Source organism: Pseudarthrobacter sp. J1763 (assembly GCF_050490295.1).
In the GTDB taxonomy this organism is placed as follows: Bacteria; Actinomycetota; Actinomycetes; order Actinomycetales; family Micrococcaceae; genus JBNPEO01.
Genome location: NZ_JBNPEN010000005.1, coordinates 170,327 through 226,490, shown reverse-complemented (window position 1 = coordinate 226,490; position 56,164 = coordinate 170,327). Strand labels below are relative to the sequence as shown.

The following is a 56,164-nucleotide window of genomic DNA, read 5'->3' as shown; positions in this document are numbered from 1 at the left end:
GGACCAAGGGCCGCTGCACATCCACTGCTTTGATGAGTGCGTTGTGCAGCCCTGGCTTGGGATTTCCCTGCTCGTCAAAGATCGCTTTGTGAGCTGTTTCTTGAGCGATTCGTACTGCCGGATTGTTGCGCTTGACCATCGTCTCCCCTGAAGTGTTGGTTAGAACGGTTCAGGACAACACTAGATCAAACTGCTGGCGCGGCGACGGTTTTCTTGTTGAATCCGAGTGCTTTTCGCAGTGCGAGGAATAGCAGAATCAGCCCTGCGGTCAGAAGCATGTGTCCGGTTCCGGCAATTCCTGCGAGCGCCTTGGATGTTGCGTCAACACCGGCAACCACCATGGAACCTTTGACCAGCATCATGCCGCCGGTGATGATCACACCGGCGTTCCAGATTCCGAAGAACCACGCGAAGAGCTTGGGTGCTGCTGCGGAGATGTTGAAGACTTTCTCGAGGACTAGGACGATCAGCAGGACCATAAAGCCCAGGACCAACCAGTGGGTGTGGACCAGGCCGAGCTGAGATTGGCCAGTGAAGTCATTCATCTTGGTGAATTCGCGGTAGAACAGACCGGAGAAAACACCGACGATTGCGTACGTGAAGGATGCGTAAAGAAGCTTTTTCATGTCTTCAATTCTTCCGTTGCACGCTGGCGCTGCCATCAACCGAATGGTTGATCGTGGGGTACTAAACGGTTGAGAACTTAGTGGTTGAGTACGTAGTGCCGAAGGAATGCACTGACGTCTGCCATTTCGGTTTTGGACATGTTGTGCCCCATTCCCGGATAGCTGCGTGCTGTGAGTTGGGTGTTGTTGTTGAGCCATTCTTCGGTGTGAGCTGTGGCGTCCTCGTTGATCACAAAGTCAGCTTTATCTCGGCCCCAGAAGAAAGGCGGCGGAGCATCAAAAGATTCACTCAGTGCCAACAGTTCGTTCTCGAGGACAAATCCGGAAAGGCCAACCACTGCCCTGTAGTCAGTGGGTTTTAGCCGTAGCAGGGTGCTGGCCATGGCCATTCCTTGCGAGTAGCCCAAGAGTGAGACGCTGCTGTGGTTCTCTCTCACGGAATTGATCCAACTGGACACTTGATGGGTGGCACTAATGACTTCGGCAAAATCATTAGTGAGGAAGTAGTCCAAGAGGAACCAGCCATAGCCTTCGGCAATCTCTTTGGGTCCGCGGAGGGCTGCACAGGTGAACTCTGGAGGAAGATGCTCAAAGAGTTTGCTCATGCGTGTTTCGTCGCTGCCGTAACCATGAAGCATTACCAAGAGAGGCGTTCCGGCTCTAGATTCCTCCGGTTTGGACCACAACACATTTTGCATGTGCACAGCCTACAGAGCCCTTCAGAGTGCTTGTGGTGCAAGACTGTGAAATGCAAGTGTTGTTATTTCCATCAATTGAAGGAGCAGCATGAGAATCGGTTCTTCCATATTCTTGATCGCCGTCGGAGCCATTTTGGCTTTTGCCCTCGCCCCGGGCCTGATTCCCTTTGTGGACCAGGCGCTGGTGGGTTACATCCTGATGGCCGTGGGTGTTTTGGGCCTGATCGTCTCGCTGGTGGTTGCCAGCCCTGGGCGCAACCGCCGCGTTTCCGAGTCCCGCCAGTTGGTTGACCCCAATACGGGTGAAACGGTGACTCGCCACGAGAGCCGCGAGAGTGGCCTCTGAGCAACGTGCAACAGCACCGAACTTAATATGTTGTTTTGACTGCAAACGCTTGGCCCGTCGGATCGATCCGACGGGCCCTGCGTGTTTAAGGGGCCCTGCGTGTTTAAGGAGCACTCGGCGAGCTCAGCCCACCCACCAGACTTGGCTTTTTGTTGTTTTCTATTGACAGGCCAACATAAACACAGATATTCTCAATTATTCCCACATGTATGTGAGTGGAATCACCACAGTTTTCGTCCCAAAGGAGGGCCAGTGTTCGCCGAAGAACGCCACCAGTTGATTACCTCACTGGTTTCCTCCCACGGACGCGTGAGCGTCACCGATCTGGCCGAGCGCTTCGACATCACCACCGAAACGGTCCGCCGGGACCTCGCCACACTAGAGGCCGACGGCGTGCTGCGCCGAGTTCATGGTGGGGCAGTCTCCGCCGACCGCTCCAGCACCATAGAAGCGAACATCAGCGAGCGGCTCGAACGCGGACAAGAGGCCAAACAACGCCTCGCCCGAGCAGCCCTCAAACTCATCCCAGCCGGTGCCGGCAGCATCATCCTTGACGCGGGTTCAACCACGGGCGCCTTGGCTGAACTACTCGCAGACCGTCCCAACGCGGCTTCGTTGGCTGTTATTACTAGCGCTGTTCCCATCGCCGCCACGCTGGCTGGCAACAACAACATCGCCTTGGAGCTCCTGGGTGGCAGAGTCCGCGGACTGACCCGCGCCGCCGTCGGACATTCAACAGTAGAAGCCCTGCGGAGCTTGCGCCCAGACATTGCCTTTATTGGCACCAATGGGATTGCCGCCGATTTTGGGCTCAGCACCCCTGATCCCGAAGAGGCAGCAGTGAAAGCGGCCATAGTCCGCGCTGCCCAACGCGTGGTGGTCCTCGCAGATGCCAGCAAGCTCGGCACTGAAGCGCTGGTCCAGTTCGCCTCCCTAGACCAAATTGATGCCCTCATCACTGACGGGACGCTGTCCCCCGAGCTCGCCAGTGCCCTCGCAGAAGCCCAAGTGGAAGTTGTCCTCGTATGATCGTCACACTGACCGCAAACCCCAGCCTGGACCGCACCGTTGAATTGCCTGGCCCCCTGGAACGCGGCGAAGTCCAACGCGCTGTGGCCGTGCGGCAAGAGTCTGGCGGAAAGGGCGTCAACGTTTCCCGAGCCCTCGCCGCCTCCGGGATCCCAACATTGGCCGTCCTCCCCGGCGACCCTCAAGATCCCCTTCTCGCCGGCCTCGACGCTGCCGAAGTCCCCTACGTTGCGCTGCCCATCGGTGCATCTTTGCGCAGCAACGTCACGCTCACCGAGCCCGGCGGCGTGACCACCAAGATCAATGAGCCCGGCCCCGAGCTCACTGCAGAAGTTCAAGCGGCTCTGATCGAGCTTCTAGACGAAAAGTCCTCCAATGCTCATTGGGTGGTGCTGGCCGGTTCACTCCCGCCCGGTGTTCCGATGGACTTCTACGCTCAAACCGTGCGGCACATCCGTTCGCACGGCACCGCCGGACACATTCCGCTGATCGCTGTGGACTCTTCCGGGGAACCCCTGGCAGCATCCATCGCAGCAGGACCCGAATCTGCCCCTGACCTACTCAAACCCAATGCCGAAGAACTCGCTGAGCTCGCCAGCCTTGCGGGCCTTGAGAACGTGGGCACCGCAGAAGAGCTCGAAGCGGATCCGCGCCTGGCCGCCCAAGCTGCTGCCGCCGTCGTACGTCTTGGCGTTGGTGCGGTGCTGGCAACACTCGGTGCCGGCGGCGCTGTCCTTGTAACCACCGAGGGCGCGTGGCTAGCAACGCACCCGCCCATCACCGCCGTCTCCACGGTGGGTGCCGGCGACTCGGCCCTTGCCGGTTACTTACTCGCGGCGAGCACCGGGGCCAGCCCGCAGGATTGCCTGCGGCAAGCTGTGGCCCACGGTTCCGCCGCGGCATCCTTGCCAGGCTCCACCGTCCCAACGCTTGAACAAAGCCATCCTGAATCCGTGACCATCACGGACCTGAACAACTAAAACTCAGCACCACCCCTGCCCCACCAAACGTTCTCCACCAACGTTGTTGACCAACGTTGTTGACCAAACAAAGGACTGACAATGACGCAGCTCATTACCGAGGATCTTGTGATTCTCGACCAAAACCTGGGTGATTCGCCCGCGGATGTGATCCGCACCCTTGCCACTAAGGTGGCTACGGCCGGCCGCGCCACGGAACTCGAATCCCTTTTTGCCGATGCCTTTGCTCGCGAGCAGAAGACCGCCACAGGTATCCCTGGCGGCATCGCTATCCCGCACTGTAAATCCGCTTCCGTGCTGACCCCATCGCTCGCCATGGCTCGACTCGGAAACCCTGTGGACTTCGGCGCTAAGGACGGCCCTGCCGATTTGATCTTTTTTATCGCCGCCCCCGAAGGCGCCGATCAGGAACACCTCAAGCTGCTCTCTAAACTGGCACGTTCTTTGATCAAAAAGGACTTCACCGCAGCCCTGCGCGCCGCAGCCACCCCGGCAGACATTGTTGGGCTGGTCGGCGAGGCTATTGCTGACAAGCCGGCCGCCCACGCGGCAACCCCCGCTGCTGGCGCTACTGCCGCCGCCGCGGTTTCTGAAGGGGTTTCTGAAGGTTCGACGGCAAGCGCGGCACCTAAGCGTTTGGTCGCCGTCACGGCATGCCCCACGGGTATTGCCCACACGTACATGGCCGCTGATTCACTGGTTGCTGCAGCCAAGGAAGCCGGTGTTGACCTTCAGGTGGAAACCCAGGGTTCTTCAGGCGCCACCCCGCTGCCCGCCTCGGTAATTGCCGCTGCTGATGCCGTGATCTTCGCCGTTGACGTGGATGTTCGCAACAAGGACCGCTTTGCTGGCAAGCCAGTGATCCAGTCCCCCGTCAAACGTGGCATTGACGAGCCTGACGTGATGATCCGTGAAGCTCTTGCAGCGGCGGAAAACCCGAACGCTCGCCGAGTGGCAGCCAGCTCGGGCTCTTCTGAGTCGGATGCGGACGCCGAGGGCAGCGAGTCCATCGGCGCCAAGCTCAAGCGTGCGCTGCTGACCGGTGTCTCCTACATGATCCCCTTTGTTGCCGCCGGCGGTTTGCTGATTGCTCTGGGCTTCTTGCTGGGTGGCTTCGAGATCACCAAGTTCGCGGACAAAATGGTGCTGGAGAACAACTTTGGCAACCTGCCCTCTGAGTACCCTGCCCAAGCTCTGGGACCGCTCGGCGCCTACTTGGGTGCTGTGTTGTTCAAAATTGGTGGCCTGTCCATGGGCTTCCTGGTCCCCGCGCTGGCAGGTTACATCGCGTACGCCATTGCTGACCGTCCCGGCATTGCCCCAGGTTTCACCGCCGGTGCTGTAGCCGGATTTATGGGTGCTGGCTTCTTGGGCGGCATTGTTGGTGGTCTTTTGGCCGGTTACACAGCACACGCCATTGGCCGCCTGAACGCTCCTCGTTGGTTGCGCGGCCTGATGCCGGTAGCCATCATCCCACTGATCGCCTCGATTGTGGCGTCCGGTCTGATGTTCCTGATTTTGGGTGGACCCATCAAGGCCCTGACCGTTGCTTTGAATGACTGGCTCTCAGGCCTCACTGGCGCCTCAGCCATTGTTCTGGGCATCATCCTCGGCTTGATGATGGCCTTTGACCTCGGTGGCCCCGTGAACAAGGTTGCTTACGCCTTCGCAGTGGCCGGTTTGGGTGCAGCGTCCGTCACCAACCAGGCTCCGTGGCAGATTATGGCCGCCGTGATGGCCGCAGGTATGGTGCCACCGCTGGCCATGGCTTTGGCCACCACGCTGGACAAAAAGCACTTCAGTGCTGCTGAACATGAGAACGGTAAGGCGGCCTGGCTGCTAGGCGCATCGTTTATCTCTGAAGGTGCCATTCCCTTCGCCGCAGCTGACCCGCTGCGTGTGATCCCGGCGTCGATGGTTGGCGCTGCGACAACGGGTGCCATTGTTATGGCGGCCGGTGTGACTTCAAAGGCTCCGCACGGTGGAATCTTTGTATTCTTCGCCATTGACCCGTTCCTGATGTTCCTCTTGGCTGTGGCCGTTGGAACAATCATTTCCGCATTCGCCGTGGTGGCTCTCAAGCGTTACGTTGGCAAAAAGCCGGCGCACATGACCGCTGCAGAATCGGTCAACGCGTAACTAGTTCTTCTGAATACACGTGTGGCGGGAACAGCAAACGCTGTTCCCGCCACAGGTGCTTTAAGGGGTTGTAGTTTGAGTGTCAGTTCGAGTGCGGCATCTGTGGCCTACTGGTTCTGTGAATGGCGTTAGCGCCAGCACCCCCGGATGAACGACCATGCGAATCTAGGTGGTCGTTGGGGTGTTTGTGCTTGCCATTGCCGTCGGGCCAATGCTGTGCCTCGGGTAGCTTTGGCTTCGCTTCTGATACCGGTGGGGCCGTTGGTGAGTTGCTCATGCTGATCGCTTCGCCGAGGTGATTGGCAACGTCGTCGGGGATGTCCGCTTGGTCGCCGGGAGAGCTCTGATGGGCTGTCATGGTGCTTCCTTTCGTCGCTGAAATGAAGGTTCCCTCATCCTAGGACTACCCTGCCCGCATGTCACTGCCTAGGCCCCTCCCCTCTCCGCCGAATGGGTAGATAATGTCCCTTTGAATCACCTCTAAACAGCGTTATCTACCCATTCGGCGGAGAAATCTGCAAACAATTTTGTAACGGAGTCTAATCACCTGAGAGAATCCTCCGATTTGTCTGCAAAATCCACGCGATATCAAGGAAAAACACGGCATAGTAAAAAGTCTTCAGAGCGGCGAATTGGCAGCCGAAACCCCGCCAAAACAGGCCAGAAGGCCGCATTTAACTCGGTGAAACGTTATTTTTCGCGTAAAATTGATTGCCTGCCCGGAGCGGGGCACACAGAAGTCGCAAGCAAATGACCTCCACAGGAGAACACAAATGCCCAATGACCGAAGCAATTCCGAACCGAATCTTGGTGCCGATGGCACCGTTAGGGACAATCTGGCCGCAACGCCGCCAGGAAAGTCCGCTGGCAAGAAACTAAGACTCCCTCTGCGCCAACGCCGTCTGAAAGTCTCGGACGTAAACGTAGTAGATAAGCCCATGCTGAAGAAAGCACTCGGCGGCACCATTGTGGGTAACACCATGGAATGGTACGACGTCGGTGTGTTCGGCTACTTGATCACCACTATGGGTCCGGTATTCCTCCCTGAGGCCGACAAATCCGTGCAGACGCTGTTCCTTCTGGGAACCTTCGCTGCCACCTTTATTGCCCGCCCGCTCGGTGGTGTGGTGTTCGGTTGGCTCGGTGACAAGGTTGGCCGCCAGAAAGTATTGGCCGCAACCTTGATGATGATGGCCGCCAGCACCTTCTTAGTTGGTGTACTGCCCGGTTACGCGCAGATCGGCATTTGGGCAGCTGTTTTGCTGGTTGTCCTCAAGCTCGTACAGGGCTTCTCCACCGGTGGCGAGTACGCCGGTGCTACAACCTTTGTGAGCGAGTACGCTCCGGACAAGCGCCGCGGTTTTTTCGCAAGCTTCTTGGACATGGGTTCCTACATTGGTTTCGCTCTTGGTGCAGCCCTGGTCTCCGTACTCCAAATCACCCTTGGCCAAGACACCATGGAAGCTTGGGGCTGGCGCATCCCGTTCTTGGTTGCCGGTCCTTTGGGCCTGATCGCCGTCTACTTCCGTAGCAAGATCGAGGAATCCCCGCAGTTCCAAGCCACCCTGGACGCTCAGGAAGCCAACGCCAACGCAGCTATTTCCGGCGACGACATCGCCTCCAAGGGCCCCGTCAGCGTGGTCAAGGCTAACTGGCGCCCGATTATTGTTGCCATGATTTTGGTGGCCGCAGCTAACACTGTTGGTTACGCTCTCACGTCCTACATGCCTACGTACCTGACCGAGTCCAAGGGTTACGACGAGCTCCACGGCACTTTGCTCACCATCCCCGTGTTGGTGATTATGAGCCTGTGCATCCCGTTGACCGGACGTTTGTCAGACAAGATTGGCCGCCGCCCCGTGCTGTGGATTGGTGCATTGAGCACCGTGGTCCTGTCCATTCCTGCGTTTATGTTGATAGGTGTTGGCGAGATTTGGACCACGCTTTTGGGCCTGGCCATGATCGCATTCCCCGTGACGTTCTATGTGGCTAACTTGGCTTCGGCTTTGCCAGCACAGTTCCCCACCGCTAGCCGTTACAGCGCTATGGGCATTGCGTACAACTTCGCCGTTGCCATCTTTGGTGGAACCACACCGTTTATTGTGGCCGCCCTCATTGGAGCCACGGGCAACGACATGATGCCCGCTTACTACCTGATGGCGACTTCAGCCATTGGTGCAATCGCCATCTACTTCCTCAAGGAATCAGCTAACCGTCCGCTTCCCGGCTCCATGCCGAGCGTGGACTCCGTGGCGGAAGCCAAGGAACTTGTGGCCACTCAAGACGAGAACCCGTTGATTGACCTCAACGAGATGCCGTTTGATGAGACGTTCCAGCCAGCAACTACTCCTGAAGCGCCGGGAGAACCGGCCAAGGTCTAGCTCGTAGCTGGCAACTGTTGTCCCGCTTGTTCGGGCCTGCATTCACTCAGTGAATGCAGGCCCGCGGCGTTTAACTGGGCAATGATGCTTTCCGCACTCTAGCCGGTCCGGATTTGATCCTGTCTGGCAAGATCCGAGTCAGTGCCACCAATGCTTTGTAGCGTTGAGACGGGATGGACACTGACTTGCCGCGTACGTTGTCAGCCAAGCCTTCCCGCACCACTTGCTCAGCCTGGAGCCACATAAATTTTGGCACCATACCTTTGTCCATACCCATCCGGTCATGAAATTCGGTGTGAGTGAACCCTGGGCAGACTGCTGTGACCTGCACACCCCGCGCTTTGTAAGCGAGGTTGGCCCAACGGCTAAAGCTCAGCAGCCACGCCTTTGCGGCTGAGTAACTTTCACGAGGCAGAAATGCTGCCACACTTGCAACGTTGATGATCCTGCCCTCGCCCCGGCTGAGCATGCTCTCCAGCACGGCATGAGTGAGCACCATGGACGTTTCCACGTGCAGTTTGAGGTGTTTCTTCTCGTCCTCGATGGGGTTTTCAGCAAAGGACTTAAGAAGTCCCAAGCCGGCGTTGTTGACCAGAATGCTCACCGGCCGTGCCGGGTCACTCAAACGTTCGACGACGGCCGCCACACCGCCGTCGTCGGTGAGGTCCGCGGCAATCACCTCAGCCGTGATCCCGTATTGGCGTTCCAGCTCCCCTGCCGTTTCCTGCAGTCGTTCTTCGTTGCGCGCAACGAGGATGAGGGAATGACCGGCTTGGGCGAGCTGACGGGCAAATTCTGCGCCAAGACCAGCGGTTGCTCCTGTGATCAATGCGGTTGAGTTCATCCAGCCACCCTATTCGGCTCAGCTAGACGTGTGAACCCCCAGCCCGGCGCGAGAACTAGGCTTTAGGCTGCGGCCAATCCACGTACTGCTCGTAGCCTTCGTGTTCGCGGACAAAACGGGCCACGTAGGGGCAATGCGGAATGATGCGTTTACCTGAAGCCACCACGTCATCGAGTGCAAACCGCACCAGAACACCGGCCAAACCGCGGCCGCGGAAGTCCTCCGAGGTTTCTGTATGGGTGAAGTCAATATGCCCAGGCTTGTCTAGGTACGCTGCGAAACCGGCGAGTTGATCTCCCACTCGCACTTCGTAGCGGTGAAGCTTCTCATTGCGGACCGTGGAAACTTCTTGGGCAAACTGATCTTCGCTTGTGGCTTTGATGTCCTGACTCATTTCTTGAGCGTGGCACTAAGAACCCTAGGACGCAAGCCCCTCGGCTATTCGCCGAGCCGCAGCCCACCAGGAGAAGCTAGCAGTGGCTAAGCCATACCCAACGCAAGCAGGCCAAACACAACGGCGAGTAACGGCGTCGTACCTTGAAGGGTTGCGGCACGGAGGTACTGCTTGCCGCTCAAGGCGAGCACAAGGGCTGCTGCGAGCATCGATCCACACGCGGTAAAGACCAGAGTCCAGCCAACCTGCGGCTGGCCGGCAATAACCAGAACGACGCCGAGGAGGGCACCAATGGCCAAAAACAGGTTGTAAAAGCCTTGGTTGTAAGCAAGACCTTTGGTGGTTTCAGCGTCCGCCTGCGAGGCTACGCTGAAACGCTGCCAGGTTGCCGGGCGAGTCCAGGTAATGGATTCCATCGTGAAAATGTACACGTGCAATAGCCCGGCAACGGCGGCGAAAATCATGGCGACAACAGTCATAGGTACAGCGTAGTCCCAGGACAGCTGGGACTACGCGCGCCGCGGCAATTAGCCGATTGGCTCGGCCATTTTTTCCACCACGTAGGCGGCATCCACTGACAGTCCGGTGACGGGATCCGTCATCTCTACCTTCCAGCTGCGGGCAAACTGGTCGACGCCGGCAGCCATGGCTACGGTGCCAGAGATCAGGACGGTGCCGGGCTGGTTGAGCCCACGTTCGGTGAGTACTTCGAGCCAGTAGTCCGGGCTCAGGAGTGCGGCCAAGGAGCTGTCCTGAATGAGGGTGTCTGCTACGTCGCCCTGACCCACCCATCCCTTGAGAGTGATCTGGTCCAAATGCTCGCGAACCTCATCAAGACGCCAAGCCTTCCGTCCCAAAACATCCGGGCTGGCGTTTTTGCTCCAGGCGACTCCGTGAACTTCAAGCTCGCGGTCAGTGTGATCACAAGCCACGGTGAGGAGAACGCCGCTCTCCGCGATGATGAGGGCCCATTCTGCTTCACCTGAAGTGCGGGCATGCTGGACCCGGACTTCGGAGGTCTGCTGCGCCAAGTACGGCGAAACCGGGTACAGGGCAGGGGTTGTGGTGGGGCCAGGGATGCCCAATTCGGCCAGTTCAGCAATGTGGGCTTGAACTTCATCTTGCTCACGGCCCGCGTAGCCAGCGTTGAGTAGGTGCTTGACCTGAACTTCCTCAACCGTGCCGTCTGGGAGTTCAAAGTTCAAAGTAGTCATGTTCTATCCGTTCTGTGCTGGTGGTGCCGGAAAATTTACAGATTAGAAACCAGAAACAGTCGCCAATGTACATCCAGTATGCGTAATGTATACATCTAACGCCAGTGTGACAGGCGTCACCGTAAAAAAGACTCATGGAGGACCCCGCATGGCCAACGCCTCAGTTCCGGCTTATGCCGCAGCACCCCAACCGAATAAACCCGTCCGCCCCAAGGGCCTCTACAAGGCCTTTGCCGCATCCCTCACCGGCACGGCGCTGGAGTGGTACGACTTCGCCGTGTACTCAGCCGCTGCCGCCGTCGTATTTCCGATTGTTTTCTTTCCCTCATCAGATCCCCTGACCGGAACCATCCTGGCCTTCTCCACCTACGCGGTGGGTTACGTTTCCCGCCCCATCGGTGGAATTGTGTTCGGCCGCCTTGGCGACCGCATTGGCCGTAAGCGAGTATTGGTCACCACGTTGATGATTATCGGCGTTGCAACAGTACTGATCGGCATCCTGCCCAGTTACGCCAGCATTGGCATCACAGCCCCGATCATCTTGGTGCTACTGCGCTTCGCTCAAGGTGTAGGCGTAGGCGGCGAGTGGGGTGGCGCCGTGCTGCTTTCCAGCGAATATGGTGACCCCAAGCGCAGAGGCTTTTGGGCCTCCGCAGCCCAAGTTGGCCCACCCGCCGGTAACCTGCTGGCCAACGGCGCCCTAGCCATCCTGACCGTGACGCTCAGCAACGAGCAATTCATTTCCTTCGGCTGGCGCATCGCTTTCTTGATCTCCGCACTGCTGGTTGGCTTCGGTCTTTGGATTCGCCTGCGTCTCGAAGACACCCCCATCTTCAAAGCCATCGAGGCCCATGGCGATCAGCCAAATGCGCCAGTGAGCGAAGTCTTCCGCAAAGAACTCCGCCCGCTGATCGCTGCCACCTTGTGCCGCGTAGGCCCGGACGTGCTCTACGCCCTCTTCACCGTATTTACACTCACCTACGGCATCCAATTCTTGGGTTACCAACGCAACCAGGTGCTCACTGCTGTTTTGATCGGTTCAGCGTTCCAGCTGTTTATGATCCCGCTGGCCGGTGCAGTTTCTGACCGATTCAACCGCCGCTGGGTTTACGGAATCGCAGCCGGCGCTGGTGCCATTTGGACCTTTATCTTCTTTGTAGTCCTGGGCGGAAACAGCCAACCCATGCTGATTGTAGGAATTGTCCTTGGCTTGATGGCGCACTCGTTTATGTACGGTCCGCAGGCAGCTTTCATCGTGGAACAGTTCTCCCCGCGCTTACGCTCCACGGGTAGCTCACTGGCCTACACCTTTGCTGGTGTGATCGGCGGAGCCATCGCACCTTTGATGTTCACCATACTGCTCTCGGAATTCAACACCTGGATTCCGGTGGCCATCTACGTTGCGGTAGCCGCCGTCGTAACGTTGATTGGGCTCTCACTGGGCCGGGATTCAAACACTGACGAAGACGAGGAGTACCGCCTGCTGCTCGAAGGTTCCGCAGTGCGCTAGGCGCCATGTTGTTCGAAGCCGGTTTAGGTGTGCAGCAGGAGGTCCCGGGTGGCCACCAGATGCTGATCGATGGCCGCTTGGGCCTGCTGCACATCGCCGGATTTCAAAGCATCAACAATGTGCTGATGTTCAGCGCAGACCTGCTGCCGCCGGCCACCAGTGCGGAACAACGCGGCCACACCCACCAACATCTGCCGCACGTGCAGCTTGCCGTACGTGCGGGAGATCAGTTCATTTCCAGCAGCGTCAATAAGCTGTTGGTGAAAGAGCGTGTCTAATCGGATGAACTCATGGGCGGCTTCAGCATCCGCTTGCTGGGACAAGCCAGCTTGTTGCTCAAGGGTGGCCTGCATTTCCTGGGCCGGGGTTTGGCCCGCTTCAATAACTAGGCGAGCAGCATGGCTTTCAAGCACACCACGCAGTTCCATCAGCTCAGATATTTCTCTACCGGTTACCAGCGGAACATAGGCCCCGCGTTGAGGAATGAGTTCCACCAGCCCGTCTGAAACAAGCAGCAGTAGTGCTTCCCGGACGGGAGTTCGCGAAACGCCAATCTGGGCTGCGAGTTCCTGTTCGTTGAGGAACTTGCCCTGCATTTGTGGATCGACGAGTACACTTTCGCGCAAGTAGGCGTAGGCCTTATCCCTGCCGGACACGGCAAGGGCCGAAGTTTTTCGCATACATTATGTATACAACAATCTGGAGTGACCCGATGCGTTTAGCAATTGCCCAAATCATCACCGGTGCTGATCTGAGTGCCAACTTAGACATCATCCGGGATTACGCTGGCCAAGCCAAGAGTGCCGGCGCGGAGCTGGTGGTATTCCCCGAAGCTTCCATGCGGGCCTTCGGAAATTCTCTCACCGACATCGCAGAGCCGCTAGATGGGGCATGGGCAAGCGCCGTGCGCAGCATGGGGCAGGAGCTGGGGATTGTGATTGTGGTGGGGATGTTCACGCCCGGTACCAACGGTCGGGTAACCAACACACTCCTAGCAACTGGGCCCGGTGTTGAAGCGTCCTACAACAAGATCCACCTCTTCGACGCGTTCGGTTTTGCTGAATCGGACACCGTGGAACCCGGAACATCACCGGTGACCTTTGAACTCAACGGCACCGTATTTGGCCTTGCGACCTGCTACGACGTTCGTTTCCCGGCACTTTTTACCACCAACGCCAAACTCGGTGCCCAGGTGAACATTGTGTGCGCGTCGTGGGGAGCTGGCGAGGGCAAAGCCGAACAATGGGACCTACTGGTGCGGGCCCGGGCTCTAGACAGCACGTCATTTGTGGTCGCATGCGGGCAAGGCGATCCGGCCAGTGTGGGTGTGGAATCCCGGGGTAGCGCGCCCACCGGCATCGGGCACAGCGCGGTGGTGTCCCCACTGGGCGTTACTCTTGCCGCCTTGGGTGGCAAGCCTGAGCTGACAGTGGTGGACATTGATCCGAGCGAAGTCAGCGCGGTCCGCGAAAAGCTGCCGGTTTTGACCAACGCCCACACGTTTTAGGGCTCACGGAACATCAAGCTCTGGCCTTCCAGCCCAGTTGCTCCAAGATTCCACCAAGCCCGCCGCTGAAGATCCCCGGAATGTAGGGGTTTCCTCCGGCCACGGTGGGCGGGAAGGCGAGCAACTGGGCTGGAAGGACGGGGAACAGGGCTGCGTGAGTTTTCGTCTTCCAGCGAATATCCCAGCGAATATCCCACCAAAACGGGACCTGACTGCCGCGTTAACTGGCAAAACCCCCGGTTTCCCGGGGGTTTTGAGGGTGGGCCCTGTGGGGTTCGAACCCACGACCCACGGATTAAAAGTCCGATGCTCTACCAACTGAGCTAAAGGCCCCTGCCGTTTGAATGCCGTTTCCGGCGCCCTACGGCCCAGTCCATTTCTGGACGTTAATACTGTACCCCAACAATCGCCTCACCTCCGCCTCGAGCCCAGCTGCCGGAAAAATACCGGGCCAATACACCAAACCAGTACAGTGCCGAAACACTACAAAATCAGCGCAGCCAACAGTTCCCCAGAGGTCCGCTCCGGCACGATACAAAGCAGCGCAGAACTGCAGACTGTACCGCTCAACGTCTCAGGAGTAGCGTGATTGTATGAACCAACAAAGCGGTCCCGGCAACAGCGGCTCTATCCCCCGGCCCCACAAGCCCAAACCCTTTGCCCCCATGGATTTTGAGCCCTTTGCTGGCGGCGCCGATCCAGCCCGCGTTTCTGAGGCAGCCCACTTAGCCGCGCACGCTTTGGTTCACCGCGGCCGCAAAAGCGATGACCCTAAAGTCACCAAACGGCTGGTAAAGCTGGCTGATGAGCAGGGTTTGGAGTCCATCGCCGAAATGTGGGCCGAAGCCCCCGCTCGTTCCCTCCCTGGAGCACTGTGGCGGCTCTACGCACTGCGCGCCGCAACACTCGCTGACCCCGAGCGAATCTCGGTCTACTTCAACGCAGGTAAGCACACCGCGCAGGTTGCTCACGCCGTGGCCGGTGCGGCGGAACCTCCGGGAGCTGAAGAGCTAAAAGTTATGGCTGACGCCATTTTGTCCGGAGCGTTCGACGGCGAATTCGACGTTGCACTGGAACGTTCGGCAGCGTTTTGCCGCGTTATAGCCCTAGGCCAGGCCAATCTTGCGGACAGTGCTGAGCCGGGCAATGAGGGTCACGCGAGCAAACTCACCAGAAATTCGCACCAGCTAGTCAAAACCGCAGAGGATCTTGAGCACGCGGCCAACGCGTGGCGTCTCGGTGAGTTGGACTAGAAGTTGGACTAGCACCACGGACTAGCAACAGCCCAGCGCGCTCTGAGCCAAAATGTCAATGTTGACTTCAGTGCGCGGGAGTAGAAAACTGAACTTGGTGCCGAACCGCGAAACCCCCGGGCTTCAACATTTAGCCGCCTAGAGCGGCCTACCGCCGAGAGGCGTATCCGGTTCGGCACCATTTTTGTATCCACTTTCCGGTGGACGCACAGACCCAAATGGATGGGCCGGTAAAGTAAGTACCGGTAGTCCAACCGATGACTTTGGCCGGGCTCCGCACCCTATTTCTTCTCATCTGAAGTCCGGTACATTTTGAAACTGCGCCTCTTCCCTCAAGAGACAGCTGGCCTCACGCTACTGTCCCAGATGGCACGCCAAATTGTTGTTGGCGCCGGAACACTCTCAGAAGTTTTGGGCGCCCCCCTGAGCGAATACGACCGCCTGGTGGAAGAAATGCACCAGCACGAGGGCAAATCAACAGAATTGCACTACGCACTTCTAACCCACATGCGCACGAGTTTTGTGAATCCGCTCCCACGCGAGGACATGTACACCCTCTCGCGCTTCCTCAGCGAAGCGATGGAAAAGCTCGACGGCGCCGCCGAACTTATTGCCTTGTACAAGTTGGACCGCTTGCCCAAACGCGCCGCTGACCAACTGGAAGTCATTGTCCGCCAGGCCGAACTTACGGCTGACGCCATGCGGCGCTTAGACAACCTTGACGATCTTGAGGACTACTGGATTGAAATCCTGCGCCTCGCTCGGCGCGCAGAGCGGACGCACCGGGTTTGGGTTGCTGATTTGATCAAGGACATGAAGTCCGCCCAGTACGCTCGCAATCGGGACGTGGCCAATCAACTCGTGGAAATCACCAAGGACATGAGGCGAGTGGCCACCCAGGTGGGTGCCATCATCGTCAAGGAATCCTAAATGGTTTTGGCTTTCCTGATCCTCGCGATCGTTTTGGTAGCCGTTTTTACGTTCCTGAACGGTTTCCGCGATGTCTCTGCCGCCGTCGCACTTGCGGTCCGCACCAACGCACTGACTCCCTCCATCGCCGTGCTTTTGGCGGCGATGTTTAACGCTCTTGGTGTGCTCATTAGCGTCCCCTTCGCGCTTGCCATCAGCCAATCGTGGGTTGTGCTGCCGCCTGGTCTCAACGGCGTTACAGTGGCTGTTTCAACTTTGGCCAGCGCCATCTTGTGGAACGTTTTTACTTGGTGGCGAGGCATCCCTTCCTCATCAACTCACGCGATTGTTGGTGGCCTCACCGGTGCAGCATTGGCCAGTACGCTCCTCGGTGGCGGGGTGGTTGCTGACGTTGGCCAGTCCTTGTGGGTACTGGTGTTGGCCCCGCTCTTACTCTCGCCGATTGTGGCCTTCGCTGGCGCGTATCTTTTGGTAGTCCCGGTGACCTGGGTGGTGCGGCACATGCAACCGAGCGTGGTGAACCGGCGGTTGCGGCATGCCCAAGCGGTCAGCGCTGCGGCTGTGGCCTTTGGCCACGGACTGCAAGACGGACAGCGCGGAATCGCCCTGTCCGTGCTGACCCTGATTGCTGCCGATGCTCTCCCCGCTAACGGTTCAAGCCCGGTTTGGGTGATTGTCCTTGTGCTGGCCTGTATGGCCTTGGGGACGCTGGGTGGCGGCTGGCGGATCTCGCACACATTAGGCCACAGGTTGGTGCGGATCGACCCCTTGCGCGGCTTTGTGGCACACCTGCTCAGTGCGGTCATGCTGTTTGTTGGCGCGATTGGACTCCACCTACCGTTTTCCACCACACACACCGTCACAGCTGCCACTCTGGGCGCTGGAACCAACCAGTCCTTCAGCACCACCAACCGTTCCTTGGTGATTAGAGTTTTGGGTTATTGGCTGCTGACCCCGGTGATGTGCGCTCTGCTGGCCTTTGTGCTGCAGCTGGCCCAGTCGCCGCTGTATCGCTAAGGATCAGCTGCGGCTGTAACGGCGCTCCGGCCGCCCCACAGCCCCATACCGTAAATGAACGACGGCGCGCCCCTCCTCTACGAGGTACTCCAAGTAACGCCGAGCGCTCACTCGCGAGGTGCCAAGTACGTCTGCTGCTTCGGTAGCGGACTGGTCATTCTGGGCATCACGCAAGAACTCCTCAACCATCCGCAAGGTCTCAGCACTGAATCCTTTGGGTAATGGCCGCACCACACCGCCAAGCCCAAAAACCTTGTCCACTTCAGCCTGGTCAGCCGCGCGCCCGGCAGATCCTGCGGAGAGCGCCCGGTAGCTTTCCCGGTAGTGCTGCAGCCGTTCGCGCAGGTCCTCTGCTGAAAACGGCTTCATCAAATAGTGCACAATCCCACCACGCAAGGCTTTGCGAACCGTCTCAGCCTCGCGGGCAGCACTGATCACCAGAACATCCAACTCTGGAAGAACCTCACGGAGTTGGTGGAGGAGGTCAAGGCCGTTGATGTCCGGCAAATAGATGTCCAAAAGCACCAGGTCCGGGCGCAAACGCTTGGCTTCAGCTACTGCTTGCTCGCCCGTATGAGCAGCACCCACCACTTCAAAACCATCGTTCTGCCGAACAAACCCAGCGTGCACCTTGGCGACCATAAAGTCGTCATCGACTACTAGAACCCTGATCACTCTTCCCCCGAACCTTCCCACTCGGCGCCGCTAACGGTCATGCTTTTACGCAGCGTTGCGGTGAACACGGCACCATGATCGTTGACCACCTCAACACTCCCGCCTCGCCGGCGGCACACCAACCGGGTTAGCGCCAGGCCAAAACCACGCCCACCCTCGCCGGCGCCTTCTCCAGCAACTGTTTTGGTGCTGTAACCACGGCGGAAAATGTCTTCAATTCGTTCAGTTTCCACGCCCATCCCCGAGTCCCGAACTTTCACAGTCACCCATTCTTTGTCCTCCACGATGGTCACAACCACAGTGGCACCCCGTGTACTGGCTACCGCATCTACCGCGTTATCCACCAGATTCCCTGCAACGGTGGTCAGGTCCAAAGACAGCCCCTCGTCCACACGGCCCAACGCCGAAGATGGCTCTAATCGAAGTTCAACATTCCGCTCCCCAGCAAGACTGTTTTTGGCAATCAGGAGGGCTGCGAGCGCCGGGTCCTTGATTCGTGAGGTGATCTGATCCGAGATCCCGTTCCGGCTCACACCGTCCACAAAATGCACCACTTCATCAAATTCACCCAACTGGATGAGCCCGGAAATCGTGTGCAGCTGATTGGCGAATTCGTGGGTTTGGGCGCGGAGTGTGTCGGTGGCGCTGCGGTTGCGGCCCAGCTCGCGTTCAAGCGTGGAAAGTTCTGTTCGGTCGCGCAGTGTGGTGACCGAACCGATCACTTTGCCCCTACTGCTCACTGGTTTGCGGTTCAACACCAATAGCCGCTCGCCCGCCAAAACCAGCCGGTCGGCGTCGGGCTGTTCGGTGGTGAGGTCCGCGCGCAAGTGCTGATCCACGCCCAGCTCATCCAAAGTGTGGCCCACGCACTCTTGTGGTAGACCCAAAAATTCTCTGGCGCTCTCGTTAGCTACTGTGACGCGCTCTTGCTGGTCCAGGGCGATTACGCCCTCCTTCACCCCGTGCAGAATAGCTTCGCGATGCTCCACCAGCCCGGCGATTTCTTCCGGTTCCAAGCCCAGAGTTTGGCGCTTCACCCGGCGTGACAGCAGCAATGAACCCGCCGCGCCAAGCGCGAGCGAGACACCTAAATACACCAACAGGTCCGGGACCGTGTCACCTAAACGTTGCCACAGGGAAGGATATTCACGTCCGACGGCGACAATCCCCACCGTCTTTCCGTCGTCGTCGAGTACTGGTACGTGAGCCACCAAGACCGTGTCCCCGTCCATCTCCACGGTTCCCGTCCAGGACCGGCCCTGCAGTACATCGCTTCTACCCAACGGCAGTGGCAAGTCAATATCCAGCGGGTTTTGCGAGGTCAAAACTATTCCCCTGGCGGTTGCTAGCTCCACAATGCTTGAGCCGGAAACTGTCCTGGCGGACTCCGCGAGTGACGGCAGTGCGGCACCGTGGCGGGGCTGGGCCGTGGGGATGAGCGCGCGCACCGTAGGGTTAGCGGCGAGGTTCTCGGCGGCGGAAAGTGCGCGGCGCCCCTCAACACGTTCAAAGGTGGCAGCTGATTGCAGCAAGGAAATGGCAATAACGCCCACAAGCACGGCAAGAACAATCAGCAACTGCAAGGCCAGGTACTGCCCAGCAAGGGATAAGCGGCGGCGCTTTGGCAACAGTGGATTGCGGCTCGGCACAACGGTGGGCACGGGACGTCCTTCTTTTGGTCTCATTCATTATGAGCCAGTTGTGTACCCTCCTAGGGCGTTCCAGGCGTGACCACAATGAACAAAACAATCTTTGAGAACACAAAGGTGAGCCATGTCACTTTCCCCCTTACGGTTATTCCACTCCCACCAAAGATGAGAAGAGGAACAAATGCGTCGATCGAAAGCACTGCGCGCCATTGCCGTCGCTGCAGGCCTAATGATTGCAGCCACCGGATGTGGCGCTACCAGCGGAACCGGAGCTAAAACCGAAAACTCCGCAGGATCCAGCTCCGGCCCCTTGACCGGACTGCGGATTATGGTTCCCAACACGGCAGGTGGCGGATATGACACCACCGCACGCACCGCAGCCAAGGTTATGAATGACACCAAAACCGCCACCAACACCGAGGTATTCAACCTTGCCGGCGCTGGCGGAACAGTGGGCTTGGCCCGTTTGGTGAATGAAAAGGGCAACAAAGACCTCACCATGCTGATGGGCTTGGGCGTGGTTGGCGCCAGCTACACCAACAAGTCCGAGGCCAAACTGACTGACACCACCCCCTTGGCCCGCCTCATCCAAGAGCCTGGCGCCATCATGGTTTCCAAGGACTCGCCTTACAAAACCATCGATGACCTGGTCACCGCGTGGAAAGCCGATCCCAAAAAGATCTCAGTTGGCGGCGGATCCAGCGCTGGCGGTCCTGACCACTTGCTCCCCATGCAGCTTGCACAGGCAGTGGGTATTGAGCCCAAGAATGTTAACTTCGTTTCCTTCGACGGCGGTGGAGACCTGCTGCCGGCCATTCTGGGCAACAAGCTGGGCTTCGCAGCATCCGGTGCTGGCGAATACATCCAGCAGATCAAGACCGGTCAGATCCGCGTTCTGGCAACCAGTGGTGCCGAGCGGCTCGAGGGCGTTGACGCTCCCACGCTGAAAGAATCCAAGATTGATCTGGAATTTAGCAACTGGCGCGGCATTGTGGCCCCTCCAGGTGTTTCCGAAGCTGACCAAGCCAACATTGTTGCTGCACTGACCAAGATGCACGGCAGCGAAGAATGGAAGAAGGCTCTTAAGGACCACGGCTGGACCGATGCTTTTATGACCGGCGACGAGTTCAAGACCTTCCTCACGGACCAAGACAAGCGCGTAGCTGACGTGCTGTCGCAGTTGGGTCTCGCGTGACCGAGCAAGCCCAGACCGGGACTTCCCGGGTCAAAAACCGCGCCGAGCTGGGCATTGCCGCCCTGCTCGGCGCGGTTGGCGCCGTAGTCCTAGTAGACGCCTCCCGCATTGTTGTCCCCTACTCACAATCGGACCCCGTAGGTCCGCGCACCATGCCGCTAATCATCGGCGCGCTCTTGCTCATCACCGCAGTAGCTCTAACAGTCAATGTGCTTCGCGGCGGCGCAGGTCAGGCAGAGGAGGGCGAGGACGTTGACCTCAGCCACTCCACGGACTGGAAAACAGTTCTTCCGCTAGTGGGTGCCTTTGTTCTGAACATTCTGCTGATTGACGTTGCAGGTTGGGTTATTTCCGGAACACTGCTTTTTTACGGCAGCGTCTGGGCACTCGGCAGCCGGCACTACCTCCGCGATGCAATCGTCTCGGTAGTTATGGCGCTTGGAACTTACTACGGTTTCTACTTCGGTCTGGGCATCAAACTGCCTGCCGGTATTTTGGCGGGAATTCTCTAACATGGACACTTTTAACCTCCTGATGCAGGGCTTCGCAACGGCCCTAACCCCCATGAACCTTCTGTACGCATGCATTGGCGTGCTGTTAGGTACCGCTGTTGGTGTTCTGCCCGGTATTGGTCCGGCCATGGCCGTGGCGCTATTGCTTCCCGTCACCTACAGCTTGGGCCCCACCAGCGCACTGATTATGTTTGCCGGTATCTACTACGGCGGTATGTATGGCGGATCCACCACATCCATCCTGCTGAACACCCCCGGCGAATCCTCCACCGTGATCACAGCGATCGAGGGCCACAAAATGGCCAAGGCTGGCCGGGCTGCTCAGGCGCTTGCTACAGCCGCGATCGGATCATTTGTTGCAGGCACCATCGGTACAGCATTGCTGGCCGTGTGCGCCCCCTTTGTAGTGAAGTTCGCGGTCAGTTTGGGCCCCTCCAGCTACCTCGCCATCATGATTCTGGGCCTGCTCACCGTGACGGCCGTGCTTGGTTCCTCAAAGATCCGCGGGTTCGCCTCGCTCGGCCTTGGCTTGGCAATCGGCCTGATTGGCATGGACCCGGTAACCGGGCAGCAACGCCTCGTATTTGGCCTCCCACTCTTAAGCGACGGAATCGACATTGTGGTGGTGGCAGTTGCCATCTTTGCAGTAGGTGAAGCGCTGTGGATTGCCGCGCACTTGCGCCGCAAAAAAACCACTACCATCCCTGTGGGCCAGCCCTGGATGGGCAAAGAGGACTGGAAACGTTCCTGGAAGCCGTGGCTACGCGGAACCGCGCTGGGCTTCCCGTTCGGTGCCATGCCAGCTGGCGGCGCCGAGGTTCCCACCTTCCTCTCCTACGTGGTGGAGAAAAAACTCAGCAAACACAAGGAAGAATTCGGCCACGGTGCCATTGAAGGTGTGGCCGGCCCGGAAGCAGCAAATAACGCTTCAGCCGCTGGAACCTTGACACCTCTCTTGGCGCTTGGCCTGCCCACCAACGCCACAGCGGCAGTGATGCTCGCAGCCCTGGTGCAATTTGGCATCCAGCCCGGCCCGCTCCTTTTTGAAAACGAACCGGTGTTGGTCTGGGGCCTGATCGCGAGCCTCTTTATTGGCAACACCTTGCTGCTGCTGATCAATTTGCCCATGGCACCGTTGTGGGCAAAGTTGCTCCAAATCCCGCGCCCGTACCTCTATGCAGGGATCTTGTTCTTCGCCACCCTAGGCGCCTACGCCGTGAACCTCCAGGCCTTTGACCTGATGATTTTGCTGGTATTGGGTGCTCTCGGTTTCGCCATGCGACGCTTTGGGCTCCCCGTGCTGCCCCTGATTATCGGCCTCATCTTGGGCCCACGGATCGAAAGTCAATTACGTAAGGCGTTGCAGTTGAGCGCGGGCGATCCCGCCGGGCTCTTCAACGAACCCGTGGCAGTGGCGGTTTACATTCTTGTGGCACTGCTCTTGGCGGCGCCGTTTGTGATCCGTCTGATCCAGCACAAACGGCTCGCAATCGCCTAGCGGAACCACTATCGGCTGAAACCTTAAACACGTACGACGTCGGCCCGCACCTATGAGGTGCGGGCCGACGTCGTACTGTGGCTTAGTTGGCGCTGGGTTTGCTTTAGCGCTGTGCGGTTTATCCGAAGCGGCCAGAAACGTAATCTTCGGTGGCCTTCTGGGAAGGGTTATTGAAGATAGTGGACGTCTCAGCGAACTCAATCAGCTTGCCGGGCTTACCGGTGCCAGCGATGTTGAAGAACGCGGTCTTGTCAGAAACACGAGCTGCCTGCTGCATGTTGTGAGTCACGATCACCACCGTGTACTGATCCTTGAGCTCGTTGATGAGGTCCTCAACGGCCAAAGTGGAGATCGGGTCAAGCGCCGAGCAAGGCTCATCCATCAGGATGACCTGAGGTTCCACAGCGATGGCACGCGCAATACACAGTCGCTGCTGCTGACCACCTGAGAGGCCAGAACCGGGCTTCTCCAAACGGTCCTTGACCTCATTCCAAAGGTTAGCCCCGCGCAATGACTTCTCCACCAACGCGTCAGCAGCACCCTTGGAAATGCGCTGGTTGTTCAGCTTCACACCGGCCAGCACGTTGTCACGGATGGACATGGTGGGGAACGGGTTAGGACGCTGGAAGACCATACCAATCTGCGTGCGGACCGTTACCGGGTCAACACCAGGGCCGTAGAGGTTGTCCCCGTCAAGGAGGACCTCACCCTCAACACGCGCGCCCGGGATCACCTCGTGCATACGGTTCAAGGTGCGCAAAAAGGTGGACTTACCGCAGCCCGAAGGGCCAATAAAAGCCGTAACGGACTTAGCCTCAATGTTGATGTTGATGTCTTCAACGGCCAAGAATTTACCGTAGTAGACGTTCAAGTCCTTGACGTCGATGCGCTTAGACATGGAGTTCCTTCACTAACTGGAGGTCTGCAAAAAGATGTTGGGAAACCAGCTCAGCGGCCGGTCTTAGGAGCAAACATTCGGGCAATCAACCGTGCGGCAAGGTTCAAGATCATTACCAACAGGATAAGCACCAAGGCCGCACCCCAAGCGCGCTGATCCGAAGGCCCCGGGTTAGACGGTGACGTGGGGTTCAAGATTTGGGTGTAGATGAAGGTAGGCAGCGAAGCCATCCAACCACCAAAAACGTTGTTGTTGATGCTCGTTGCAAATCCCGCGGTGACCAGAATCGGGGCGGTCTCACCAATAACGCGAGCAATCGCCAAGGTGACGCCAGATGCGATACCTGAGATCGCCGTCGGAATAACCACCTTGAGAATGGTGCGCCATTTACGAACACCGAGCGCGTACGCCGCCTCGCGGAGCTCGTTGGGGACGATCTTGAGCATTTCCTCACTGGAGCGCACCACTACTGGGATCATCAACACCGAAAGTGCGACGGCGGCAACGGCGCCGGTTTTGGTGCCCGGCCCCACTACGGCGAAGAAGAAGGCTGCGGCGAACAAACCGGCCACGATCGAGGGGATACCGGTCATCACATCAACAAAGAAGGTGATGGTGCGGGCCAAGACTTTATCGTTGCCGTATTCCACCAGGTAGATCGCGGTGAGCAAGCCAACCGGCACGGAAATGATGGTGGCCAGAAGAGTGATCTGCACGGTACCCAAAAGCGCGTGGTAAACACCGCCCAGAACCTTAGTTCCGTTCTCAACAGCCTTGTTGTCCGACGCTCCGGTCACACCGTTCATGGAGGTGCCCAAAAAGCCCGGTGTAAGAAGCCCCGGAATACCATTGACCAAAACGGTCCAGATAACCGAAACCAGCGGCAAGAGGGCAATCAAGAATGAGCCGTAAACCAAGCAGGTGGCCAAACGGTCTTTCGCTTTACGTGAGCCCTCAACTGCTGCACTCCAAGACACCAAACCAATGGTGAACAAGATGGCGGCAACAACACCCCACCCGAAAGCGTTGAAACCAATCAGTGCCAAGATCGCAGCCGAAACAATCACTGCCGCTGCCAAGACAATCCAAGGAGCGTACTTGGGCAACTGGCCCTTGGTCAGGGCCGATCGTTTCCGCCCAGTGGTGAGTGTGGTGCTCATTTAGTTAGCTCCCGAGAATTCTTTGTGCCGGGTGATAATCCAGCGAGCGATCATGTTCACGCCGAGAGTGATCACAAAGAGGACCAAGCCCGCGGCGATCAGTGTGTTGACCTTGATACCGCCCGCTTCCGGGAAGTTCAGCGCGATCTCGGCGGCGATGGTCTGGTTGCCCGACTGGATCAAGCTGGCGGTAAGGGCGCCGGAGGACAGGACCAGGGCGACGGCCATGGTCTCACCGAGCGCGCGGCCAAGACCCAGCATGACGGCGCTGATGATGCCCGGACGGCCGAACGGCAGCACGGCCATCCGGATCATTTCCCAGCGTGTGGCGCCAAGGGCCAGGGCGGCTTCCTCGTGCAGCTTGGGGGTTTGCAGGAAGATCTCACGGGACAGCGAGGTGATGATCGGCAGGACCATGACGGCCAGCACGATGCCCGCCGTCAGGATGGTCTTGCCGGTGGCCGAGGCCGGACCCTGGAAGATGGGCAGCCAGCCCAGGTTGGCAGCCAGCCAGTTGTAGGACGGGGAAATTTCCTTGGCCAGGAACGCCGCACCCCAGGCGCCGTAAACCACCGACGGGATGGCGGCCAGCAGGTCGATCACGTAGCCGAGGCCGGACGCGAGTCCGCGGGGCGCGAAGTGGGAGATGAAGAGCGCGACGCCGATCGCGATAGGGGTTGCGATCACGAGGGCGATCCCGGCGGCGATCAGGGTTCCGATCACAATCGGCCAGATGTAGGAGAAGAAGCCGTTGCCGCCCTGGATTTTGTCCGGCGACGCCACCAGGGCAGGCACCGACTGAATCACCAGAAAGAGCGCCACGCCGAACAGCACGGCCAGGATCAGACAGCCTGCGGCCAGGGTGGCTGCGGAAAAGACTTTGTCCCCGGCGCGGCCTGCGCCCCGGGACGAGGTCAAGGAGGTGGAGGTCACTTACGATCCTTCAGCTTCGATCTTCGCGACGGCTAACGGGCTTCGCCCGGCCGGCTGCGGTGAATCTTATGGTACTTCGGACAAACGCCTAGGTTCCCTGCCCCGGGCCGGCGGTCAGAAGCCGCCTTTTCGGAACAGGGAACCTTGGTCAGGCTGGTGTTACCACTATGCCTTGCGCATCAACGGATCCCTAGGCCTTGGCCTTGATGGACTCGATGGACTTCAGGGCCTTGTCCTGCAGCGTCTTGGACAGCGGAGCGGACTTCGCGGACTCGGCACCGGCCTTCTGCCCGGCGTCGGAGACGACGTAGCTTTCGAAGGCCTTGACCAGATCCGCGGTGGCTTGGGTGTCGTAGGTGGTGCACACGACGTGGAAGGAGACCAGCACGATCGGGTAGGCGCCCGCGATCGTAGTCTTGCGGTCCAGCTTGATGGAGAGGTCGTTGGCGTTCCGGCCCGCTACCGGCGTGCCGGCGTCCACTGCCTTGGCGGCGGCTTCGGCGGAGATCTTGGTGAAGGAATCGCCCACCTTGATCTGGGCGACACCCATCTTGCCGCTGACGGCGGAGTCATCGGCGTAAGTCACGGCGCCGGGGGTGTCCGTGACGGTCTTGACGACGCCGGAGGTGCCCTTGGCGTTCTCACCCTTCAGGGACGCGGGCCAGTTGCCGGAGGACTTGTCGGTCCAGACGTCCGGCGCCGCGGCGGCGAGGTAGTCGGTGAAGTTCTGCGTGGTGCCGGAATCATCCGAGCGGTTCACGGGGGTGACCTTCAGGTCAGGCAGGTTGGCGCCGGGGTTCAGGGCGGCGATGGCGGGGTCGTTCCACTTGGCGACCTGGCCGCGGAAGATCTTCGCCACGGTGGGGGCGTCGAGCTTGAGGTCCTTGACGTCGGGCAGGTTGTAGGCCACAGCGATCGGGGAAATGTAAACGGGGATGTTGATGGCGCCGTCGGGGCCGCACTTGGCCTTGGACGCGGCGACTTCTTCATCCTTGAGGTATGCGTCGGAACCGGCGAACTGTGCCGAGCCGTCAATGATGGCCTTGCGGCCGGCGCCGGAGCCATCCGGGGAGTACTGCACGGTGGCGCCCGGGTTGGCGGAGGCAAAGTTGGTCTTCCAGGCGTCCATGGCCGCGCCCTGCGCGGATGAGCCAACGCCGGTCAACGTACCGGTGACCTTGGGGCCGGAAGCGCTCGGGGCGCCCGTGGCTGCGGTGTTGGTTGCGTTGTCGGAACCGCAAGCGGTCAGCGCGAGAGCGCCGGCTGCAATTACAGCGAGAGCCGCGTGGCGGCCGAAGCGAAATGTCTTCACTAGATGAACCCCTTCCAGGGTGTTTTCGATGCGAGCCGAACCGGCGTGAACCGGGCGCCTCCTGAGAACAGGAGCAGTTTTTCGGTAGTGCGTACTTTTGTACCTTCAACGAAGTTATGGGGCATAGGTAACGGAATTCACGGCCCAAGGTGAACGGAGGGTTAACTCGACGTGTTACCTTGCTTACACATTTAGCGCCACGATAGCAATACCCTTGCCGTCAAACTTATTGACAGTATGTGAACTGCCCCGCGTACGATCGTCAACAAATAGACTTAGCCCATGGCCCCAGCGACCGGACTACCCGCCCTCCGCAAACACTTGAGTAAACGGTTTCACACCGGTGCCGTGCGCAGCCGGAATTCCGTTGTTCCAGCGCTACAAATGACCATTTGCGCAGTCGCCGCCTACGCCTTCGCAGAATACGTGTTGGGGCATACCGGCCCACTCTTCGCCGCAACCTCATCCCTCATTGCCTTGGGATTTTCTCGTGAACCGCGGCTGCGCCGCGTTATTGAAGTAGGACTCGGCTGCACACTGGGCATCGTTGTAGGCGATTTACTACTCCACTGGCTGGGCGGCGGGATCTTGGTTGCCGCCGTCGTACTGTTCTTTTCCATCCTTCTTGCACGGTTCCTGGACAGCGGCAGCATCTTCACCACTCAATTGGGCTTGCAGTCACTCTTGGTAGTTTTGCTGCCGGCACCCGCCGGCGGGCCGTTTACCCGCAGTCTGGATGCCGTCGTCGGTGGCGTGTTTGCACTACTGGTCACCATGCTGGCCGCTAAAGACCCCCGGCGGGAGCCACGCCAGGACATGACCAAAATCCTCCGTGAATTTAGCTTAGTGCTGCGCGAATGCGCCACCTCGCTTCAGTCCAACGATTCAACTGCCGCGTGGCATGCCCTAGTTCGAGCCCGCAGTTGCCAGCCGCTTGTTGATTCGATGCGGCAAACACTGCGCGCCTCCGGAGAAGTCACCTCCATTGCCCCGGCGTATAGAAGGCACAAGGACGAGATCAATCGGCTCGAACACTCCTTGGAATTCGTTGACCTTGCACTGCGTAATTCGCGTGTTTTTGCGCGCCGTCTCACTAGTGCCATCAACCATGCAGCACTTTCCGACGCCGCCACCGAGAACATTGCCGAGGTTCTTGAGGAAACTGCCGACGCCATCGATGTGCTCGCTGCAGGCTTGTCCGCCACTGACGCCCGCGCACGGGAAGCACATGTCCGCAACGCCCGCCAAGACCTAGCCGCCGTGTCCTTGCGCCTACACCCACGCATGCTTGGTGTGGAACGGCTTGAGGGCGAAACCGTGGTGATGCTGTTCCGGCCACTGATGGTGGACCTCATGGAAGCATCCGGGATTGAAGCCGACGAGGCGCGAGGATATCTCCCCGAGCTGTAGACGCCATTGCCTTGTTTGTCAGCGGCCCCGGCTAGGCTGAATTTATGGCTAGTAAAACGACTCGCGGCAACAAAGCGCCTGCATATAAATGCTCCGAATGCGGCTGGACAACCGTCAAATGGGTGGGGCGTTGCGGCGAGTGCCAAGCGTGGGGAACCGTCGAGGAGGCCGGCGCCACAGTAGCCAGAACGACGGCGGCAACCACTGTTTTGCAGCCAGCGGTACCTATTGGTGAGGTGGACGCCACCACAGCGGCTTTTCTTCCCACCGGCGTTGATGAACTCGACCGCGTGTTGGGTGGCGGTTTGGTCCCCGGTGCGGTCATTTTGCTTGCCGGAGAGCCCGGGGTAGGCAAGTCAACGCTCCTACTAGATGTTGCTGCCAAGTTCGCACGTGGTGGGCGGGAAGTTTTGTACATCACGGGTGAGGAATCTGCCGCCCAAGTGAAACTGCGCGCAGAGCGGATCAACGCCGTCGCGGATTCACTGTATTTGTCAGCGGAAACTGACCTGGGCCAAGCCTTGGGACAGGTTGAACGGGTAGAGCCGCGCTTGTTGATTGTGGACTCCGTGCAAACGCTCAGCAGTGCTGACGTGGATGGCAGCGCCGGCGGTGTGTCCCAAGTACGCGAGGTTGCTGCGTCCCTGATTGCCTCCGCCAAACGCCGGAACATCACCACACTTTTGGTAGGGCATGTGACCAAGGACGGGTCCATTGCCGGGCCGCGCTTGTTGGAGCACCTGGTTGATGTGGTGTGCCAATTTGAAGGCGAGAGGCACTCCCGGCTGCGCCTGCTGCGCGCCGTGAAGAACCGCTACGGGCCCACGGATGAAGTGGGCTGTTTTGATCTGAACGAGGATGGAATTGAAGGCCTGGCTGATCCCAGCGGGCTTTTTGTTTCGCGAACAAAAGAACCAGTTTCCGGAACCTGCATTACGGTGACGCTCGAGGGGCGTCGACCGCTCCTCGCTGAGGTTCAGGCCTTGTTAGCCGAGTCCCCAAACTCCCAACCGCGCCGGGCAACAAGTGGGTTGGATAGTTCGCGAGTGGCCATGCTGCTGGCGGTTTTGCAGCAGCGCGCGGGATGCCTATTGCACAAGGACGATTCCTATGTGGCCACGGTGGGCGGGGTGAAACTGAGCGAACCGGCCACTGATCTTGCCGTGGCTCTTGCCGTGGCCAGCGCCAAGGCCAAGAAGGCGCTGCCACAAAAGCTTATTGCTTTCGGCGAGGTGGGTTTGGCGGGTGAAGTGCGGCCTGTTCCCGGGATCAACCAGCGCATTCAAGAAGCTCACCGGCTCGGATTCACGCATGCTGTTGTGCCATCAAGCCCCAACGGACCCGGCCCAGTTCCGGCAGGTTTCTCGGTGCGCGAAGTGGGCCACCTCGCCGAAGCCCTGGACCTTCTCATCGGCAACTAATTTCCGCCGAGGTCGGTGCATAGCGTCGTTTTCCCGGTTAATTTGCGGGGAGCTCGCGGCGTTGCACCGACCTCGCGCGCGGCTGGGATACTTTTCGCATGAGCACCCCAGCAAAAGCAGCCTCCACGCAGGACGTTTTCACCCAACCGCTGCGCGAGCAGTTCGAGGCGTTTATCGACGATCACCGAAACGCTTTAGCCGCGAGTCTAGATTCGCTCACCGAAGAACAAGTACGACGACGGCTGGTGCCTTCGAGGACAACCCTCCTAGGACTGGTGAAACACGCCAGCTTTGTGGAACAGGTGTGGTTCAACGAGGCAATTACTGGCCGGAGCAGAGCCGAGATTGGCATCCCGGCTACTCCCGACGAGTCATTTGTTTTGACCTCTGAAGACACCATTGATTCGGTCCTGGCGGCCTACCAAAGTGCCTGCGACGCATCACGTGCTGCAACAGCGGAGCTCAGTTTGGACGATCTAGTCATCCACAACCGCCGAGGACCCTTGCCGCTGCGCTGGATCTACCTGCATGTGCTGCGCGAGCTAGCCCAACATTGTGGGCACGCCGACATCCTCAGGGAGCAAATCATCGCCGTCGATTCACCCCTGCCAGCCCGCGAAGTCGGTGCATAGCGCCGAAATCCCCTGACATTTGCGGGGAGCTCGCAGCGTTGCACCGACCTCGGCGAAGAGTCCAGCCCAGGGTTCGGCGGAAGGAATCGGCGTGGCGTGGGTGGTAGGTGCTGCTAGAACTGCGGGCGTTCGCTACCGATGCTCTCGAGAACCAAATCCGGGTAGTTCTTCTGAATGCGGCGAAGCGCCCAAATATCGTTAAACAGGGCCAAGTACTCCCCGTCGGAACGCAAAAGCACCTCGGCGCCAACCACATTCGCCAGTACAGGCATGGTGTCCAGCGTGGTGAGCCGAGCCATGGAGTACGGCAAACGTTCTAGGCGCATCGGAGCGTTAAAGTCGTGCTCCATCCGGTCCTGCACCACCTCAAACTGCATGGGACCAACGGCCGCAAGAACCGGTGCTTGGTCGCCACGAATGTCTGAGCGCAGAACCTGGATAACACCTTCGTGTTCCAGCTGCTCAATTCCCCGGCGGAACTGCTTGAACTTGCTGGGGTCCTTGGACCGGGCAACCTGGAAGTGTTCAGGAGCGAAGAGCGGGATGGCCGGAAATTCCACCGGCTGCTCAATAAACAGGCTGTCCCCCACGCGCAAGGATGAGGCGTTGACCAAACCCACAACGTCGCCGGGGAAGGCCTCATCAATAACTTCACGTTCGCGGCCAAAAACTTGTTGAGCGTACTTAGTGGCGAAAGATTTGTTGGTGCGCCCTTGAGTGACCACCATGCCGCGCTCAAACTTGCCCGAGCACACACGAATAAAGGCAACGTGGTCACGGTGGGCCTTGTTCATACCGGCCTGCACCTTAAAGACAAAGCCAGAGAACGGTGCGTCAACTGGCCGAGTTTCTCCCGTAACGTCGGGGCGGGGTGAGGCCTGGGGAGCAAAATCCACCAGAGCATCGAGGATTTCCTTAACACCAAAGTTCAGTGCTGCGGAGCTGAAGAGGACAGGAGTTGCCTTACCTGCATGGAATTCATCAACGTTGAAGGCCAGGTTGGAATCGATGACCAATTCCGCCTCATCCACCGCGTTCTCCCAGTCCGCACCTTGATTTTCAAGGGCCTGTTCTGGGGTGAAGTATTCGGTAATGGCAATGTTTGCACCAGCGTTGTTGCGCTTGAACTGGGCAAAGCGATCGTTGCGCAAATCCCAAACACCACGGAAATCCCCCGAGATACCAACGGCCCAGGTCAAAGGCATTGGCAACAAACCGGTTCGTTCAGTGATCTCGTCCATCAATGCCAAAGCGTCCAGACCCGGCCGGTCCCACTTGTTGATCACCGTAATGATGGGCAGATTGCGCTGCTTACACACTTCAAAGAGCTTCATGGTCTGCGTTTCGAGGCCTTTAGCTGCATCCACAAGCATCACTGCACAGTCCACGGCAGCGAGTACACGGTAGGTATCTTCAGAGAAGTCGGCGTGACCTGGCGTATCCAAGAGGTTGATCACAGTGTCCCGGTAATCAAACTGCAGCGCAGCGGAGCTGATGGAAATACCGCGGTCCTGCTCCATCTGCATCCAGTCCGAGACTGTCTCTTTACGGTTGGCTTTACCCGAGGACGCACCGGCGGTGCCGATGACCTTCGCGTGAAGTGCCAGCGCTTCGGTGAGAGTCGACTTTCCGGCGTCAGGGTGGGAGATAACCGCAAAGGTACGACGACGGGCCGCTTGCTTTTCGATTTCGTTGCCACGGACTGGGCGGAGGATGTCTTGAGACACGGTGCTGCTTTCGCTACGGGAGTGCTGTGAACTGGGCGCCGGCCATGGGCCGAAATCGCGTGGCGGCGGGAATCTCAAGTTTAGCGCAGGCACCCAAATGGGCCTCCCGACGTCGTACATTGCAGTGCACTAAAGGGGTGCACCTGCAAAAGTCTTTTGGGGCACTTTGCCTAGCACTGGTGCGGTTTTGGGGTGGGTCAGGCCGTATGATTGTTCAAGGCGAGTCCAAGGCACTTTTGGATTCCACAAAGTCGCGGCCTATCTGGCCGCCTGAGCCGGCCGATCCGGCAACGGTGGAGGAACACAAATATGGCGCGCACGCCTGAAGAATCGCTCAAAGCAACGTTGGCACGCGTTGCCCCAGGCACCCCGTTGCGTGACGGTCTTGAACGAATCCTGCGCGGCCGCACCGGTGCGCTGATTGTGCTCGGCTCGGACCGAACAATTGACTCAATTTGTTCCGGTGGATTCGACATTGGAATCGATTTTTCGCCAACCCGACTGCGTGAACTTGCCAAAATGGACGGCGCCATTGTGTGCGACCGGGATGCAAGCAACATTCTGCGCGCCGCTGTCCAGTTGGTCCCGGATTCCAGCATCGAAACGCAAGAATCTGGTACGCGCCACCGCACAGCTGAGCGAGTTGCCATCCAGACCGGTGTCCCTGTGGTTTCGGTTAGCCAATCTATGCAGATCATCGCGCTGTACGTCAACGGTTTGCGCCACGTGTTGGAGGGCTCTGAGAAGGTTTTGGCACGCGCCAACCAAGCCCTAGCAACGTTGGAGCGTTACCGTTCGCGCTTGGATCAGGTCACAAGTTCACTTTCTGCCCTCGAAATCGAAGCAATGGTGACTGTCCGCGACGTGGCAATCACGCTGCAACGCCAAGAGATGGTGCGGCGCATTTCCGAGGAGATCTCGCAATACGTTCTGGAACTTGGTGTTGACGGGCGTCTTCTGTCCTTGCAATTGGATGAGCTGACGGTGGGCCGCGGCCCGGGTTCGGACGTCATCATCCGCGATTACGCCGGCGCTGAGGCTTCAGCTGAAGACGTAGAAGCGGCGGTTCAGAAACTCTTGGATCTTGGCGCCTCGGAACTGATTGATCTGGGCAAAATTGCCGGAATCATCGGTTTTGCTGGCGGTGTGGACACGCTCGACGCCATTGTGCAGCCGCGTGGTTACCGTTTGTTGTCCGGTCTTAAGGCTGTTCCGAAGGCCGTTGCCGACCGTCTGGTGGATCATTTCGGCGGGCTGCAATACCTCATGGCCGCAACCATCGAAGACTTGATGACCGTGGACGGCATTGGCGAGCAGCGTGCCCGCACCGTCCGCGAGGGGCTCAGCCGTATGGCCGAGGCGAGCCTGCTAGACCGGTTCCTCTAAACCCGGCTCTAATAAAGCCGCCTTACTTCAGCTGAAAAGGTGCCTTGGGGCTGGTTCGTGTACCCAAGGTGGCCTGAAAAATATAGGTGGCCCCACCAGCTCCGGGCGTTGCGTTGACAGCTACACACCCTTCAGCGGATCGGTTTCGTTCCCACACAAAGGTGGCAGTTTCTGATGCGCCGGGAGCGAGTGTTTTGCTCAGATTGGTGGGGTTCGCGAGGCAGTCCCGCGAGCTAAAGATCCGGTCTTGGCCGCTGGAGATCAGGAATTCCATTTGCGAGGTTCCAAGGTTTAGCGGGCAGGCAACCTTTCCCTCGTTGGAGACTTTGAGCGTCAACTTGGGTTTCTCGTTGGCTGCATAGCTTTCTTTGTCCGTGCTCGCCGTGACCTTGACTAGGCCTTCGTCGCATACCGGCGTTTTGGGTGCTGTTGCAGTAGGGCTGGGGCTTTGGGCCGTATTCGAGCTGGCTGGGTTGGCGTTTTCCTCGCCATTGCTGCGGGTCGTGGCGGAAATTGCGACGACGGCACCCACCACGAGCGCCACAATCACCAGCAGGATCAAAACCAGAAAAAGCCGACGGCGACGGTAGACTGCTGCGCTCGGCTTGCGCTTGGATGATGTGCCGCGGGATGAATTGCCGCGGGGTGCGCGCGCCGGTGTTTTTGAGTTGTCCTGCCTAGCCATGGTTACAAGGTTAAGTAGCGTATGGCACTAAATCCGCCAACCACGCCGCCGCGAGAGGCAAATCACCGCCAGAACAGGCGAGGACTATACGAGTGTCACCTTTATGCTGGCAATCACGGTGCGCAACTCATTGAGGAGGGACTCATCAGCGCCCAGGGGGCAGCTGCCGTTGAGTTGGATGAGGTCAATTGCCCCTCCGTTTTCCACACCAGCAACGGCTACCAGCTGCACGAGTGTTCCCGCTTGTGGGTGCTGGTAACCAACCTCGTGCACAAACCAACGCAGCCCGTTCAGTTCAACATAGGCGGAGTCAATAGGCTCTGCGCCATCGAGGTCCTTGAGGGTTGCTTCAATAACCGGGGCTAGTTCCTCGAGTTTGAAGTCTGGTCCGCGGCGGGTTACGGACAATACAATGTTCGGTGCGTAGCGGCCTTCCGTAACTGTCTTAACAAGTGCTCCGAGCGCGTCCGGCATGGCACGTTTGGTCCAGTCGCTGGGCAGCTCCGCAGCAATGTGCGGGTAGGCCGGTAGTTCTGTTGACGGGAAGATTGTTTCAGTCATGTGGTGTTTCCTCACTTCTGCTCAGGACGTATTCGGTGCTACCCAAGGACTTGTTTCTTCACAAAGCTGCCAAAACCAGTTACTGATTCGAGGGCGCGCGGTGCGCTGATGTCCACTGACACACCGCCACCAAGGCCAACAACGTCTGTTAGCTTGGCGCCAATGGCAATCTTAACCCCGCCCGCTTGGGGTGAAATGTCAAAGGTCTCTCCTTCGCCGGCCCCAGCTGCGACCGACCCCTTAACACCTACACGTTGACCCAGGATTTCGGTGTACTGGGTTCGTTCGGCTTCTGCCCCAGCCCCAGCATCGGTTCCCGAAGCGCTCCACTTACCGCCTCCATCACCTGATTCCCAGCCCGCGCCGGGGGTTCCTGCACTGGCCCAAGCGCCAGCTTTGGCGTCTGTTTCTCCGCCAACTTTGAACAGGCCGCCTAAGAACGACGCTTCTTTGGTGTCAGTTGAGCGCACACCTGCGAATGCTTCAACATTGCCGGTGGCTTGCATACCGCCGGGCCCCATCCGAACGTCTCCGTCACCCTTGACTTCAGCGCCGTACATCACTCTGTTGGTGTCCGTCACAACCAGCCAATTGTCGGCCAAGCTGGTGGTTTTAGTTGATTTCACTTCGGCCCCAACAAAGGCTTCACCGTGGACTTCGCCGTTGATTCCGTCCAAGCCTAGGTGCAATTTGCCGTCCGTGGAGGCCCGTGCTCCAACAAACCCTTCGGTGGTGTCACTAAATTTGACCGGCCCGTTTTGATATGTGGTGTCTGCTTTAGCGCCGTACCCGGCGCGCGCGTCGGCTTTGCCGTCAAGGTTTAGGTTTGTGCCGTCTCGTTTGATGTGCCCATCCGCGGAGGCGTCCGTCCCGGAGGTATTGGTGACAGTGGTTTGCCCGTTGCCGCCGAGCAAGGACCACTTTTTGTCCACCAAAATGGGGTTGCCGTCTTTGTCCTTCACTACAACTTTGGTGGAGTCGCCGGGGCCGGCGCCGGGGCCACTGACAGGGCCTCCGCCCGAACCGGAGCTACTGCCGCCAGTTCCGCCGCTAGCAGCATTTGAGCTTTGAGCCTGTTCCTCAGCGTTTTTCTTGAGCGCTTTGGCCTCTTTTTGCAACGCGAGGGCAGAGTTGTTGAGCTGTTGACGCAGATTGCTGCGCCATTGTGCCCGGAAGCGTTCGGCGTCGTTGCCTTTCCACATGTCCGACTTTTCAACCATTTGGTTCAGCTGTTGCGCGAGTCTGCGGAAGGTGCTGGCTGACTTGTCAAAATCGCCTGCGAGCGCCTTGAGCTGTTCAACGTCCGCGCCGTAGAAGCCTGCCATCGATTTCCCCCATCCATTCCTGCTCCACGCTCGCGACTTTCGCTCTTCAAATAGAGTGGATACATCGAAACTATTACACCCTCACTCACCCCGTCGATGGGTACCACTTCCCATCTCAGCAGCGTCCCGGAGCCGGCCACGCTGAGTTTGCTGCACAACAAACTCGCTGACTGGTTCCATAACAACGGCCGCGACCTACCCTGGCGGACATTGTTGAGGAACAGCCCTGAGTGTACTGCTTGGGGAATTTTGGTGAGCGAAATTATGCTCCAGCAAACCCCGGTGGTGAGGGTTTTGCCTGTGTGGGAACAGTGGATGCAACGCTGGCCAACACCCGATGCGCTGGCTGCCGAGCCCAGCGGTGAGGCAGTACGCGCATGGGGCCGGCTGGGCTACCCGCGCCGGGCCTTACGCTTACATGCCGCCGCAATAGCGATTACGGAAGAGTACGACGGCGAGGTCCCGGCTGCGTACCAAGACCTCCTTTCGCTCCCAGGCGTGGGTAGTTACACCGCTGCTGCTGTGTCAGCGTTCGCCTACGGGCGCCGCACTACCGTGGTGGATACGAATATTCGCCGGGTGCATGCCCGCTTAGTCTCAGGTACGGCGTTGCCGGCGCAATCTTTGACGGCGGCCGAAACTCAATTGGCGAATGAACTTCTGCCCGAAGATCCGGCCGAATCGGTGATGTGGAATGCGGCAGTCATGGAGCTTGGAGCCTTGATCTGCACCGCCCGATCACCCAAGTGTGCGCAGTGTCCGGTAGCTGCACAGTGTCAGTGGCGCGCCCAAGGCGAGCCGCCGCCGTCGTACATTCCTAAAGGTCAGCCGTGGCACGGGACTGACCGGCAATTGCGTGGCGCAGTGATGGCTGTGTTGCGTGAAGCTGAGCAGCCGGTGGCCGAGGGTGCATTTTTTGTGGCTCCGGTGGATCTGCATTTGGATTCGGAGTGCATCTCGGTGCCTCTGGCGGCGTTGCATCGGCTTAATCCTGAGCCCGAACGGCTGGAACGCATCCTTGCTGGGCTGGTGAACGACGGTCTGGCCAAACGCTCCCCTGCCGGAATCCAACTCCCGAGCTAATTTCCCTCCGTCACCCCCGCCGAGTGTGCATTTAATGCCAATGTTCTGCGAAAACATCAGCATTAAATGCCAACTCGGCGGGGGGTGAGGACGGCTCAGGTGAGAAGGGCGAGTTGGCGGGGGGCTTAGAGTTCGCCGAAGCCCTCTTGGACTTTTTGGCCCACAAAGTCCACTGCTTTCTGCGCATCGGGCCCGGTGGCACGAACCGAAAGTGTGCTGCCCTGTTTCGCGGCCAAGCTCATCAACATCATGATCGATTGCGCGTCCACCCCGTTGATTTCAATCTCAACGTCCAGGGCTGAGAGCGCTCCGGCCAACACCGCGGCGGGCCGGGCGTGCAAGCCGAGCTGGTTGGGTAGAACGAACTCGCCGGTCACAGCCGGAGCAGTCTCGGCGAGCCCTGCACCAGTTGCACCGGAAGTGGCAGTGGCAGCAGCACCAAATCCCGCGGGCAGTAAAGCATGCTCAGCTGCGGACTTGACCTGCTCCAGCGTTCCGCCACCCTGGGCAGCCACAGCAGCAGCCACCAAACCTTCCACCAGGGGCGCGTCGGCCAGCAGGATATCCGGCGGAGAGCCAATGAACTCGAGCGCCGATTCGGCTGTCATCACAGCCGATCCCAAGTCAGTCAGGACCACCACACCACCACCTGATTCGGCGGAGCCCATGGCATCCATGACCAACTCCAGGCTGGTCCCAATTCGGCCATCATCCGTGCCACCGGCGGCCACAATTTTGACGTCCGGAGCCATTTGGGCGGCGAGTTCCACGGCACCTTCAGCGATTTTTGAACTGTGCGAGACCACTACCAAGCCCACCGTCATGCCGGAGCCCCAGCGTCAGCTGAATCTGCAGAGCCAGCTGCATCAACGGCTGCTCGCAACAACAAGGCAGTGGAGGCCGCACCTGGATCTCGATGCCCGGCGCTTCGCTCCCCCAAATAGCTAGCCCGCCCCTTGCGCGCCACCAGTGGGTCAGTCGCCACGGCACCAGCTTCGGCGGCAAGCGCTGCGGCTTCAAGGACAGCTACGACGCCGGATGGATCCTGCGCTGCGGCCTTTTGTGCCGCTTCGACCGCCGGAGTCCACGCGTCAATCATGGTTTTGTCACCCACTTCGGCTTTGCCGCGGGCAACAATGCCGTCGCGAGCTGCGGTAAGAGCGGTGGACAGCAACGTGCCGTCGAGCTCTGGCACCTCGCCCACCGCTGTAGCTGCACGCAAGAATGCTGTCCCGTAGAGGGGGCCGGCGGCCCCGCCCACCTTGGACATCAGCGTCATGGCGGTGAGTTTAAACGCGGCGCCGGGACTCTCAGGAGGCGTTTCGGAGAGCTTCTGGATAACTGCTTGGAAGCCGCGGTCCATGTTTTCGCCGTGATCAGCGTCGCCAATGGCCCTGTCCAAGTTCATCAGTTCCTCGCGGTGTGCGGCGATCACTTCGGCACAGCCCTGAAGCCAGCGGATAGCCCATCCTGTATCAAGTGTTGCTGTCATTTCACTTCCCCCAGCGCAGTGCTGCGGTGTGCACTGGCGCGTCCCAGAGTTGGGTCATTTCCTCGTCGAGTCGCAGCACAGAGATGGAGCAGCCCTGCATTTCGAGTGCGGTGATGTAGTTGCCCACCAGCGAGCGTTCCACGGTGACTCCGGCGTCGGCGAGCAGCGCATGTGCCTTGCGGTAGACGATGTATAGCTCGCTCAGTGGTGTCCCGCCCATTCCGTTGACAAAGAGCAGCACTTTCTCCCCGGACTTAAGCCCTAGATCAGAGGTGACTGGTTCTAGGAGGCGGGCGGTGATTCCATCAGCGTTTTCCATTGCGATCTTGTGCCGGCCAGGTTCGCCATGAATGCCGATTCCAATCTCAATCTCGTTCTCTTCGAGGTCAAAGCTGGGCACGCCTGCGTGTGGAACGGTGCATGCGGAGAGCGCCACACCCATAGTACGAACGTTCTCGTTGACTCTGTTTCCGATGGCCGCAACGGCGTCCAGGTCGTCGCCGCGTTCGGCCGCGGCGCCGGCAATTTTCTCAACCAAAACAGTGCCGCCCACCCCGCGCCGCCCGGCGGTGTAGAGCGAATCTTCTACCGCGACGTCGTCGTTCACTAAAACGGTGCGCACCTGTACGCCTTCCGCCTCCGCCATCTCCGCCGCGGTCTCAAAGTTGAGCACGTCACCGGTGTAGTTCTTCACAATATGTACGACGCCGGCACCTGAGTTAACGGCCAGAGTGGCCGGAATAATCTGGTCAGGTGTTGGGGAGGTGAAAACGGCGCCGGGCACTGCGGCGTCGAGCATTCCGAAGCCTACGTAACCGGCGTGAAGTGGTTCGTGGCCGCTACCGCCGCCGGAAACCAACCCGACTTTGCCGGCCACCGGCGCATCTTTGCGCGTGATGTACATCGGCTCGGTGTTAACTGTCACGAGGTCGGCGTGGGCTAGACCAAATCCCTCTACGGATTCGTCCACTACTGCACGCGGATCGTTGATAAGTTTTTTCATGGCGAAACTCCCTGTTTGCTGGCTGCTTTGAGAATTGAAACCTAAAGCAGACCATACTCGCGTGGCGCCGTGCAGGGTAGAGGAATTTGCCTACTGGAATGTTTAGAGAGCGCGAATCATCCGGGTGTTGCCAAGGGTGTTCGGTTTAACGCGGGCCAAGTCCAAAAATTCGGCCACACCTTCGTCGTGGGAACGCAGAAGCTCGGAGTACACGGCAGGGTCAACACCGCTTTGTACCGCCATCACTTCGAAGCCGTGCTTTTGAAAGAAGTCCACTTCAAAAGTCAGGCAAAAAAGCCGGCTAACGCCAATTTCCACGGCGTCTTTGAGCAACCGGGTGACCAACTGGTGCCCCACACCCCGGCCACGCCAAGCGCTGTCAGTGGCAAGAGTGCGGATTTCTCCGAGGTCCTCCCACATAATGTGCAAGGCTCCGCACCCAATCACTGTTCCGTCTTCGGTGACTGCCACGCGGAACTCTTGAAGGGCCTCGTAGTACGCCACGGATTCCTTGGCGATCAAAATTCGCTCTTCGGCCAGCGGCGCCACCAATGCTTTGATGGCGGGGACGTCGGAAGTGCGGGCGGGCCGAATCTGGAACGTGGAACTCACGTTCCCCATAGTACGGCCCACCCACACTGTGCCCAACGCTGGTTACTGCAACAGTGACCAAGCGGATAGTTTGAGCTTTCCTAGAACCCGGGTTTACAAACCTAGGGTTTCTGGCAGGCCAAGGTCTTTGTCCAAAACATGCTTGGCCAAGAACTGCTCAACCACGCCGTACCAAACCTTCGAGTGCTGCGGCTGTAGGACCCAGTGGTTTTCATCTGGGAAGTACAAAAAGCGGTGCGGGGTTTTACCGTCGTCGTCAGCGGCGAGCTTGGACTTGGAAAGCAGCTCATACCAAAGACGCAAACCTTCGCCGATCGGCACACGGTAGTCCTTGTCTCCGTGTACCACCAGCATGGGTGTGCTGATGTTCTCCACGTGGTGGTGAGGCGAGTTGGCCTCAATCATTTCTGGGGTCATCTCTTTGAGCCAATACATTGCCGCATCCGTGGTGGCGCCAAACTGATCCAGTGCCCACAGGCTGGCGTGGGTGACGATTGCCTTAAACCGGTCAGTGTTTCCGGCAACCCAGTTGGCCATGTACCCGCCGAAGGAACCACCCATTGCGGCGGTGCGTGTGTGATCGATGTCTGTACGTTTTTCCACAGCATCGGTCAGCGCCATCAAGTCGGTGTACGGGTTTTTACCCCAGTCGCCCCAACCGCGTTGAATGTAGTCCTGACCGTAACCGGTTGACAGTGCCGGATCTGGCAAGAGCACTGCATATCCCTTGGCAGTGAGCAGCCACGGGTTCCAACGCCAGGTCCACGCATTCCACGAACCCAAAGGCCCGCCATGAATCCAGAGCAGTAGCGGAGCCGGGTTTGCTTCCGAAGCACCCTCCGGCAAGGCCAAGTAGCCGGGGACCCGGACACCATCCGCTGCGGCGGTCTCAACACGCTCCAGTTTTCCCGGGAAGGAGGGCCGTTCGGCGGGAGCTTGCAGGCGTGTCACTTCACCACTTGCAAGATCAATGCGCACCACCTCGGAGGGAAACTCGTAGGAGCTGCGCAGCGCGTAGGCCGTTTTGCCGTCCGGCGCAACCAGAACATTCGTGTACGCCGAGGCATCCTTCGTCACCCGGGTGACGGCCCCGTCAGCCACCGAGACGGCGAACAGCGGCGAGGCGCCGTCGTCGTCAGCTGTAACCAATACTGAGCTGCCGTCTGGAAGCCACGCCACTGGGTGCCCCCACCTGTCCCAATCGGGGGCGAGCTCACGGGACTGGCCCGTGGCAACATCCAGAAGGTTCATCCGGACGCGCGGCGCTTCCTGCGGGGTGGTATGCGACTCCGCGACAAACGCCAGCGTCCCATTGTCCGGGCTCACCGGCCCAGCGTAAAAATCCAATCCTTCGGTATCCAAAAGTGTCCGCATGGTTCCGGATTCGGTGTCCACGGAAACAAGATCGCCGCGCATGTCGCCGCGTGCCACACCTCGGTTCAGGGTGGTGTAGATGGTTTTGCCGTCCGGGCTCACGGAGCTGTGACTCTCGCGCAGCTGTCCACGCACGTGTGGGGTGAGGTTGCGGAGCTTTAGTGGTGGCAGCGCGTCCACGGTGGTGGGTACTGCCGCTGCGTCAGCACGCTTCTCTGTATCAGCTTGTGTATCGGGTTCGACGGCGAACAGGCGCGGCTCCGCGGGCCCAAGGTCAGCGTCCCAATTACGCACCGGGTATCCACTGTGGAGGATAGCTGCGACTGACTTGTCCTTGCGGGACTTGCGGCGCTCCTCGTCTTCGCTTTCGTCAGCGGCGCCGGACAAAACCGAGGCCGAAACAAAAGTCGCCTCGGCAGCGGAAGCAGTAAGAACCTCAGAGATTCCGCCAGCACGGGATAAGACCACACGAGCCTCGCCACCAGCAGCCGGCAAGAGCCACAGTGCGTTGACCGGGTCATCTTCCGAGGTTTCAGGATCGGGCCGGGCGGAGGTGAAATACAGGTCGCCGCTGGCTGTAAACACAGCACCGGCCTCGCCTTTGGCGCTTCGAGTAATACGACGCGCGGGCCGGGCACCTTCCGGGTCCAACTCCCACAACGCCGACTTGTACTCGGTGGCCTTGTTGTTGAGCGTTGCCACGGTAGTGACGAGTCGCTTCCCGTCCGGGCTGAGGGCCAGGCCGCTAACTCGGGGGATGGCCAAATAGTGATCCATGTTGTGGAACGGTGTGGAAGAAGTCATAGCTCCATCCAAGCCGGATTGTGAGCTAAATTACAGGGCTTTCACTCAGAGTGAATCGTTTACTTCAGGCCTAACCCACCTGAGACAACATTGTGGCTGTTCCCTTCGAAGGGAACAGCCACAATGACTATCTAGTTGGCTTGGGGGATGGCGCTAGTTGTTGCCAAACTTTTCTTGGGCACCATCGATCATTTCGTTGGCCTTGTCGCCGAAGCCACCGAGCTTGTCACTGTGCTGCTCTTGCAAGCCGTCTACAGCCTCGTTGGCCTTGCCGGACAAATCACCGAGGCCGCCGAAGCCGCCCTCTTGCTGCTGTCCATTCGGGTCATTACCCTCGGTGGGCTGACGCTCACCATCCGGGTTGTTCAGGCCGCCCTCATTGTTGAAGATGCCTTCAGTGGTGTTCTCTACATTTTTCGGATTGAATTCGGTGCTCATTTGCCTACCTCTTTCCGTTGCTGGAGAAATGCTTTTCAGGCCGAGCTAGCTTGGCCTTTTCGGTACTTGCCGGGGTAACCCGACGCACCCACCGTAAGCACGGCACCTTGTATATGGCTACCCAGAACCTCCCAGATCGCCAGGATTTCGCCATCGGTGAAACGACTGTGCCTCCCACACCAGATGGTGTGGGAGGCACAGTCGTTTGCATCTAATTAGGCGCTATTTCGCCTAAGCGGACGGTGCGATTTCCGGGATCCGCGGCTTGGACATTCCAGCGAAAGTGAACTTTGCATCGTCACCTTCACCCTCGACATCCACCAACACAATGTCACCAGCATTAAGCTCGCCGAAGAGGATCTTCTCAGAGAGCTGATCCTCAACCTCGCGCTGAATGGTCCGGCGCAAGGGGCGGGCGCCCATAGCGGGATCGTAACCCTTGGTAGCCAACAGAACCTTGGCGGCAGGGGTGAGCTCGATGCCCATGTCCTTGTCCTTCAGGCGTGCCTCGAGGCGGCCAACAAACATGTCCACGATCTCGATGATCTCGTCCTGGGTCAGCTGCGGGAAGACCACAACATCGTCAACACGGTTCAAGAACTCGGGCCGGAAGTGCTGCTTGAGCTCCTCCGTCACACGGGCACGCATCCGGTTGTAGCCGGTCTGAGTGTCAGTGCCCGACTGGAACCCGGTCATGACTCCCTTGGAAATGTCGCGGGTACCAAGGTTGGTGGTCATAATGATCACGGTGTTCTTGAAGTCCACAACACGGCCCTGGGAATCGGTCAGGCGACCATCTTCGAGGATCTGCAGGAGCGAGTTAAAGAGATCAGCGTGAGCCTTCTCAACCTCGTCAAAGAGAACCACGGAGAACGGACGACGGCGGACCTTTTCAGTCAGCTGTCCACCTTCCTCGTAGCCAACATATCCGGGAGGTGCACCGAAGAGACGGGAAACGGTGTGCTTCTCCGAGTACTCAGACATGTCCAAGGTGATGAGAGCGTCTTCGTCGCCGAAGAGGAACTCCGCCAAGGCCCTAGCCAGCTCAGTCTTACCAACACCGGTGGGGCCGGCGAAGATGAACGAGCCACCAGGACGCTTGGGATCCTTAAGACCTGCGCGGGTACGGCGGATAGCCTGCGAGATCGACTTAATGGCGTCATCCTGACCCACCACACGCTTGTGCAGTTCGTCTTCCATCTTGAGTAGTCGGGTGGACTCCTCTTCGGTGAGCTTGAAGACGGGAATACCAGTGGAGTTGGCAAGAACTTCAGCGATCAGTTCTTCATCGACCTCGGAAATGTCATCCATGCCACCGGACTTCCAAGCACGCTCTTTTTCAGCGCGCTCGGCAATGAGCTTCTGCTCCTTGTCACGCAAGGAAGCTGCACCCTCAAAGTCCTGAGAATCAATGGCGGATTCCTTGGCCAACTTGAGCTCGGCCACCCGCTCATCCATTTCCTTGAGCTCCGGCGGTGCTGTCATCCGGCGGATACGCAAGCGTGCGCCAGCCTCATCGATCAAGTCGATGGCCTTGTCCGGCAAAAAGCGGTCAGAAATGTAACGCTGAGCCAAAGTAGCTGCAGCTGTCAGTGCACCGTCAGTGATGCTGACGCGGTGGTGTGCCTCGTAGCGGTCACGCAGGCCCTTGAGGATCTCAATGGCGTGTGCGACGTTGGGCTCAGCAACCTGGATGGGCTGGAAACGACGCTCAAGAGCAGCATCTTTTTCAATGTGCTTGCGGTACTCATCCAGAGTGGTTGCACCAATGGTCTGCAGTTCGCCACGAGCCAGCATGGGCTTGAGGATGGACGCCGCATCGATTGCGCCTTCGGCAGCACCGGCACCAACGAGTGTGTGGATCTCATCGATGAACAAGATGATGTCTCCGCGGGTACGGATTTCCTTGAGGACCTTTTTCAGGCGCTCTTCGAAGTCACCGCGGTAGCGTGAGCCGGCCACCAAAGAACCGAGGTCAAGGGTGTAAAGCTGCTTATCCTTGATGGTTTCCGGTACGTCACCACGAACAATCGCCTGAGCCAAACCTTCGACGACGGCAGTCTTACCGACGCCGGGTTCACCAATCAACACAGGGTTGTTTTTGGTGCGTCGCGAGAGGACCTGCATAACGCGTTCCATCTCGTGCTCACGGCCAATAACCGGATCAAGCTTGTTCTCGCGGGCCGCCTGCGTCAGGTTGCGGCCAAACTGGTCCAAAACTGCCGAGCCAGCGGGAGTACCTTCCGGCTGACCGCCACCCACACCAGCAGTGGCAGACTCTTTACCCTGGTAACCGGAGAGGAGCTGGATAACCTGCTGACGAACGCGGTTCAGGTCTGCACCGAGCTTAACCAGCACCTGGGCTGCAACACCTTCACCCTCGCGGATGAGGCCCAACAGGATGTGCTCGGTACCGATGTAGTTGTGGCCCAGCTGCAGTGCTTCTCGCAGCGAGAGCTCAAGAACCTTTTTGGCACGCGGCGTGAACGGGATGTGACCCGAGGGGGCCTGCTGACCCTGTCCAATAATCTCTTGAACCTGTTCGCGCACTGCGTCCAGGGAGATGCTCAAGGACTCAAGTGCCTTAGCGGCAACACCTTCACCCTCATGGATCAGACCCAAAAGGATATGTTCGGTGCCAATGTAATTGTGGTTGAGCATGCGTGCCTCTTCTTGGGCAAGCACCACCACACGACGGGCACGGTCCGTAAATCGCTCAAACATTTCGCCACACTCCTAGCTACGACGTACCTCGATGCTACGTGGCTGTGTGGCCGAAATGTGGCGTGTTCGCCAGAGGGGAAATCCACTGTGGCGAACACGCACTAAATACTTAGGAGTTGGCTTGGTGATAAGCCTCTTGGATGTGCGCCTGAATACGGCCACGAGTGCTCACGGTGTACCCGTTAGCTTTGGCCCATTCACGAATCCGGGCGGTCTCCATGTTGCGCTGTGGGCCAGAACCATAGCGAGCACGGGGCGCTTTGCCCGAGGAGTCTTTGCGGGCTACGTCAACGTAGCGTGCCAAAGATTCACGCAATTCTGCTGCGTTGCTCGAGGACAAATCAATCTCGTAATGGGATCCGTCAAGGCTGAATCGGACTGTCTCGTCGGCTGATCCACCGTCGAGATCGTCGATCAAGATGATCTTTACCTTCTGTGCCATTTCTCAGACTCTCTATTGGGGAATAGTGGCTTGAATCAAAAGCCCAGTAAAGTTTCGCCGGACGATTTAGACAAGTATCTCTGCAATATCCCTAACGAGTCAAAGAATAATCTAGTTCCCGGTTTTTTTAGCTTCCGCAGATAAATCCTCAGATCGCACAGATTCCGATGAAGATGGCGTGGAATTCGAAGCCATCGAATCAGCCTCCTGCTCAGCAGCCGCAAGCGCCTGACGTTCAGCACGATCAACGTTAAACAGAGCCCGCATGGCAAACCAGAAGATCAAGCCCACAACCAGTGAGGGAAGAATAACTGCCACGTACTCCATAATTAGCGCGCCTCAGGCTTGAGCAGTGGGAACAAAATGGTTTCGCGAATACCCGTTCCCGTGAAGAGCATCACCAGACGGTCAATGCCCAAACCGATTCCACCCATAGGCGGCGCACCGTATTCGAGAGCGCGGAGGAAGTCCTCATCCAGCTGCATGGCTTCGTCGTCACCGGCAGCTGCCATTTTCGACTGAGCCGTCAGACGCTCACGCTGAATAGCGGGGTCAATCAGCTCGGAGAATGCAGTACCGCACTCCATACCGGCGATGATCAAATCCCAAGCCTCAATAAGCCGGCCATCTGTGCGGTGCTGGCGGGCCAAAGGCTGCGCCGACGGCGGATAATCGTAAACATAAGTGGGATTAATAAGTGTTGGTTCAACAATTTCACCAAAAAGTTCCACAACAAGTTTTTCAGCATCCCATTTAGGATCAACACTGATCTCGTGAGTTGCTGCAATGGAACGCAAATCTTCGGCACTGGTGTCCGGCGTAATCTCCTGGCCAACAGCTTCTGACAAGCCGGGGTAGACGCTAAGCCACTTCCACTCGCCGTCGAGATTAATCTCGCCTGCCTCGGTCTTAATGACCCGGCCAACACCTGCAGCATCTGCTGCGTCAAGAATGATTTCCTTGAGTCGATCAGCCATCACAAACTGATCCGCCCAAGCTTCATAGCATTCCAAGGTGGTGAACTCGGGGCTGTGAGTTGAGTCCACACCCTCATTGCGGAAGACGCGGCCCAATTCATAAACGCGCTCAATACCACCAACCACAGCACGCTTGAGATAGAGCTCAGTTGCAATGCGCAAAGTCATTTTCTGATCAAAGGCGTTCATGTGCGTCTCGAACGGCCGGGCCGAGGCGCCGCCGTGAACAAGCTGCAAAATCGGCGTTTCAACTTCAACGTAGTCATGACGGTGGAGCGTATCGCGAACGGAACGGGTGACCTTGGCGCGGGTGTAGACCATTTCGCGTGCTTCTTCGCGCACCAAAAGGTCAACATAGCGCTGACGAACCCGAGTTTCCTCGTTCAGATCAGCGTGCAGCACGGGCAAGGGACGCAAGGCTTTAGAAGCCATGGACCAGGAATCGGCCATAACGGACAGTTCGCCACGGCGCGAAGAAATAACCTCACCCTTGATAAACACGTGGTCACCAAGGTCAACTAGCGCCTTCCAATCAGCGAGCGCTGCCTCACCGATGTTGGCCAAGCTCAGCATGGCCTGCAAGCGTGTGCCGTTGCCCTCTTGGAGGGTGGCAAAGCACAACTTACCGGTGTTGCGGATAAAAACTACTCGTCCAGCAACACCAACGGTTTCGCCCGAGGTTTGGTCGGCTTCGAGGTGACCGTATTTTTCCCGCAACTCGCGCAAGGAATGAGTCCGCTCAACACCTACCGGATATGCCTCGTCACCGCGTTCAATCAGCTTGGCGCGCTTCTCGAGGCGGATGCGCATCTGCTCGCTTGCGTCGGCTGGCTCGGCGGCCACGGCTGTGTTGGGGGTGTTTTCTGCAGTCACAGTCCCCAAGTTTACGGCAGTTGCCACCGGCCCTGTTGTGCCTACCATGGCGGGGTGAATGTTGAAGTAATTCAAGGGAACGACGACGCCACTCACCTCGAGCTGCACAGCTTCCTTCCGAGGGTGCCCCTAGAGGTGACTAATACAGCGCCCAGCCAGCAACCCGGCGTCGTACTTATTCACGGCACCGTGGTCACTGACCGGCTGTACTGGCCCTTCGCTAGGCGGCTGGCCCGCACCCTAGACCGCCCGGTGTATAGCTACAACAGGCGTGGACGCGGGGCCAGCTCTGGCCAGCTAAAGGATTATTCGATCGCCGATGAAATCGCTGATCTGAAAACCGTGATGAATTACACAGGATCAGCGGACGTTTTGGGGCACAGTTTTGGTGGATTCGTAGCCCTCAGTGCCGCATTAGAACTGCCAATCCGCAGGCTGGTCACTTACGACGCAGCTGTCTCACTGGACGGGAATTTGCAGAGCCGTTGGCGCCCCGAATTGGAGGTGGACACGGCGTCCGGCAGGCTGGACCATGCTTGGGCCCACCTGGTCCAGGGACTGGGAACTGCCGGACCTATCTCAAAACTTCCGCTGAACATGCTTCGAGGAATCTCAATGCTGTCAGCGAAGACACCGCGTGGTTCTGAAATGCGTGCACTACTACCCACGGCGGTAGTGGAGATGCGCGCCCTGCTAAGAGCGGACCGAACAGCGGCAGATTTTGCAAACATCGAGGTCCCCACACTGATGCTCTCCGGCCAATTCAGCCCCGAGTACTTTGGCCAAACGGGGCTCGCTCTAGCCGCCGCCTCGCCTCTGATCACCTTCCGCACCATCCCCTTCCAACAACACGAAGGCCCCATCCGCCCCGGACCGGCATTGATGCGCAATGTGCGGGAATTTTTGGGCCCGGAGCTTACATAGGATGGTTCAGTGAAAGAACGCAAGCTCAACACCGACGACGGCGGCCTGCTCGCGCTCTACAGCTACGGCCAAGAAGACGCCCCCGGCGAGCGCCGTGTTGTTGTGGTGGGCGGGGCATTCCTGACCGCCTTGATCTACCGACCCTTCTCCATGGCCCTAGCTGCCGAACTGGACAAGATCACTGGCGAAGGCCGGGGCTGGGCCGTCGATGTGTACGATCGCCGTGGTCGGGGTGGTTCCAGCGAGCAGCCTGATGACTACTCGATGGAAACAGAAATCAGCGATCTTCGGCTGGTTCTAGAAACCACCGGTGCCCGCAACATTTTTGGCCACTCCCTCGGTGGGGCTGTTGCCTTGAACGCCGCGCAGCGATTCGCCGGAACGCCACTTGAACCGGCCCGTTTGGCCGTTTACGACGCCGCCGTGAACCTTGACGGGGATATGGACGTTTCGTGGCTGCCCAGTTTTGAAAAGGCAGTCAACGACGGCGACGTGCGGCGCGCCTTGGCCCGGCTCCGCAAAGGTATGCAACCAGCGAGCACACTTTCCCGCGTTCCCGAGCCGATCTTGGTTGGGCTAATGGCCGTGGTTTCACGGACCAAGGTGAACAAAATGTTCGGCCAGTTGATGCCGAGCGGTGTGGGTGAGCTCAAAGCAGCAATCGGTGTCAGCAACGTGGTGGAAGATTTCGCCGTTTTGCCCAAAACCACACGTTTCTTTGTTGGTGCCAAAAGTCCGTCCTATTACAAAGTCACGGCAGAGAAGTTACATCAAAGCGTCCATGGCAGCGGGCTACAGGTTTCGCCCAAGGGTGTCCACGGTTCCATCCCCGCAGCTGTCAAAGTGCTCGTGAGTGACATCGCAAAGTACTTCGCCGCCTAAGCCTCAGCGCATAGCCCTTCCACAGCTAAAACAGCTAGGCTCAAAGCATGACCCGCGAGATGATCACCACCACCGACTCGGCCGCGCTGGAACTGTTCACCACCGGCGCCGAATTTCGCTCCAATGGTCCGGGCGTCGTCGTCGTTATTGGTTCAATGGTGACGGCCGCTGACTACAGCAAGTTTTCGCACAAACTCAGCGCCGCCCTTGAACGTCCCATTCATACGCTCAACCGGCGTGGGCACGGGGCCTCCTCCGCGCAGGCTGCGGATTACACGCTAGAACGCGACATTCAAGACCTTCAAGTGATTCTTAACCACACCGGTGCCACAGACATTTTTGGGCACAGTTTTGGTGGCGGGTTGGCCCTTCACGCCGCCCGCACTGTCCCAGTTGATCGGCTGGCTGTTTACGATCCGGCTGTCTCCGTCAACCACAGTGTTGTGGCCTCATGGATTCCCGAATACGAAAAGGCCACGGCTACCGGAGATCTGGATAAGGCTGCCGCCATTGCGGTGAAGGGCCTGGACGCCGGTGGGGCTGTGTCCCGGATGCCGCTATACATGCTCTCCTTGGCCAGCAAGATCACAGCGAACACACCTCTGGCCAAGCAGATTCGTGAGCAGCTGCCCAACGGTGTGCGAGAAATCAAGGCGCTCATTGCTGCGGATATGCCGGCCGAGCCGTTCTTGGAACTACCGCTCGAGACGCTGATTATGGTGGGGGAAAAGAGCCCCGCGTACTTCGGTGTGGCGTGCGGGCAGATTCACGATGTTCTCTCCGGATCCAGCTACTCGGTTTTGGACGGTTACGGGCACGACGGCGTTAATCGCGCGCCGGACAAACTCATCACCGAACTTGCTGAGTTCTTCGCAAGCTAGTTCCGCTCGCCCTCCCGCGCAGCGTTTCCCTCCCGCCGTCATCCAGCGCACGCCCTCACCCAGCGCCGAGTGGGCACTTGACGCGGGTGTTTACGCCAAACATGCGCGTTAAGTGCCAACTCGGCGGGAAAAAGAGGCGGGTACTAGTGGTGCGCTGCGGCGGCTGCGTTCGCTGGGTCGCCAGTGCGGCGCATCATCACCGAGAGGATCACTGCCACGACGGCGATCAGCGCCGCTGTGAGGAAGGCCGCCTGGGTGCCCACCACCAGATTGCCTGACGCTGCAGAAGCAATGGCGAAGATCGAGACCAGCAACGCCGTCCCAGCAGCACCAGCCACTTGCTGCAAGGTGCTGATAATTGCCGAACCGTGGGAATACAGCGCCGGCGGCAAGGGGTTGAGCCCGTTAGTGAAGGCCGGCGTAAAGATCAGGGCTAAAGCAACATTGAGTACCGTCTGAACAATCGCGATCCACCACAGTTCAGTGTAATCGGTCAGCATCGAGTACTGCCATAGGGACAACACCATAAGAATCGAGCCGGAAATCGTGAGCGGCTTGGGCCCGAACTTGTCATACAAACGCCCAATAAATGGCCCCGTAAGCCCCATGGCCAACCCACCCGGAAGCAGAAGCAAGCCGGTGGTCAGGGTGTCCACGTGCAGCACGCGCTGAAGGTAGATCGGCAGCAAAATGACCGAGCCAAACAGCGCGAGCATGGCCACCACCATCAATAGAACTGAGACTGTAAACATCCGGTAGTTGAAGGCGCGCAGGTCCAAAAGGGGTGCGTCGTGCTTCTGGAGGCGCAACTGACGCACGACAAAAAAGGAGCATGCTCACCACTCCGATGGCCAAAGCGGTCACTGCAGCGACGGACACACCTGTTGACCCGGCGTCGTGGTTTCCCAGCTGACTAAGCCCATACACCAGGCCACCGAAGGCCGGAACGGTGAGCAGCACCGAGAGGGTGTCCAGCTTTTGCTGACCGGTCTCCCCCACGTTCGTGAGGAATTTGGCGCCAATAATCATTGCGGCAATGGCGATCGGCAGCACAAAAAGGAAGATAAAACGCCACGAGAAGTTGGCCAAAATGAGCCCTGAAACGGTGGGGCCAAGGGCCGGTGCCACCGAGATAGCGATGGTGATATTTCCCATCACCATCCCGCGTTTGGACATGGGCACCAGCGTCAAAATGGTGGTCATCAGCAGCGGCATCATCACGGCGGTTCCGGCAGCTTGAATCACACGCGCGACCAACAGCATGGCAAAGCCCTGGGACACTACGGCGAGCGCCGTGCCAGCGGTGAAGAGGCCGATTGCGAGCAAAAACGCCTGCCGGGTACTGAGGCGTTCCAGAATGAATCCGGTGGTGGGGATTACCACGGCCATGGTGAGCATAAACCCGGTGGCGAGCCACTGAACGGTGCTCTCATTCACTGACAGATCGCTCATCAGGTGCGGCAGGGCAACGTTGAGGATTGTCTCGTTCAAAATGACCACAAAAGTAGCCACCAGCAAGGTGACAATCACCGTGACGGACTGGCGCGAAAGCTTGTCCGTCTCCGGGGAATCGGCGGCAAGTGCGACGGCGGGTGGCTCGCTTTGCGCTTGCGGGGCGGAGTTAGACATAGGTGACCTCAGATGTGTTGGTGCGAGAGTTGCGCTGGCGGTGACGCTTTTTTGGAGGGGAGACATGCGCCAGCGCGTGCGGGGATATGAGCTTACAACTGCGAAAAAACGTGACTATTCCCGCCACTACCGAGATCCTTTCTGCGCCCGCAAGCGCGGCATTGTTTAGGAGCTCAGCGGCACGTTGTCGATCAGACGTACCGGGCCCACCCGGGCAGCGATGATGGCTAGGCCTTCGCCGCGGAAGGGGGTGTCTTGGCAGTTCTCCGCGAGCGGCTCCAATGTGGCGGGATCCACCACCTCGAAGTAGTCCAAAGCCACCCGAGATTCAGATTTCACTAGAGCTCGCGCTGACTCAAGGTCCAAGGGTTCGTGAGCAAGTGCTCGCGACTCAATCAAACGAAGCGCCCGGGAGAGCACCAGAGCCGCCTCTCGCTCTTTATCGGACAAAAAGCGGTTCCGACTCGAAAGCGCCAGTCCGTCAGCGGAGCGGACAGTGGGTACCGCCACAATCTCCACGGGGAAGTTCAAGTCAGAGACCATCCGCCGAACCAGGCTCAATTGTTGGGCGTCCTTTTGACCAAAATAGGCCCGGTACGTCTGGGCAGCGGAGATCCCGTAGTGCAGCAACTTGGCAACGATGGTCAGGGCACCGTCGAAGTGGCCCGGACGCGAGGCGCCCTCCCACTTTTCCCCGAGTCTGCCGGAGGTGATCCGAATGAGCGGCTCCCCACCGGGGTAGACCTCATCCACGCTTGGCGCGAAGACCAAGTCCACGCCCTCCGCGTCCAAAAGCTCTAGGTCAGCATCCAAGGTGCGGGGATAGCGGTCCAGATCTACTGCATCACCGAACTGCAAGGGGTTTACAAAAATTGTGGCTACTACAACGTCATTCGCGGCAACAGCGGTGCGGGCCAGAGTGGCGTGGCCTTCGTGAAGAGCACCCATGGTGGGCACCAGTCCCAGCGAGCTACCGCCCTTTTCAGCCAAGAGCTCGCGGCTCGCGGCCCGCAGTTCCGCCGCTGTGGTGACTAACTTAATGGCCATCGTGGGGCCCTTCCTCACTCTCCGGGAGATGCCCGGGTTCTAATGCCTTTTCTAGCTGCGCTAATTGGTCCTGACGCAAGATTCCACGGTCCGCACCACGGCGCGCCGTGGCATCCGCCATCGCGGTGTATGCGGCCAAAATGTCTCCCGAATGGCCGCCATCGTGATCTCGCAGTGCGCTGACGTGAGCCTGGACTGTGCCCACATCTCCGCGCGCAACCGGACCGGTCAATGCGCCCTCCCCGGAAGCCAAAGCATTCTCCAACGATGCTCGCAGAAGCGGTCCCAGCATACGCTCTGGGTTCTCTACCCCCACATCACGCAGAAGCTGGGCCGATTGGGCAGCAAGAGTCACCAAGTGGTTGGAACCGTGCGCCAATGCAGCGTGATACAGGGTCCGGTCAGCCTCAGCGATTGCCACCGGCTCGGCTCCCATCTCCACCACCAGTGCTTGGGCAATGGGCAACATGGCCGGATCTGCAGTAACACCAAAAGTGCAGTCCGGGAGCCGGGCCAGATCAAGGCTCAACCCCGTAAACGTCATGGCCGGGTGGATGGCAAGCGGAACAGCCCCTGCGGCACGAATAGGAGCCAAAACACTTACCCCAAAACGCCCAGAAGTGTGCGCCACAAGCTGGCCCGGCTGCCATGCACCAAGCTTCGCGAGGCCCTCCACCAAAGGTGCCAAGGCGTCGTCCGGCACTGCTAAAAGAACCAGCTCGGCGCGCTCCACTATTTCCTGGACCTCAAGAACGGGGACGCCAGGCAAGAGGTTCTCAGCCCGCTCGCGGCTCGCTTCAGAAACCGCTGAAACACCGACGACGGCGTGCTCGGCAGCCCGTAATGCCGCACCAAGGATGGCACCAACTTTGCCTGCGCCAATAATGCCCACGCCGAGGCGTCCTGGCTTAGCCATGGTGATTCTCCTGCTGAGTTTGTGGCGTGAGCCAGTGTTCGTTGTGTTGTCTGCCCCTGGCCTCGCGTGCCCGGCGGGCCTGCTGCTCAAACAACTCTTGCCCTTCACGGAGACTGGCTTGAAGTAAGCGTGGCGTCACCGGTCCGGGGCTTGTGTGCAGGATCAAATCTACAAGCCCAAAGCGACGAGCCAAAGGTCCTTGCACCAGGGCCATGGACTGGGTGCGCTCGTGCGGGACCAGCACTAGGGTTCGCCACAACCGGCCAGAACGAATCAGCAGGGCGGAGTCAATGACAGCGAAACCATTGCGACGGTACGCCAGTGGAGAGAGAAAGCGAGCCTGGCGGGGGGAAGTGCGGAAAGCAGCGGGCTCCGAATTCTGCCTAGTCTTGGGCGTCAAACCCATCAGCCCTGCTCCAAACACTCCAGCTTGGTGAGCGTCCATGCCGGGCACAACTAAGGCGACCATTGCCACTACTTGGCCTTGAGTTCCTACGGGCAAAAGCAGAGTCCGCTGGCCATTTTCGCCCTCCGAAGAAGCCCCATAGCCGGCCACATTAACCTGAATCCGGTACCAGCCAAAGAGTCGCCACAAGGGTGATTGGGAAACTTTGAGGGCTTGAATTCGGCCCGGTGGCACGGTTTGTGTACGAGTGTCCAGTAGCCCATAACGCAAGCGAATTCCATCCATGGACCAGCTAGCGACGAAATTGAATCCCTTATTGAACGCGCTCCAATAGGAAGCACCAATACCTAGAGCGGCCGGGATCAAATACAGATAAAAAGCCCCAGATTCGGTGAGTACGCTCAAAACCACGGAGGCTGCGGCACCCAAAAGCACACCAACAGTGGCCTCGGAAATGACAATGGATCCCAAGAGTCGCCCATGGGGAACCGACAGAACATGGCGTTCCGCGAGCTGGGGCGCCAAAGACTGGGGCGTTGAAGACACGGGCGTTGAAGACTCGGGTTCCGAAGACTCATGCGGAACTGTCGCTTGCGTTAAATCCCCTTGCGCCGGGCCCGAGGCAACGGACTTCGAACCTGCAGCCTTCAAACCTGCAGCCCGGGCCAAAATAGTTGCCCGTAGTTCCTTGGCGTCCTCAAGCTTCAAAAATGACAGTTTCACCGCCGATTGCCCCGCGTCGGCCACCTCAAAACGCAACTCGGCCAACCCAAAAATTCGCGCCAAAAACGGCTGCACAATGTCGATCGCCTGAACGCGATCCAAACGTGCCTGACGGCTTTGCCTAAACAAAATTCCGCTATTTATCCGCACATGATCGGCCCCCACCTGATACCTAGTGGTCAGCCAGCTCAGCACAAAACCAAGCAGGAAAAGCAACAGCAAAACCCCGCCGATTACTGCAATCCGCGCCAACCGGCCGGAATCAATATCCGCCTCATCCCACGCTGGGCGTCCCTGCACTAGCCGTTCAAGAACATCCCGGCCCACAAAGTACAAAACGGCAGCCAAACCAACCCAGCCACGTACAAAAGGGGAAGCCGGGTGCACACGCTTCCACTCGTCGTCGTACGTGTTTGCACCGGGGTCAGGGTCAACGCCCGGCACAGCGTTCACACCTCGGCCGAACTTCACAGTCCGGCCAGGCGCGCTTCGCCGCGAGCCGACAGCTGCTCACGTAGCCGTGCGCCTTCGGAGGTTGGAAGACCTGGGATATGGGCGTTTGTGGACGCCGACGCGGTGTGAAGTTTCACGGTGCACAGGCCCAAAACCCGGTCAATTGGCCCCACGCTGACGTCCACGTACTGCATCCGCCCGTACGGGACCACCATGGTTCGTTGGAAAAAAATGCCTTGCCGGATCAGCAGATCATCATCCCGCTCGGCATAACCAATGGCCCTGACTTGGCGCGGAATCAGCAGTATCCGCCACACACACAGCACCAAGTACACTGCCGGAACCGTCACAGCAACCCACAATGGTGGCCACTGCCACCAGCCCAGCTGCACCAGAAGCAGTGGGGCGCTAAGAATGGCCAGAAAGATTAGGCTCGAAATGGCCAAACCAAGAATGCGCACACGAACGTACTTGGGAGAAACGCGCGTCCATACAATTCCTGGCGGATCAATCGGCTCGGCTGGCATACTCCCCCTCATTTTTGGGTTTGGCAACACGTCCGGAACTTGATGCATCGCCGCCACCGCTGGGCGCGTCATCCTCCGGGGGAACGCGGCAAAAACGCTCCACCACC

The 56,164-nt window shown here is 58.8% G+C and carries 55 protein-coding genes, 1 tRNA gene and 1 pseudogene (2 of these 57 cut by a window edge); 21 read left to right on the top strand and 36 right to left on the bottom strand.

Annotation, left to right across the window (positions count from 1 at the left end; all coding sequences use genetic code 11):
- The 3 genes from ACQQCD_RS07365 to ACQQCD_RS07355 form a co-directional block, all read right to left on the bottom strand.
- Window positions 1-139, bottom strand: the beginning of a protein-coding gene (locus ACQQCD_RS07365) for a hypothetical protein (RefSeq protein ID WP_430267743.1). It extends 677 nt beyond the left edge of the window; only the first 139 of its 816 coding nucleotides appear in the window; it begins with the start codon at window positions 137-139; its stop codon lies off the left edge, out of view.
- Window positions 140-185: 46 nt separating this feature from the next.
- Window positions 186-626, bottom strand: a complete 441-nt coding sequence (locus ACQQCD_RS07360) for a DUF2871 domain-containing protein (protein ID WP_430267742.1) — start codon at window positions 624-626, stop codon at window positions 186-188.
- A 77-nt stretch (window positions 627-703) separates the two neighbouring features.
- Window positions 704-1,324 (bottom strand): alpha/beta hydrolase, encoded by a 621-nt coding sequence (locus tag ACQQCD_RS07355; protein WP_430267741.1) that lies wholly within the window; start codon window positions 1,322-1,324, stop codon window positions 704-706.
- Window positions 1,325-1,412: 88 nt separating this feature from the next.
- Here ACQQCD_RS07355 and ACQQCD_RS07350 point away from each other — a divergent pair, with 88 nt between their 5' ends.
- The 4 genes from ACQQCD_RS07350 (at window position 1,413) to ACQQCD_RS07335 (ending at window position 5,818) form a co-directional block, all read left to right on the top strand.
- Window positions 1,413-1,670, top strand: coding sequence for a DUF6458 family protein (locus tag ACQQCD_RS07350; protein ID WP_430267740.1), 258 nt, complete (start codon window positions 1,413-1,415; stop codon window positions 1,668-1,670).
- Between the two features lie 252 nt (window positions 1,671-1,922).
- Window positions 1,923-2,699: a DeoR/GlpR family DNA-binding transcription regulator gene (locus tag ACQQCD_RS07345; RefSeq protein ID WP_430267739.1), complete on the top strand. Its 777-nt coding sequence runs from the start codon at window positions 1,923-1,925 to the stop codon at window positions 2,697-2,699.
- Window positions 2,696-3,679: a 1-phosphofructokinase family hexose kinase gene (locus ACQQCD_RS07340; protein ID WP_430267738.1), complete on the top strand. Its 984-nt coding sequence runs from the start codon at window positions 2,696-2,698 to the stop codon at window positions 3,677-3,679. Before ACQQCD_RS07345 ends, ACQQCD_RS07340 begins: the two co-directional genes overlap by 4 nt.
- An 81-nt stretch (window positions 3,680-3,760) precedes the next feature.
- On the top strand, window positions 3,761-5,818 hold the full coding sequence (locus ACQQCD_RS07335) for a PTS fructose transporter subunit IIABC (RefSeq protein ID WP_430267737.1): 2,058 nt from the start codon (window positions 3,761-3,763) through the stop codon (window positions 5,816-5,818).
- An 82-nt stretch (window positions 5,819-5,900) separates the two neighbouring features.
- Here ACQQCD_RS07335 and ACQQCD_RS07330 read toward each other — a convergent pair whose 3' ends face one another.
- Window positions 5,901-6,176, bottom strand: coding sequence for a hypothetical protein (locus ACQQCD_RS07330; protein ID WP_430267736.1), 276 nt, complete (start codon window positions 6,174-6,176; stop codon window positions 5,901-5,903).
- Window positions 6,177-6,591: 415 nt separating this feature from the next.
- Here ACQQCD_RS07330 and ACQQCD_RS07325 point away from each other — a divergent pair, with 415 nt between their 5' ends.
- Window positions 6,592-8,199: an MFS transporter gene (locus ACQQCD_RS07325; protein WP_430267735.1), complete on the top strand. Its 1,608-nt coding sequence runs from the start codon at window positions 6,592-6,594 to the stop codon at window positions 8,197-8,199.
- A gap of 70 nt (window positions 8,200-8,269) precedes the next feature.
- Here the strand turns inward: ACQQCD_RS07325 and ACQQCD_RS07320 are convergent, their stop codons facing one another.
- From ACQQCD_RS07320 to ACQQCD_RS07305, 4 genes are all read right to left on the bottom strand, one after another.
- A complete protein-coding gene (locus ACQQCD_RS07320; RefSeq protein WP_430267734.1) occupies window positions 8,270-9,043 on the bottom strand; it encodes an SDR family NAD(P)-dependent oxidoreductase in 774 nt (257 codons plus the stop codon).
- Window positions 9,044-9,098: 55 nt separating this feature from the next.
- Window positions 9,099-9,437 carry a GNAT family N-acetyltransferase gene (locus ACQQCD_RS07315; RefSeq protein WP_430267733.1) on the bottom strand — a complete coding sequence of 113 codons (339 nt, stop codon included), beginning with the start codon at window positions 9,435-9,437 and terminating at the stop codon, window positions 9,099-9,101.
- Between the two features lie 86 nt (window positions 9,438-9,523).
- Window positions 9,524-9,916, bottom strand: coding sequence for a DUF1304 domain-containing protein (locus ACQQCD_RS07310; protein WP_430267732.1), 393 nt, complete (start codon window positions 9,914-9,916; stop codon window positions 9,524-9,526).
- Window positions 9,917-9,964: 48 nt separating this feature from the next.
- On the bottom strand, window positions 9,965-10,651 hold the full coding sequence (locus ACQQCD_RS07305) for a DUF2848 domain-containing protein (RefSeq protein ID WP_430267731.1): 687 nt from the start codon (window positions 10,649-10,651) through the stop codon (window positions 9,965-9,967).
- Window positions 10,652-10,799: 148 nt separating this feature from the next.
- Here ACQQCD_RS07305 and ACQQCD_RS07300 point away from each other — a divergent pair, with 148 nt between their 5' ends.
- The gene (locus tag ACQQCD_RS07300) at window positions 10,800-12,161 is read left to right on the top strand and encodes an MFS transporter (RefSeq protein ID WP_430267730.1); all 1,362 of its coding nucleotides are present in this window, start codon (window positions 10,800-10,802) and stop codon (window positions 12,159-12,161) included.
- Between the two features lie 23 nt (window positions 12,162-12,184).
- Here ACQQCD_RS07300 and ACQQCD_RS07295 read toward each other — a convergent pair whose 3' ends face one another.
- Window positions 12,185-12,841 (bottom strand): GntR family transcriptional regulator, encoded by a 657-nt coding sequence (locus ACQQCD_RS07295; protein ID WP_430267729.1) that lies wholly within the window; start codon window positions 12,839-12,841, stop codon window positions 12,185-12,187.
- Between the two features lie 32 nt (window positions 12,842-12,873).
- Between ACQQCD_RS07295 and ACQQCD_RS07290 the strand changes: the two genes are divergently transcribed.
- Window positions 12,874-13,668, top strand: coding sequence for a carbon-nitrogen hydrolase family protein (locus ACQQCD_RS07290; protein WP_430267728.1), 795 nt, complete (start codon window positions 12,874-12,876; stop codon window positions 13,666-13,668).
- A gap of 260 nt (window positions 13,669-13,928) precedes the next feature.
- Here the strand turns inward: ACQQCD_RS07290 and ACQQCD_RS07285 are convergent.
- Window positions 13,929-14,001, bottom strand: a tRNA-Lys gene (locus ACQQCD_RS07285).
- Between the two features lie 260 nt (window positions 14,002-14,261).
- Here ACQQCD_RS07285 and ACQQCD_RS07280 point away from each other — a divergent pair.
- The 3 genes from ACQQCD_RS07280 (at window position 14,262) to ACQQCD_RS07270 (ending at window position 16,868) form a co-directional block, all read left to right on the top strand.
- Window positions 14,262-14,921: a hypothetical protein gene (locus tag ACQQCD_RS07280; protein WP_430267727.1), complete on the top strand. Its 660-nt coding sequence runs from the start codon at window positions 14,262-14,264 to the stop codon at window positions 14,919-14,921.
- 312 nt (window positions 14,922-15,233) lie between these two features.
- Window positions 15,234-15,851, top strand: coding sequence for a DUF47 domain-containing protein (locus ACQQCD_RS07275; protein ID WP_430267726.1), 618 nt, complete (start codon window positions 15,234-15,236; stop codon window positions 15,849-15,851).
- Window positions 15,852-16,868 (top strand): inorganic phosphate transporter, encoded by a 1,017-nt coding sequence (locus ACQQCD_RS07270; RefSeq protein ID WP_430267725.1) that lies wholly within the window; start codon window positions 15,852-15,854, stop codon window positions 16,866-16,868.
- 3 nt (window positions 16,869-16,871) lie between these two features.
- Here the strand turns inward: ACQQCD_RS07270 and ACQQCD_RS07265 are convergent, their stop codons facing one another.
- Window positions 16,872-17,543, bottom strand: a complete 672-nt coding sequence (locus ACQQCD_RS07265) for a response regulator (protein WP_430267724.1) — start codon at window positions 17,541-17,543, stop codon at window positions 16,872-16,874.
- On the bottom strand, window positions 17,540-19,204 hold the full coding sequence (locus ACQQCD_RS07260) for a sensor histidine kinase (RefSeq protein WP_430267723.1): 1,665 nt from the start codon (window positions 19,202-19,204) through the stop codon (window positions 17,540-17,542). The genes ACQQCD_RS07265 and ACQQCD_RS07260 overlap by 4 nt, the downstream gene beginning before the upstream one ends.
- A 169-nt stretch (window positions 19,205-19,373) precedes the next feature.
- On the opposite strand from ACQQCD_RS07260, the gene ACQQCD_RS07255 reads away from it, so the two are divergent.
- Genes ACQQCD_RS07255 through ACQQCD_RS07245 form a run of 3 tightly spaced genes read left to right on the top strand, consistent with a single transcriptional unit; the run spans window position 19,374 to window position 22,397 of the window.
- Window positions 19,374-20,387, top strand: a complete 1,014-nt coding sequence (locus tag ACQQCD_RS07255) for a Bug family tripartite tricarboxylate transporter substrate binding protein (protein WP_430267722.1) — start codon at window positions 19,374-19,376, stop codon at window positions 20,385-20,387.
- Window positions 20,384-20,899 (top strand): tripartite tricarboxylate transporter TctB family protein, encoded by a 516-nt coding sequence (locus ACQQCD_RS07250; protein ID WP_430267721.1) that lies wholly within the window; start codon window positions 20,384-20,386, stop codon window positions 20,897-20,899. Before ACQQCD_RS07255 ends, ACQQCD_RS07250 begins: the two co-directional genes overlap by 4 nt.
- Before the next feature lies 1 nt (window position 20,900).
- Entirely contained in the window at window positions 20,901-22,397 is a 1,497-nt protein-coding gene (locus tag ACQQCD_RS07245) for a tripartite tricarboxylate transporter permease (protein ID WP_430267720.1), read from the top strand.
- A gap of 118 nt (window positions 22,398-22,515) precedes the next feature.
- On the opposite strand, the gene pstB is transcribed toward ACQQCD_RS07245, so the two are convergent.
- The 4 genes from pstB to pstS all read right to left on the bottom strand — a co-directional run bounded on the left by pstB (window position 22,516) and on the right by pstS (window position 26,700).
- Window positions 22,516-23,295 (bottom strand): phosphate ABC transporter ATP-binding protein PstB, encoded by a 780-nt coding sequence (gene pstB / locus ACQQCD_RS07240; protein WP_430267719.1) that lies wholly within the window; start codon window positions 23,293-23,295, stop codon window positions 22,516-22,518.
- A 50-nt stretch (window positions 23,296-23,345) separates the two neighbouring features.
- Window positions 23,346-24,455 (bottom strand): phosphate ABC transporter permease PstA, encoded by a 1,110-nt coding sequence (gene pstA / locus ACQQCD_RS07235; RefSeq protein ID WP_430267718.1) that lies wholly within the window; start codon window positions 24,453-24,455, stop codon window positions 23,346-23,348.
- On the bottom strand, window positions 24,456-25,388 hold the full coding sequence (pstC, locus tag ACQQCD_RS07230) for a phosphate ABC transporter permease subunit PstC (protein ID WP_430267717.1): 933 nt from the start codon (window positions 25,386-25,388) through the stop codon (window positions 24,456-24,458).
- A 190-nt stretch (window positions 25,389-25,578) separates the two neighbouring features.
- Window positions 25,579-26,700 (bottom strand): phosphate ABC transporter substrate-binding protein PstS, encoded by a 1,122-nt coding sequence (pstS, locus tag ACQQCD_RS07225; protein WP_430267716.1) that lies wholly within the window; start codon window positions 26,698-26,700, stop codon window positions 25,579-25,581.
- 282 nt (window positions 26,701-26,982) lie between these two features.
- On the opposite strand from pstS, the gene ACQQCD_RS07220 reads away from it, so the two are divergent.
- The 3 genes from ACQQCD_RS07220 (at window position 26,983) to ACQQCD_RS07210 (ending at window position 30,163) form a co-directional block, all read left to right on the top strand.
- Window positions 26,983-28,110: an FUSC family protein gene (locus ACQQCD_RS07220; RefSeq protein WP_430267715.1), complete on the top strand. Its 1,128-nt coding sequence runs from the start codon at window positions 26,983-26,985 to the stop codon at window positions 28,108-28,110.
- 44 nt (window positions 28,111-28,154) lie between these two features.
- Window positions 28,155-29,531: a DNA repair protein RadA gene (gene radA, locus ACQQCD_RS07215; RefSeq protein ID WP_430267714.1), complete on the top strand. Its 1,377-nt coding sequence runs from the start codon at window positions 28,155-28,157 to the stop codon at window positions 29,529-29,531.
- 98 nt (window positions 29,532-29,629) lie between these two features.
- Entirely contained in the window at window positions 29,630-30,163 is a 534-nt protein-coding gene (locus tag ACQQCD_RS07210; protein ID WP_430267713.1) for a DinB family protein, read from the top strand.
- A 113-nt stretch (window positions 30,164-30,276) separates the two neighbouring features.
- Here the strand turns inward: ACQQCD_RS07210 and ACQQCD_RS07205 are convergent, their stop codons facing one another.
- Window positions 30,277-31,890 (bottom strand): peptide chain release factor 3, encoded by a 1,614-nt coding sequence (locus tag ACQQCD_RS07205; RefSeq protein WP_430267712.1) that lies wholly within the window; start codon window positions 31,888-31,890, stop codon window positions 30,277-30,279.
- A 309-nt stretch (window positions 31,891-32,199) separates the two neighbouring features.
- Between ACQQCD_RS07205 and disA the strand changes: the two genes are divergently transcribed.
- Window positions 32,200-33,276, top strand: a complete 1,077-nt coding sequence (disA, locus tag ACQQCD_RS07200; protein WP_430267711.1) for a DNA integrity scanning diadenylate cyclase DisA — start codon at window positions 32,200-32,202, stop codon at window positions 33,274-33,276.
- A 22-nt stretch (window positions 33,277-33,298) separates the two neighbouring features.
- Here disA and ACQQCD_RS07195 read toward each other — a convergent pair whose 3' ends face one another.
- The 3 genes from ACQQCD_RS07195 to ACQQCD_RS07185 form a co-directional block, all read right to left on the bottom strand.
- Entirely contained in the window at window positions 33,299-33,961 is a 663-nt protein-coding gene (locus ACQQCD_RS07195) for a hypothetical protein (protein WP_430267710.1), read from the bottom strand.
- Window positions 33,962-34,045: 84 nt separating this feature from the next.
- Window positions 34,046-34,522 (bottom strand): hypothetical protein, encoded by a 477-nt coding sequence (locus ACQQCD_RS07190; protein WP_430267709.1) that lies wholly within the window; start codon window positions 34,520-34,522, stop codon window positions 34,046-34,048.
- A 38-nt stretch (window positions 34,523-34,560) separates the two neighbouring features.
- A complete protein-coding gene (locus ACQQCD_RS07185) occupies window positions 34,561-35,847 on the bottom strand; it encodes a WXG100 family type VII secretion target (protein WP_430267708.1) in 1,287 nt (428 codons plus the stop codon).
- 96 nt (window positions 35,848-35,943) lie between these two features.
- On the opposite strand from ACQQCD_RS07185, the gene ACQQCD_RS07180 reads away from it, so the two are divergent.
- Window positions 35,944-36,930, top strand: coding sequence for an A/G-specific adenine glycosylase (locus ACQQCD_RS07180; protein ID WP_430267707.1), 987 nt, complete (start codon window positions 35,944-35,946; stop codon window positions 36,928-36,930).
- Window positions 36,931-37,055: 125 nt separating this feature from the next.
- Here the strand turns inward: ACQQCD_RS07180 and dhaM are convergent, their stop codons facing one another.
- From dhaM to lysS, 10 genes are all read right to left on the bottom strand, one after another.
- Window positions 37,056-37,754, bottom strand: coding sequence for a dihydroxyacetone kinase phosphoryl donor subunit DhaM (gene dhaM, locus ACQQCD_RS07175; RefSeq protein WP_430267706.1), 699 nt, complete (start codon window positions 37,752-37,754; stop codon window positions 37,056-37,058).
- On the bottom strand, window positions 37,751-38,422 hold the full coding sequence (gene dhaL / locus ACQQCD_RS07170; RefSeq protein ID WP_430267705.1) for a dihydroxyacetone kinase subunit DhaL: 672 nt from the start codon (window positions 38,420-38,422) through the stop codon (window positions 37,751-37,753). The genes dhaM and dhaL overlap by 4 nt, the downstream gene beginning before the upstream one ends.
- A gap of 1 nt (window position 38,423) precedes the next feature.
- Window positions 38,424-39,425, bottom strand: a complete 1,002-nt coding sequence (gene dhaK / locus ACQQCD_RS07165; RefSeq protein WP_430267704.1) for a dihydroxyacetone kinase subunit DhaK — start codon at window positions 39,423-39,425, stop codon at window positions 38,424-38,426.
- Between the two features lie 102 nt (window positions 39,426-39,527).
- Complete coding sequence (locus tag ACQQCD_RS07160; RefSeq protein ID WP_430267703.1) at window positions 39,528-40,046, bottom strand: amino-acid N-acetyltransferase; 519 nt, start codon at window positions 40,044-40,046, stop codon at window positions 39,528-39,530.
- A gap of 84 nt (window positions 40,047-40,130) precedes the next feature.
- A complete protein-coding gene (locus ACQQCD_RS07155; protein WP_430267702.1) occupies window positions 40,131-42,215 on the bottom strand; it encodes an alpha/beta fold hydrolase in 2,085 nt (694 codons plus the stop codon).
- Window positions 42,216-42,368: 153 nt separating this feature from the next.
- Complete coding sequence (locus ACQQCD_RS07150; RefSeq protein WP_430267701.1) at window positions 42,369-42,653, bottom strand: hypothetical protein; 285 nt, start codon at window positions 42,651-42,653, stop codon at window positions 42,369-42,371.
- Between the two features lie 231 nt (window positions 42,654-42,884).
- Window positions 42,885-45,377: an ATP-dependent Clp protease ATP-binding subunit gene (locus tag ACQQCD_RS07145; protein ID WP_430267700.1), complete on the bottom strand. Its 2,493-nt coding sequence runs from the start codon at window positions 45,375-45,377 to the stop codon at window positions 42,885-42,887.
- Window positions 45,378-45,486: 109 nt separating this feature from the next.
- Window positions 45,487-45,819: a histone-like nucleoid-structuring protein Lsr2 gene (locus ACQQCD_RS07140; RefSeq protein ID WP_430267699.1), complete on the bottom strand. Its 333-nt coding sequence runs from the start codon at window positions 45,817-45,819 to the stop codon at window positions 45,487-45,489.
- A 111-nt stretch (window positions 45,820-45,930) separates the two neighbouring features.
- Window positions 45,931-46,146, bottom strand: coding sequence for a hypothetical protein (locus tag ACQQCD_RS07135; protein ID WP_430267698.1), 216 nt, complete (start codon window positions 46,144-46,146; stop codon window positions 45,931-45,933).
- Between the two features lie 2 nt (window positions 46,147-46,148).
- Complete coding sequence (gene lysS, locus ACQQCD_RS07130; RefSeq protein ID WP_430267697.1) at window positions 46,149-47,669, bottom strand: lysine--tRNA ligase; 1,521 nt, start codon at window positions 47,667-47,669, stop codon at window positions 46,149-46,151.
- A 54-nt stretch (window positions 47,670-47,723) separates the two neighbouring features.
- On the opposite strand from lysS, the gene ACQQCD_RS07125 reads away from it, so the two are divergent.
- From ACQQCD_RS07125 to ACQQCD_RS07115, 3 genes are read left to right on the top strand one after another with little or no spacing between them, the layout of a single operon-like run.
- Complete coding sequence (locus ACQQCD_RS07125; protein WP_430267696.1) at window positions 47,724-48,593, top strand: alpha/beta fold hydrolase; 870 nt, start codon at window positions 47,724-47,726, stop codon at window positions 48,591-48,593.
- 9 nt (window positions 48,594-48,602) lie between these two features.
- On the top strand, window positions 48,603-49,475 hold the full coding sequence (locus tag ACQQCD_RS07120) for an alpha/beta hydrolase (protein ID WP_430267695.1): 873 nt from the start codon (window positions 48,603-48,605) through the stop codon (window positions 49,473-49,475).
- Window positions 49,476-49,522: 47 nt separating this feature from the next.
- Entirely contained in the window at window positions 49,523-50,356 is an 834-nt protein-coding gene (locus ACQQCD_RS07115) for an alpha/beta fold hydrolase (RefSeq protein WP_430267694.1), read from the top strand.
- Window positions 50,357-50,499: 143 nt separating this feature from the next.
- Here ACQQCD_RS07115 and ACQQCD_RS07110 read toward each other — a convergent pair.
- The 6 genes and pseudogenes from ACQQCD_RS07110 to ACQQCD_RS07085 form a co-directional block, all read right to left on the bottom strand.
- A pseudogene (locus ACQQCD_RS07110) lies at window positions 50,500-51,985 on the bottom strand (MDR family MFS transporter).
- 165 nt (window positions 51,986-52,150) lie between these two features.
- Entirely contained in the window at window positions 52,151-53,032 is an 882-nt protein-coding gene (panC, locus tag ACQQCD_RS07105; RefSeq protein WP_430267693.1) for a pantoate--beta-alanine ligase, read from the bottom strand.
- Window positions 53,022-53,948 (bottom strand): Rossmann-like and DUF2520 domain-containing protein, encoded by a 927-nt coding sequence (locus tag ACQQCD_RS07100; protein ID WP_430267692.1) that lies wholly within the window; start codon window positions 53,946-53,948, stop codon window positions 53,022-53,024. The genes panC and ACQQCD_RS07100 overlap by 11 nt, the downstream gene beginning before the upstream one ends.
- Window positions 53,941-55,548, bottom strand: coding sequence for a PH domain-containing protein (locus tag ACQQCD_RS07095; protein ID WP_430267691.1), 1,608 nt, complete (start codon window positions 55,546-55,548; stop codon window positions 53,941-53,943). The genes ACQQCD_RS07100 and ACQQCD_RS07095 overlap by 8 nt, the downstream gene beginning before the upstream one ends.
- Complete coding sequence (locus ACQQCD_RS07090) at window positions 55,545-56,057, bottom strand: PH domain-containing protein (RefSeq protein ID WP_430267690.1); 513 nt, start codon at window positions 56,055-56,057, stop codon at window positions 55,545-55,547. The genes ACQQCD_RS07095 and ACQQCD_RS07090 overlap by 4 nt, the downstream gene beginning before the upstream one ends.
- Window positions 56,038-56,164, bottom strand: partial view of a DUF3180 domain-containing protein gene (locus tag ACQQCD_RS07085; RefSeq protein WP_430267689.1) — the end only. It continues 404 nt past the right edge of the window; the window shows 127 of its 531 coding nt (coding positions 405-531); its start codon lies beyond the right edge, outside the window; it ends in the stop codon at window positions 56,038-56,040. Before ACQQCD_RS07085 ends, ACQQCD_RS07090 begins: the two co-directional genes overlap by 20 nt.

Coding starts and splice junctions, on each gene's coding strand:
- ACQQCD_RS07360 (WP_430267742.1), bottom strand. CDS start 626: ATGAAAAAGCTTCTTTACGCATCCTTCACGTACGCAATCGTCGGTGTT.
- ACQQCD_RS07355 (WP_430267741.1), bottom strand. CDS start 1,324: ATGCAAAATGTGTTGTGGTCCAAACCGGAGGAATCTAGAGCCGGAACG.
- ACQQCD_RS07350 (WP_430267740.1), top strand. CDS start 1,413: ATGAGAATCGGTTCTTCCATATTCTTGATCGCCGTCGGAGCCATTTTG.
- ACQQCD_RS07340 (WP_430267738.1), top strand. CDS start 2,696: ATGATCGTCACACTGACCGCAAACCCCAGCCTGGACCGCACCGTTGAA.
- ACQQCD_RS07335 (WP_430267737.1), top strand. CDS start 3,761: ATGACGCAGCTCATTACCGAGGATCTTGTGATTCTCGACCAAAACCTG.
- ACQQCD_RS07330 (WP_430267736.1), bottom strand. CDS start 6,176: ATGACAGCCCATCAGAGCTCTCCCGGCGACCAAGCGGACATCCCCGAC.
- ACQQCD_RS07325 (WP_430267735.1), top strand. CDS start 6,592: ATGCCCAATGACCGAAGCAATTCCGAACCGAATCTTGGTGCCGATGGC.
- ACQQCD_RS07320 (WP_430267734.1), bottom strand. CDS start 9,043: ATGAACTCAACCGCATTGATCACAGGAGCAACCGCTGGTCTTGGCGCA.
- ACQQCD_RS07315 (WP_430267733.1), bottom strand. CDS start 9,437: ATGAGTCAGGACATCAAAGCCACAAGCGAAGATCAGTTTGCCCAAGAA.
- ACQQCD_RS07310 (WP_430267732.1), bottom strand. CDS start 9,916: ATGACTGTTGTCGCCATGATTTTCGCCGCCGTTGCCGGGCTATTGCAC.
- ACQQCD_RS07305 (WP_430267731.1), bottom strand. CDS start 10,651: ATGACTACTTTGAACTTTGAACTCCCAGACGGCACGGTTGAGGAAGTT.
- ACQQCD_RS07300 (WP_430267730.1), top strand. CDS start 10,800: ATGGCCAACGCCTCAGTTCCGGCTTATGCCGCAGCACCCCAACCGAAT.
- ACQQCD_RS07295 (WP_430267729.1), bottom strand. CDS start 12,841: ATGCGAAAAACTTCGGCCCTTGCCGTGTCCGGCAGGGATAAGGCCTAC.
- ACQQCD_RS07290 (WP_430267728.1), top strand. CDS start 12,874: ATGCGTTTAGCAATTGCCCAAATCATCACCGGTGCTGATCTGAGTGCC.
- ACQQCD_RS07280 (WP_430267727.1), top strand. CDS start 14,262: ATGAACCAACAAAGCGGTCCCGGCAACAGCGGCTCTATCCCCCGGCCC.
- ACQQCD_RS07270 (WP_430267725.1), top strand. CDS start 15,852: ATGGTTTTGGCTTTCCTGATCCTCGCGATCGTTTTGGTAGCCGTTTTT.
- ACQQCD_RS07255 (WP_430267722.1), top strand. CDS start 19,374: ATGCGTCGATCGAAAGCACTGCGCGCCATTGCCGTCGCTGCAGGCCTA.
- ACQQCD_RS07245 (WP_430267720.1), top strand. CDS start 20,901: ATGGACACTTTTAACCTCCTGATGCAGGGCTTCGCAACGGCCCTAACC.
- pstB (WP_430267719.1), bottom strand. CDS start 23,295: ATGTCTAAGCGCATCGACGTCAAGGACTTGAACGTCTACTACGGTAAA.
- pstA (WP_430267718.1), bottom strand. CDS start 24,455: ATGAGCACCACACTCACCACTGGGCGGAAACGATCGGCCCTGACCAAG.
- ACQQCD_RS07220 (WP_430267715.1), top strand. CDS start 26,983: ATGGCCCCAGCGACCGGACTACCCGCCCTCCGCAAACACTTGAGTAAA.
- radA (WP_430267714.1), top strand. CDS start 28,155: ATGGCTAGTAAAACGACTCGCGGCAACAAAGCGCCTGCATATAAATGC.
- ACQQCD_RS07210 (WP_430267713.1), top strand. CDS start 29,630: ATGAGCACCCCAGCAAAAGCAGCCTCCACGCAGGACGTTTTCACCCAA.
- disA (WP_430267711.1), top strand. CDS start 32,200: ATGGCGCGCACGCCTGAAGAATCGCTCAAAGCAACGTTGGCACGCGTT.
- ACQQCD_RS07195 (WP_430267710.1), bottom strand. CDS start 33,961: ATGGCTAGGCAGGACAACTCAAAAACACCGGCGCGCGCACCCCGCGGC.
- ACQQCD_RS07190 (WP_430267709.1), bottom strand. CDS start 34,522: ATGACTGAAACAATCTTCCCGTCAACAGAACTACCGGCCTACCCGCAC.
- ACQQCD_RS07185 (WP_430267708.1), bottom strand. CDS start 35,847: ATGGCAGGCTTCTACGGCGCGGACGTTGAACAGCTCAAGGCGCTCGCA.
- ACQQCD_RS07180 (WP_430267707.1), top strand. CDS start 35,944: ATGGGTACCACTTCCCATCTCAGCAGCGTCCCGGAGCCGGCCACGCTG.
- dhaM (WP_430267706.1), bottom strand. CDS start 37,754: ATGACGGTGGGCTTGGTAGTGGTCTCGCACAGTTCAAAAATCGCTGAA.
- dhaL (WP_430267705.1), bottom strand. CDS start 38,422: ATGACAGCAACACTTGATACAGGATGGGCTATCCGCTGGCTTCAGGGC.
- dhaK (WP_430267704.1), bottom strand. CDS start 39,425: ATGAAAAAACTTATCAACGATCCGCGTGCAGTAGTGGACGAATCCGTA.
- ACQQCD_RS07160 (WP_430267703.1), bottom strand. CDS start 40,046: ATGGGGAACGTGAGTTCCACGTTCCAGATTCGGCCCGCCCGCACTTCC.
- ACQQCD_RS07155 (WP_430267702.1), bottom strand. CDS start 42,215: ATGACTTCTTCCACACCGTTCCACAACATGGATCACTATTTGGCCATC.
- ACQQCD_RS07150 (WP_430267701.1), bottom strand. CDS start 42,653: ATGAGCACCGAATTCAATCCGAAAAATGTAGAGAACACCACTGAAGGC.
- ACQQCD_RS07145 (WP_430267700.1), bottom strand. CDS start 45,377: ATGTTTGAGCGATTTACGGACCGTGCCCGTCGTGTGGTGGTGCTTGCC.
- ACQQCD_RS07140 (WP_430267699.1), bottom strand. CDS start 45,819: ATGGCACAGAAGGTAAAGATCATCTTGATCGACGATCTCGACGGTGGA.
- ACQQCD_RS07135 (WP_430267698.1), bottom strand. CDS start 46,146: ATGGAGTACGTGGCAGTTATTCTTCCCTCACTGGTTGTGGGCTTGATC.
- ACQQCD_RS07115 (WP_430267694.1), top strand. CDS start 49,523: ATGACCCGCGAGATGATCACCACCACCGACTCGGCCGCGCTGGAACTG.
- panC (WP_430267693.1), bottom strand. CDS start 53,032: ATGGCCATTAAGTTAGTCACCACAGCGGCGGAACTGCGGGCCGCGAGC.
- ACQQCD_RS07100 (WP_430267692.1), bottom strand. CDS start 53,948: ATGGCTAAGCCAGGACGCCTCGGCGTGGGCATTATTGGCGCAGGCAAA.
- ACQQCD_RS07090 (WP_430267690.1), bottom strand. CDS start 56,057: ATGCCAGCCGAGCCGATTGATCCGCCAGGAATTGTATGGACGCGCGTT.